Annotated in this window: 61 protein-coding genes and 1 pseudogene; 45 read left to right on the top strand and 17 right to left on the bottom strand. The window is 55.2% G+C overall.

Features of this window, described 5'->3' with window-relative positions:
* Positions 1–60: 60 nt before the first annotated feature.
* The gene (locus ACR0DU_RS20650) at positions 61–714 is read left to right on the top strand and encodes a L,D-transpeptidase (protein ID WP_050605720.1); all 654 of its coding nucleotides are present in this window, start codon (positions 61–63) and stop codon (positions 712–714) included.
* A 10-nt stretch (positions 715–724) separates the two neighbouring features.
* On the opposite strand, the gene ACR0DU_RS20645 is transcribed toward ACR0DU_RS20650, so the two are convergent.
* Positions 725–997, bottom strand: coding sequence for a hypothetical protein (locus ACR0DU_RS20645; RefSeq protein WP_170481362.1), 273 nt, complete (start codon positions 995–997; stop codon positions 725–727).
* Positions 998–1,348: 351 nt separating this feature from the next.
* Between ACR0DU_RS20645 and ACR0DU_RS20640 the strand changes: the two genes are divergently transcribed.
* The 8 genes from ACR0DU_RS20640 to ACR0DU_RS20605 all read left to right on the top strand — a co-directional run bounded on the left by ACR0DU_RS20640 (position 1,349) and on the right by ACR0DU_RS20605 (position 6,944).
* Entirely contained in the window at positions 1,349–1,939 is a 591-nt protein-coding gene (locus ACR0DU_RS20640; RefSeq protein ID WP_170417888.1) for a L,D-transpeptidase, read from the top strand.
* A gap of 67 nt (positions 1,940–2,006) precedes the next feature.
* Entirely contained in the window at positions 2,007–2,456 is a 450-nt protein-coding gene (locus tag ACR0DU_RS20635) for a c-type cytochrome (RefSeq protein WP_170417891.1), read from the top strand.
* Positions 2,457–2,609: 153 nt separating this feature from the next.
* Entirely contained in the window at positions 2,610–2,792 is a 183-nt protein-coding gene (locus tag ACR0DU_RS20630; RefSeq protein ID WP_157054267.1) for a hypothetical protein, read from the top strand.
* A gap of 60 nt (positions 2,793–2,852) precedes the next feature.
* A complete protein-coding gene (locus tag ACR0DU_RS20625) occupies positions 2,853–3,422 on the top strand; it encodes a c-type cytochrome (RefSeq protein WP_170417895.1) in 570 nt (189 codons plus the stop codon).
* Positions 3,423–3,431: 9 nt separating this feature from the next.
* Positions 3,432–4,331 (top strand): c-type cytochrome, encoded by a 900-nt coding sequence (locus ACR0DU_RS20620; RefSeq protein WP_170417899.1) that lies wholly within the window; start codon positions 3,432–3,434, stop codon positions 4,329–4,331.
* Positions 4,332–4,370: 39 nt separating this feature from the next.
* Positions 4,371–5,741 (top strand): multicopper oxidase family protein, encoded by a 1,371-nt coding sequence (locus ACR0DU_RS20615; protein ID WP_170417903.1) that lies wholly within the window; start codon positions 4,371–4,373, stop codon positions 5,739–5,741.
* Entirely contained in the window at positions 5,741–6,214 is a 474-nt protein-coding gene (locus ACR0DU_RS20610) for a c-type cytochrome (RefSeq protein WP_171724989.1), read from the top strand. Before ACR0DU_RS20615 ends, ACR0DU_RS20610 begins: the two co-directional genes overlap by 1 nt.
* 1 nt (position 6,215) lies before the next feature.
* Positions 6,216–6,944, top strand: a complete 729-nt coding sequence (locus tag ACR0DU_RS20605) for a DsbA family protein (RefSeq protein ID WP_414478956.1) — start codon at positions 6,216–6,218, stop codon at positions 6,942–6,944.
* Between the two features lie 37 nt (positions 6,945–6,981).
* Here ACR0DU_RS20605 and ACR0DU_RS20600 read toward each other — a convergent pair whose 3' ends face one another.
* Positions 6,982–7,179 carry a heavy-metal-associated domain-containing protein gene (locus ACR0DU_RS20600; RefSeq protein ID WP_170417905.1) on the bottom strand — a complete coding sequence of 66 codons (198 nt, stop codon included), beginning with the start codon at positions 7,177–7,179 and terminating at the stop codon, positions 6,982–6,984.
* Between the two features lie 173 nt (positions 7,180–7,352).
* Between ACR0DU_RS20600 and ACR0DU_RS20595 the strand changes: the two genes are divergently transcribed.
* Together ACR0DU_RS20595 and cueR are read left to right on the top strand one after the other, a co-directional pair.
* The gene (locus tag ACR0DU_RS20595; RefSeq protein WP_170417908.1) at positions 7,353–9,863 is read left to right on the top strand and encodes a heavy metal translocating P-type ATPase; all 2,511 of its coding nucleotides are present in this window, start codon (positions 7,353–7,355) and stop codon (positions 9,861–9,863) included.
* Between the two features lie 15 nt (positions 9,864–9,878).
* Complete coding sequence (gene cueR, locus ACR0DU_RS20590) at positions 9,879–10,265, top strand: Cu(I)-responsive transcriptional regulator (protein ID WP_152460772.1); 387 nt, start codon at positions 9,879–9,881, stop codon at positions 10,263–10,265.
* Between the two features lie 302 nt (positions 10,266–10,567).
* Here the strand turns inward: cueR and ACR0DU_RS20585 are convergent, their stop codons facing one another.
* On the bottom strand, positions 10,568–10,759 hold the full coding sequence (locus ACR0DU_RS20585; protein ID WP_170608328.1) for a hypothetical protein: 192 nt from the start codon (positions 10,757–10,759) through the stop codon (positions 10,568–10,570).
* Positions 10,760–10,882: 123 nt separating this feature from the next.
* Between ACR0DU_RS20585 and ACR0DU_RS20580 the strand changes: the two genes are divergently transcribed.
* The 4 genes from ACR0DU_RS20580 (at position 10,883) to ACR0DU_RS20565 (ending at position 17,811) form a co-directional block, all read left to right on the top strand.
* Positions 10,883–13,078: an efflux RND transporter periplasmic adaptor subunit gene (locus ACR0DU_RS20580; protein WP_170417912.1), complete on the top strand. Its 2,196-nt coding sequence runs from the start codon at positions 10,883–10,885 to the stop codon at positions 13,076–13,078.
* Entirely contained in the window at positions 13,075–16,254 is a 3,180-nt protein-coding gene (locus tag ACR0DU_RS20575; protein ID WP_170417917.1) for an efflux RND transporter permease subunit, read from the top strand. Before ACR0DU_RS20580 ends, ACR0DU_RS20575 begins: the two co-directional genes overlap by 4 nt.
* A gap of 29 nt (positions 16,255–16,283) precedes the next feature.
* Positions 16,284–16,625 (top strand): copper-binding protein, encoded by a 342-nt coding sequence (locus ACR0DU_RS20570; RefSeq protein WP_170417920.1) that lies wholly within the window; start codon positions 16,284–16,286, stop codon positions 16,623–16,625.
* Between the two features lie 565 nt (positions 16,626–17,190).
* Positions 17,191–17,811 carry a class I SAM-dependent methyltransferase gene (locus ACR0DU_RS20565; protein WP_170417923.1) on the top strand — a complete coding sequence of 207 codons (621 nt, stop codon included), beginning with the start codon at positions 17,191–17,193 and terminating at the stop codon, positions 17,809–17,811.
* 73 nt (positions 17,812–17,884) lie between these two features.
* Here the strand turns inward: ACR0DU_RS20565 and ACR0DU_RS20560 are convergent, their stop codons facing one another.
* Positions 17,885–19,315, bottom strand: coding sequence for an ATP-binding protein (locus ACR0DU_RS20560; protein WP_237217564.1), 1,431 nt, complete (start codon positions 19,313–19,315; stop codon positions 17,885–17,887).
* Entirely contained in the window at positions 19,279–20,004 is a 726-nt protein-coding gene (locus tag ACR0DU_RS20555; protein WP_170417925.1) for a response regulator, read from the bottom strand. Before ACR0DU_RS20555 ends, ACR0DU_RS20560 begins: the two co-directional genes overlap by 37 nt.
* A 172-nt stretch (positions 20,005–20,176) precedes the next feature.
* Here ACR0DU_RS20555 and ACR0DU_RS20550 point away from each other — a divergent pair, with 172 nt between their 5' ends.
* The 7 genes from ACR0DU_RS20550 (at position 20,177) to ACR0DU_RS20520 (ending at position 27,216) form a co-directional block, all read left to right on the top strand.
* Positions 20,177–20,692 (top strand): EF-hand domain-containing protein, encoded by a 516-nt coding sequence (locus tag ACR0DU_RS20550; protein ID WP_170417928.1) that lies wholly within the window; start codon positions 20,177–20,179, stop codon positions 20,690–20,692.
* A gap of 251 nt (positions 20,693–20,943) precedes the next feature.
* Positions 20,944–21,666: a TVP38/TMEM64 family protein gene (locus ACR0DU_RS20545; protein ID WP_331252139.1), complete on the top strand. Its 723-nt coding sequence runs from the start codon at positions 20,944–20,946 to the stop codon at positions 21,664–21,666.
* Positions 21,663–22,031: a hypothetical protein gene (locus ACR0DU_RS20540; RefSeq protein ID WP_157054266.1), complete on the top strand. Its 369-nt coding sequence runs from the start codon at positions 21,663–21,665 to the stop codon at positions 22,029–22,031. Before ACR0DU_RS20545 ends, ACR0DU_RS20540 begins: the two co-directional genes overlap by 4 nt.
* A gap of 84 nt (positions 22,032–22,115) precedes the next feature.
* Complete coding sequence (locus ACR0DU_RS20535) at positions 22,116–22,475, top strand: hypothetical protein (RefSeq protein WP_152460765.1); 360 nt, start codon at positions 22,116–22,118, stop codon at positions 22,473–22,475.
* Positions 22,476–22,607: 132 nt separating this feature from the next.
* A complete protein-coding gene (locus ACR0DU_RS20530; protein ID WP_170417931.1) occupies positions 22,608–23,657 on the top strand; it encodes a YncE family protein in 1,050 nt (349 codons plus the stop codon).
* 132 nt (positions 23,658–23,789) lie between these two features.
* Positions 23,790–26,075: a copper-transporting P-type ATPase gene (locus ACR0DU_RS20525; RefSeq protein ID WP_480877187.1), complete on the top strand. Its 2,286-nt coding sequence runs from the start codon at positions 23,790–23,792 to the stop codon at positions 26,073–26,075.
* Between the two features lie 664 nt (positions 26,076–26,739).
* A complete protein-coding gene (locus ACR0DU_RS20520) occupies positions 26,740–27,216 on the top strand; it encodes a DUF411 domain-containing protein (protein ID WP_170474399.1) in 477 nt (158 codons plus the stop codon).
* 211 nt (positions 27,217–27,427) lie between these two features.
* Here ACR0DU_RS20520 and ACR0DU_RS20515 read toward each other — a convergent pair whose 3' ends face one another.
* Entirely contained in the window at positions 27,428–27,646 is a 219-nt protein-coding gene (locus ACR0DU_RS20515; RefSeq protein WP_247748072.1) for a GDCCVxC domain-containing (seleno)protein, read from the bottom strand.
* Positions 27,647–27,650: 4 nt separating this feature from the next.
* On the bottom strand, positions 27,651–27,974 hold the full coding sequence (locus ACR0DU_RS20510) for a hypothetical protein (protein ID WP_170474397.1): 324 nt from the start codon (positions 27,972–27,974) through the stop codon (positions 27,651–27,653).
* Between the two features lie 145 nt (positions 27,975–28,119).
* Here ACR0DU_RS20510 and ACR0DU_RS20505 point away from each other — a divergent pair, with 145 nt between their 5' ends.
* Positions 28,120–28,530 (top strand): MerR family transcriptional regulator, encoded by a 411-nt coding sequence (locus ACR0DU_RS20505; protein WP_170474394.1) that lies wholly within the window; start codon positions 28,120–28,122, stop codon positions 28,528–28,530.
* 357 nt (positions 28,531–28,887) lie between these two features.
* A complete protein-coding gene (locus tag ACR0DU_RS20500; protein WP_480522662.1) occupies positions 28,888–29,511 on the top strand; it encodes a transglutaminase-like cysteine peptidase in 624 nt (207 codons plus the stop codon).
* 17 nt (positions 29,512–29,528) lie between these two features.
* Here ACR0DU_RS20500 and ACR0DU_RS20495 read toward each other — a convergent pair.
* Positions 29,529–29,636, bottom strand: a pseudogene (locus ACR0DU_RS20495) (helix-turn-helix domain-containing protein); the annotation flags it as partial.
* Positions 29,637–29,863: 227 nt separating this feature from the next.
* On the opposite strand from ACR0DU_RS20495, the gene ACR0DU_RS20490 reads away from it, so the two are divergent.
* Positions 29,864–30,214 (top strand): hypothetical protein, encoded by a 351-nt coding sequence (locus ACR0DU_RS20490; protein WP_170474391.1) that lies wholly within the window; start codon positions 29,864–29,866, stop codon positions 30,212–30,214.
* On the opposite strand, the gene ACR0DU_RS20485 is transcribed toward ACR0DU_RS20490, so the two are convergent.
* The gene (locus ACR0DU_RS20485) at positions 30,152–30,568 is read right to left on the bottom strand and encodes a MerR family transcriptional regulator (protein ID WP_170474389.1); all 417 of its coding nucleotides are present in this window, start codon (positions 30,566–30,568) and stop codon (positions 30,152–30,154) included. The genes ACR0DU_RS20490 and ACR0DU_RS20485 overlap by 63 nt on opposite strands.
* Positions 30,569–30,641: 73 nt before the next feature.
* On the opposite strand from ACR0DU_RS20485, the gene ACR0DU_RS20480 reads away from it, so the two are divergent.
* Positions 30,642–31,277: a cation diffusion facilitator family transporter gene (locus tag ACR0DU_RS20480; protein ID WP_170474386.1), complete on the top strand. Its 636-nt coding sequence runs from the start codon at positions 30,642–30,644 to the stop codon at positions 31,275–31,277.
* Positions 31,278–31,761: 484 nt separating this feature from the next.
* Here ACR0DU_RS20480 and ACR0DU_RS20475 read toward each other — a convergent pair whose 3' ends face one another.
* The 3 genes from ACR0DU_RS20475 to ACR0DU_RS20465 all read right to left on the bottom strand — a co-directional run bounded on the left by ACR0DU_RS20475 (position 31,762) and on the right by ACR0DU_RS20465 (position 35,281).
* The gene (locus ACR0DU_RS20475) at positions 31,762–32,715 is read right to left on the bottom strand and encodes a helix-turn-helix transcriptional regulator (RefSeq protein WP_480877149.1); all 954 of its coding nucleotides are present in this window, start codon (positions 32,713–32,715) and stop codon (positions 31,762–31,764) included.
* 187 nt (positions 32,716–32,902) lie between these two features.
* Positions 32,903–34,192 carry a helix-turn-helix domain-containing protein gene (locus ACR0DU_RS20470; RefSeq protein ID WP_170417959.1) on the bottom strand — a complete coding sequence of 430 codons (1,290 nt, stop codon included), beginning with the start codon at positions 34,190–34,192 and terminating at the stop codon, positions 32,903–32,905.
* Positions 34,193–34,558: 366 nt separating this feature from the next.
* On the bottom strand, positions 34,559–35,281 hold the full coding sequence (locus ACR0DU_RS20465; RefSeq protein ID WP_480717637.1) for a hypothetical protein: 723 nt from the start codon (positions 35,279–35,281) through the stop codon (positions 34,559–34,561).
* Between the two features lie 155 nt (positions 35,282–35,436).
* On the opposite strand from ACR0DU_RS20465, the gene ACR0DU_RS20460 reads away from it, so the two are divergent.
* From ACR0DU_RS20460 to ACR0DU_RS20370, 19 genes are all read left to right on the top strand, one after another.
* Positions 35,437–35,793 carry a hypothetical protein gene (locus tag ACR0DU_RS20460; RefSeq protein ID WP_170474374.1) on the top strand — a complete coding sequence of 119 codons (357 nt, stop codon included), beginning with the start codon at positions 35,437–35,439 and terminating at the stop codon, positions 35,791–35,793.
* 48 nt (positions 35,794–35,841) lie between these two features.
* Positions 35,842–36,255: a thermonuclease family protein gene (locus ACR0DU_RS20455; protein ID WP_170474371.1), complete on the top strand. Its 414-nt coding sequence runs from the start codon at positions 35,842–35,844 to the stop codon at positions 36,253–36,255.
* A 476-nt stretch (positions 36,256–36,731) separates the two neighbouring features.
* Entirely contained in the window at positions 36,732–37,355 is a 624-nt protein-coding gene (locus ACR0DU_RS20450) for a hypothetical protein (RefSeq protein WP_480877144.1), read from the top strand.
* A complete protein-coding gene (locus ACR0DU_RS20445; protein WP_152460687.1) occupies positions 37,352–37,777 on the top strand; it encodes a TSCPD domain-containing protein in 426 nt (141 codons plus the stop codon). Before ACR0DU_RS20450 ends, ACR0DU_RS20445 begins: the two co-directional genes overlap by 4 nt.
* Positions 37,774–38,418: a lytic transglycosylase domain-containing protein gene (locus ACR0DU_RS20440; RefSeq protein ID WP_152460686.1), complete on the top strand. Its 645-nt coding sequence runs from the start codon at positions 37,774–37,776 to the stop codon at positions 38,416–38,418. The genes ACR0DU_RS20445 and ACR0DU_RS20440 overlap by 4 nt, the downstream gene beginning before the upstream one ends.
* Positions 38,415–38,696 carry an HAD family hydrolase gene (locus ACR0DU_RS20435; RefSeq protein WP_152460685.1) on the top strand — a complete coding sequence of 94 codons (282 nt, stop codon included), beginning with the start codon at positions 38,415–38,417 and terminating at the stop codon, positions 38,694–38,696. The genes ACR0DU_RS20440 and ACR0DU_RS20435 overlap by 4 nt, the downstream gene beginning before the upstream one ends.
* Positions 38,697–38,699: 3 nt before the next feature.
* Positions 38,700–38,978 (top strand): VirB3 family type IV secretion system protein, encoded by a 279-nt coding sequence (locus tag ACR0DU_RS20430; RefSeq protein ID WP_152460684.1) that lies wholly within the window; start codon positions 38,700–38,702, stop codon positions 38,976–38,978.
* Entirely contained in the window at positions 38,971–41,337 is a 2,367-nt protein-coding gene (locus ACR0DU_RS20425; RefSeq protein WP_170797136.1) for a VirB4 family type IV secretion/conjugal transfer ATPase, read from the top strand. Before ACR0DU_RS20430 ends, ACR0DU_RS20425 begins: the two co-directional genes overlap by 8 nt.
* Complete coding sequence (locus ACR0DU_RS20420) at positions 41,334–41,471, top strand: hypothetical protein (protein ID WP_170425207.1); 138 nt, start codon at positions 41,334–41,336, stop codon at positions 41,469–41,471. Before ACR0DU_RS20425 ends, ACR0DU_RS20420 begins: the two co-directional genes overlap by 4 nt.
* The gene (locus tag ACR0DU_RS20415; protein ID WP_152460682.1) at positions 41,471–42,217 is read left to right on the top strand and encodes a type IV secretion system protein; all 747 of its coding nucleotides are present in this window, start codon (positions 41,471–41,473) and stop codon (positions 42,215–42,217) included. The genes ACR0DU_RS20420 and ACR0DU_RS20415 overlap by 1 nt, the downstream gene beginning before the upstream one ends.
* Positions 42,214–42,714 (top strand): hypothetical protein, encoded by a 501-nt coding sequence (locus ACR0DU_RS20410; RefSeq protein ID WP_152460681.1) that lies wholly within the window; start codon positions 42,214–42,216, stop codon positions 42,712–42,714. The genes ACR0DU_RS20415 and ACR0DU_RS20410 overlap by 4 nt, the downstream gene beginning before the upstream one ends.
* Positions 42,711–43,766, top strand: coding sequence for a TrbL/VirB6 family protein (locus tag ACR0DU_RS20405; protein ID WP_152460680.1), 1,056 nt, complete (start codon positions 42,711–42,713; stop codon positions 43,764–43,766). The genes ACR0DU_RS20410 and ACR0DU_RS20405 overlap by 4 nt, the downstream gene beginning before the upstream one ends.
* A 26-nt stretch (positions 43,767–43,792) precedes the next feature.
* A complete protein-coding gene (locus ACR0DU_RS20400; protein WP_170624898.1) occupies positions 43,793–44,428 on the top strand; it encodes a VirB8 family type IV secretion system protein in 636 nt (211 codons plus the stop codon).
* On the top strand, positions 44,428–45,243 hold the full coding sequence (locus ACR0DU_RS20395) for a TrbG/VirB9 family P-type conjugative transfer protein (protein WP_152460678.1): 816 nt from the start codon (positions 44,428–44,430) through the stop codon (positions 45,241–45,243). The genes ACR0DU_RS20400 and ACR0DU_RS20395 overlap by 1 nt, the downstream gene beginning before the upstream one ends.
* Positions 45,243–45,923 (top strand): hypothetical protein, encoded by a 681-nt coding sequence (locus ACR0DU_RS20390; protein ID WP_152460677.1) that lies wholly within the window; start codon positions 45,243–45,245, stop codon positions 45,921–45,923. The genes ACR0DU_RS20395 and ACR0DU_RS20390 overlap by 1 nt, the downstream gene beginning before the upstream one ends.
* Positions 45,924–45,934: 11 nt before the next feature.
* Positions 45,935–46,768, top strand: a complete 834-nt coding sequence (locus tag ACR0DU_RS20385) for a TraB/TrbI/VirB10 family type IV secretion system protein (RefSeq protein ID WP_170575215.1) — start codon at positions 45,935–45,937, stop codon at positions 46,766–46,768.
* A gap of 205 nt (positions 46,769–46,973) precedes the next feature.
* Positions 46,974–47,987 carry an ATPase, T2SS/T4P/T4SS family gene (locus ACR0DU_RS20380; RefSeq protein ID WP_152460675.1) on the top strand — a complete coding sequence of 338 codons (1,014 nt, stop codon included), beginning with the start codon at positions 46,974–46,976 and terminating at the stop codon, positions 47,985–47,987.
* A 12-nt stretch (positions 47,988–47,999) separates the two neighbouring features.
* A complete protein-coding gene (locus ACR0DU_RS20375; RefSeq protein WP_152460674.1) occupies positions 48,000–48,158 on the top strand; it encodes a DUF4177 domain-containing protein in 159 nt (52 codons plus the stop codon).
* Positions 48,151–50,043: a type IV secretory system conjugative DNA transfer family protein gene (locus ACR0DU_RS20370; protein ID WP_152460673.1), complete on the top strand. Its 1,893-nt coding sequence runs from the start codon at positions 48,151–48,153 to the stop codon at positions 50,041–50,043. The genes ACR0DU_RS20375 and ACR0DU_RS20370 overlap by 8 nt, the downstream gene beginning before the upstream one ends.
* A 479-nt stretch (positions 50,044–50,522) precedes the next feature.
* Here ACR0DU_RS20370 and ACR0DU_RS20365 read toward each other — a convergent pair whose 3' ends face one another.
* The 5 genes from ACR0DU_RS20365 to ACR0DU_RS20345 all read right to left on the bottom strand — a co-directional run bounded on the left by ACR0DU_RS20365 (position 50,523) and on the right by ACR0DU_RS20345 (position 55,140).
* Positions 50,523–51,314: an alpha/beta fold hydrolase gene (locus ACR0DU_RS20365; RefSeq protein WP_480877140.1), complete on the bottom strand. Its 792-nt coding sequence runs from the start codon at positions 51,312–51,314 to the stop codon at positions 50,523–50,525.
* An 85-nt stretch (positions 51,315–51,399) separates the two neighbouring features.
* The gene (locus tag ACR0DU_RS20360) at positions 51,400–52,614 is read right to left on the bottom strand and encodes an MFS transporter (protein ID WP_480877137.1); all 1,215 of its coding nucleotides are present in this window, start codon (positions 52,612–52,614) and stop codon (positions 51,400–51,402) included.
* Between the two features lie 232 nt (positions 52,615–52,846).
* Positions 52,847–53,392 (bottom strand): GNAT family N-acetyltransferase, encoded by a 546-nt coding sequence (locus ACR0DU_RS20355; protein ID WP_480877135.1) that lies wholly within the window; start codon positions 53,390–53,392, stop codon positions 52,847–52,849.
* 135 nt (positions 53,393–53,527) lie between these two features.
* Positions 53,528–54,199, bottom strand: a complete 672-nt coding sequence (locus ACR0DU_RS20350; protein WP_480877132.1) for a deiodinase-like protein — start codon at positions 54,197–54,199, stop codon at positions 53,528–53,530.
* Positions 54,200–54,318: 119 nt separating this feature from the next.
* Complete coding sequence (locus ACR0DU_RS20345) at positions 54,319–55,140, bottom strand: class I SAM-dependent methyltransferase (RefSeq protein WP_480877129.1); 822 nt, start codon at positions 55,138–55,140, stop codon at positions 54,319–54,321.
* Between the last annotated feature and the right edge of the window lie 350 nt (positions 55,141–55,490).

The raw sequence follows: 55,490 nt of genomic DNA, 5'->3' as shown, positions 1-55,490 counted from the left end.
GATTGTCTAATCCCCTGGGTACTAACTCCAGACACCAACCAGCCAATAGGAGCGCTATCAATGCTGACCAGACGACATTTTGTTGCAGCCTCGCTCGCCATTTTCTCTCAGCCGGTTTTTGGAGTGACGTCGGCGGCGGCCTCGCAATGGTCGGAGTGGGATGCGCAAGTAACTCCAGCCAATTTTGATCCCGCAACATCCAATCCCTGGGGTTTACACCCACGTTTCCTGCCTCAGCGTGTGCAAACCAATCGACCACTTACTCCGGGTGACATTCATGTCGACGCGGTGGCACGATATCTGTATTTCATCGAAGACGGTGGCACAGCAATGCGTTACGGCGTAGCCATTGCCCGAGGCAATCTTTACGAGCCCGGAGTCTACACGATCAAGCGAAAGGCCAAATGGCCGCGTTGGACTCCTACAGCCGAAATGATTGAGCGCGACCCTGATGAATATGCGCAATTCGCAGATGGTGTGCCCGGTGGGCCGACAAACCCATTGGGATCAAGGGCGTTTTATCTGTTCGAAGGTGGTCGCGACACATACCTGCGAATTCACGGAACGCCTTATCCAAGATCTATCGGAGGTCGCGCAAGTTCTGGCTGCGTAAGGATGGCGATGCCACATATCATCGGGCTTTATGATCGTGTCAGGCCAGGGTCCACGGCTCATCTCTACCCTCCCGAGCGGCTTCTGACCGCGACCAGCTGACAGGCGCTTGTCAGGCGCGCGTACAGATTGGGCGCCCTTCAATAGTCCTAAGTGGTAGGTAGGTTGTTTCAACTGGCCCAACATAGCGATACCAATAGCAACCGTCCTCAGGCATGATTTTCACTGCGTTCAGGTCCTGGCCCGGAGCAGCAATCTGGGCTACGGCGTCAGGAACTTGGGAAAGCGTTCCGGGCTCGCTATCTGCAGATATTGACGTTGTTTCGGTACAAGCGCCGATGAACAAAAGTGCGGCCAGTGCTTGGAAAGCTTTCCTGAAGGACATGGTGTTTAGTCCACTGTGATTGTCATTTGTAGTGCCTGCTACCCTCGCATCGACGGGTGATCACATCAATTCACCAAGAACTAAGCAATTGTTAGCGTTGCTTTTTTGTGTTCGGTTGATTCAAGAAAGTCAGGTTTTGCTTAAAGCAGCCTGGAGTTACGTCCAAGAAAAATTGCTTTTCCACAATGACTTGATGATTTGGGTCCGCCTTCTAAGGAAATATCCCTGCGCCAACGGCAACGACAATTCAGACGAGACATCCCATATGAAATGTCATTTGCGTGTTGACCTTCCAGCGCAGGAACCGGGCATACGAGTTATTTGAGTCGGAAAAAAAGAATAAACTTTGGGATGGCAGGCATGAAACGGAGCAAAGAAGGAAAGGTTGTTACGCGACGTGGAGTGATTGCCGCGTTTGCTGCGACGACGCTTTTTCCAGCACCGGCCGTTTGGGCCCAATCAACGGCAACTGAGGGGACGCGCCGCAATGTTTCCTCATTCCGCGTTGCTAAATGGCAGGACCACTTTGATACGCTTAAGAATGGTGTGATCCTGTCCGATACACAGTCCAAGGTCCTGCAATATTGGTCGGAAGACGAAAGCGTCTACCGAATGTATCCAACCAGCGTACCGCTGACGGAAGACCTTACAAGGCTGGGCTACACCACAGTTACTCGCAAGGTCGAAGGGCCGTCTTGGCGACCGACACCAGCAATGAAAAAGCGCAACCCCGCTTGGCCCGATTATGTGGGCCCGGGTCCGGAGAATCCTCTGGGGACACATGCACTTTATTTGAGCTGGCAATACTACCGGATCCACGGCACCAACGACACGCGCAAGATCGGGAGAAGATCCTCCAACGGCTGCATTGGCTTGTACAACGAGCAGATTGCGGAATTGTTCGAACTGGCCACTGTGGGCACTCAGGTAAAACTGATCTGACCTTGGTCAGGCCGATTTTTTTTGCGCGCGTTGAACCTAAGAACTGACAATCATGTGAAGAACAGAGATGGATAAACTTACACTCTTGATCGGCGGAGTAGTGATCGCAGGCGCCGCCGCGTTCGTCTACAACTTAAATCAGCAACCAACAGGTCACTCGATGACGCCGCCCGATACGTCAGCACTGGAGCAAGGAGACCCAATCGAAAACGTCACTCTGCCGGACCAGCTAAGCGAATTTGCGGCCGTCGGCAAAGTGGCATTCGACGCCAAATGCTCGGCGTGCCATGGCGCGAATGCAACAGGTCTGGAAGGCCTTGCACCACCTTTGGTGCATAAAATCTATGAACCAAGCCACCATTCGGACGAGTCATTTTATGTGGCAGTCCAGAATGGAGTTCGGGCACACCATTGGAAGTTCGGCAATATGCCGCCGGTCGATGGCTTGACCCGTGCGGATGTGAAGGGCATCGTGGCGTATATCAGAGAGCTGCAGCAGGAAAACGGGATTTTCTGAAGGTGACGAGCCGAATGGGCAGTGCAATTCGTTACATCATACTGTCAATGGTGCTGACCATTGGCGGGCTGCTTGTGACGGCCGATTCTGCTCATGCACATGGCAGTGGTTCTCAGCACGTGATTGACCAAACGGACTCCGCGGACGTTGAGCATGTCAAGCAGGGTCATCCCGGACATTGTCATGGCGGAACGATTTGCAACGCTGTTGGTCTATTTTCGATGGGTCCACCACCGCCTGGCCCCCAAGATACTGAACAAAGATACTCGATCCCTCGAGCCCAATACCGGGTTCTCGGTATCGCGGCGTTTGACCCACCACCGCCGCGTGTCCTGATCTGACCAGTCGAATTGCGCTCAACCTGGGCGCGTCGAAGCAGACGACAAGGACAAAACAATGAACATTCTGAAAATGACCACAGGCGTTGCCCTGGTTTCTCTGTTTGCAGCCGCCGCCCTGGCGCATGGTGGCGCAACCGGCATCGTCAAAGAACGCATGGATGGTATGTCCGCGATGAAGGACAGCATGAAGATCCTTACGCCGATGATGCAGGGGAAAACGCCCTACAATGCGCAAACGGTACGAAGCGAGGCCAAGAAAATCGGGCGTCACGCTGGCGAGAGCATGACAAAGCTGTTTCCAGAGGGATCTGATGGCAAACCCTCGGAGGCCAAATCGGAGATCTGGCAGGATTGGGGTTCATTTGCAGAGTTAGCCAGGCAGTTGGAATCCTACTCTGAAGGCCTTGTGCTTGCGGCGGACAACGGGTTGATGATGTCCGGGTCGGGCCATGGTTCGGGCATGATGGGCGGCGCATCCATGATGGGTGGCGGTTCTATGATGGGTGCCGGAATGATGGGCGGCAGTCCAAACCAGGCACAACTTTCTGAAATGCCGGCAGATGGTGTGTTCATGATGCTGAGCCAGACATGCTCGGCGTGTCACACGCAATTTCGGTCGGAATAGGAATGCGTCATGAGACCGATATTCCGATTGGGCCTTGCTGCCGCCGTAGCGGCGTCAGCGGGACTTGTTGCTGTGATGGCTTGGCCGATTGGCCAGCCCTTACAAGCTCTCGACATTCAGGGTGACGTTAACCGCGGGGCGTATCTGGCAAGGGCAAGTGGTTGTATCGCTTGCCACACAGATTTTGCCAAAGGGGGCGCGGCCTTGGCCGGTGGGGTGGAGTTGGATACCCCGTTCGGCACGCTCTTTTCGCCGAACCTGACCACAGATCCCGATCACGGGATCGGTGATTGGACAATCGAGGAGTTCGCCCGCGCGGTGCGTCAAGGCGTATCACCCGGCGGACAACCCTATTACCCGGCCTTTCCTTATCCATTCTATGCCAATTTCACGGATCAGGACATCGCCGATCTCTGGGCCGCATGGCAAACAGTTCCACCGGTAGCGGAACCGTCAAAAGAACAGGAAATGGCGTTCCCCTTCAATCAGAGATGGGGCCTGAAGCTGTGGCGCGCGGCTTTTCTGGAACCACCCCGCACTGATCCCGTGCCGGGCAATGACGAAGTGTGGAACCGGGGCCGGCTACTGGTCGAAGGTGCCACACATTGTGCGGCCTGCCACACCGGGAGGAACCTGGCTGGCGCAAGAAATTCGGACACGGAACACTTCAAGGGAAGTGACTCTCTGCCGGGCGGTGACAAGGCACCGGCCATCGACTTTGAGACCCTGCAAAAGCGTGGTTGGACGGTAGATGATTTGGCCTACGCGTTGCGCACCGGCGTCATGCCTGATGGCGATGTCTTCGGCGGCGCCATGGGAGAGGTCGTAAACTATGGCACCAGCTTTCTGACAGACGAAGACCGGAAGGCAATGGCGACCTATCTGCTGGATGTGCACGACGGGGGGTAATCGAGTGAGAGATCAAATTTTCTTTGGAGGGAAGTCCTCATGAAGCTCAATCGCAGGCAATTCGTTGCAGGCACGTCGGCACTAATCGCAGTGCCGACTATCGGGAGGGCGGCTACCGCCCCCCGAATAATCGAGGCGCGTTCAGGATTGGCACGTGTTGCCCCCGACAGCTATCCTGAAACCGAGATATGGGGATATGATGGCGGTGTTCCGGGCCCCGAAATTCGTGCCCGGCAGGGCGAAACGGTTCGCCGGACACTCCTGAACTCACTGCCTCAGCCTACGGCAATCCATTGGCATGGACTGCGGGTACCAAACAACATGGATGGGGTGCCGGGTCTTACACAGGAGGCTGTACCAACAAGCGGCGAGTTTCAGTATGACTTGCCTCTGAAGGATGCAGGAACCTTCTGGTACCACTCTCATAACCAGTCAACGGAACAAGTGGCCAGGGGCCTTTACGGCGCGTTCATCGTCGACGAAATGGACCCGCCGGACACGGATCATGACATTACGATCCTGCTGGATGACTGGAGGTTGGGTCAGGACGCCCAAATCGTCGATGATTTCGGCGCGATGCATGACTGGACGCATGCAGGCCGAATGGGAAACTACGTTCACGCACACATATCGCCCATGACAGAAGTTCTGACAAACCAGCGTTTGCGACTTCGAATGGTCAACGTGGCAACTGATCGGATCATGTATGTCTCAGTAGGTGGCGCAAACGGGAAACTGGTCGCTTATGATGGCATGCCTGTAAGGCAGCCAGAGGATTTTGAAACCCTTGTTTTTGGGCCTGCACAGCGAGCAGACTTAATTGTTGATGTCACAGCGGAATCGAACGAAGCCGTTCAAATAACTCTTCACGAACGCGATGAATCGTTTGTCATTGCTGAAATCCCGGTTTCGGGAAGCGGTGCATCCGCAAACCGCGGTGCAATAGAAGCCCTGCCACCCAACCCTGTTTCCTTTCTCGAAGATGTTTCTGACGCTTTGACAATCCCATTAGTGATGGAAGGCGGGGCGATGGGCGGACTGCGTCAAGGCACTTTTAACGGCCAGGTCATGAGCACCAATGAATTGGTTCAGGAAGGGCAGATCTGGACATTCAACGGTGTCGCCGGGTTACCTGAAAACCCCCTTGCTGCCGTTTCGCGTGGCGACATAGTCCGGATTCAGATGCAGAACGACACCGTCTTTCCGCACGCTATGCACTTGCACGGGACGCACTTTCAGGAAGTTCTGCCAAACGGCAACCTAGGGCCGCTGCGGGACACAATCCTGGTTGACCGGATAGAAAAGCGGGAGATTGCGTTCGTTGCGGATAACCCGGGGGATTGGCTGTTTCATTGCCATATGCTGTCGCATCAGGCCGCTGGTATGAAGACCTGGCTGAGCGTGGCATGATGAACAAGAGTTCGGCGAAATGGGTGTCACTGGCTGCTGTAGTGATCATTGTCGCGGTCGCTGGCTGGGGCCTGAGTGGGCGTGCGCAGAACAGTGCATCAGCGGATTCGGCACGTGGTGCAGTTTTGTACGCCGAAAACTGCGCGTCATGCCACGGGGCAAATTTGGAGGGTCAGCAGGATTGGCAAACACCTGATCCGGATGGCGTCTTGCGGGCGCCCCCGCATGACCGAACCGGGCATACCTGGCATCACGGCGACAAGCTGTTGTTCGACTATACAAAGTTTGGCGGGGACCAAACTTTGAAACAGATGGGTGTCGCTGACGTCAAAAGCGGCATGCCAGGCTTCGGGGACACTCTGTCGGATCAGGATATCTGGGACATCCTCGCCTTCATCCAGGAGAGTTGGCCGGATCGGGAACGCAAGCTGCAAGAGCAACGCACCGAAGCAGAACAAACGGAAGGAAACTGATGTGAAACGAATACTTGCAGGCTTAGTCGCTATCGCCATGTCGATTGGCATTCCTATGGCACGCGCCGACGAGCTGTCTGACTCCGATGTAAAACGGCTGGCTCTCGAAGCCATTTTGGAAAACCCTGAGATCATCATGCAGGCGATTCAATTGCTTCAACAGCGCGAGGATCAGGCAAAAGCCGAAGCAATTGGAAGCGTCTTGGAAAATCAGCGTGAATTGCTGGAACAGGATCCGAATGCGCCTGTAATCGGAAACCCGGAAGGCGATGTAACCGTGGTCGAGTTTTTCGACTATAACTGCCCATATTGCAAACGCGCTGCCCCGGTCGTGAAGAACGTAATCGCGGGCGATTCCGATGTGCGAATTGTTTATCGAGAATGGCCCATACTTGGAGAAGGTTCCGACTTCGCGGCACGCGCTGCGCTGGCCTCACGAAACCAGGGAAAATACGAAGAATTTCATTGGGCGCTTATGGCTCTGAACGGTCGTGCCACTGAGGCCAGTGTACTGAAAGTTGTTCGGGAACTTGGCCTGGACGAGGATCAATTGCGCGCAGATATGGAAGCGCCGGAAGTCGACGCGCATATTCAGATTTCCATGGAATTGGCCCGACAGCTTGGCTTCAGTGGCACTCCTTCGTTTGTGATTGGAGATGCGCTTGCCCCGGGTCTGATCACCGAAGATGAAATGACCCGGTTAATCGTGGCAGTCAGAGACGCAAGATAGAACCAAGGGGGCGACAGCATGTGCGCTCCTAAGTTTATCATGCGATCGTGGCTTCGTATCCCTCGGACTTCAGCGCTGCAAGGATATGATCAAGTGAATTGGTGCTTAAGACACGTACCCTGCGGTTTTCCATGTCAAAGTCCAACTGTGCGGAGGAATCCACCGTGGCAACGGCTTTTTCGATAGCTGACTTGCAGTGCCCGCAGCTCATATCCGGGATATTTAGGGTCGTCATGGATGTTTGCTCCTGTGTTCCGTCGTCCCGGCTAAAGTATTCCAGCACAGGAAGGTCAAGTCGTGATTATTGGATCGTCAAAATTAGTGGCAAAGAAAGTCAGCCCCATCCCTTGACCTTCCACTTGCTGGAACCCTTATGTTTCCCGTCAGCAGAACATTGGTGGTGACAATATGACTGAAATTTCACATGCAAGGTTTCAAGTTCAGGGTATGAGCTGTGCGTCCTGCGTAGGGCGGGTTGAGCGCGCGTTGAAAGATGTGCCAGGGGTAGATGCCGCTTCGGTTAATCTCGCCAGCGAAAGCGTTCAGGTCGATTTCCGCGATCCAGCCGATAAAGCGGCCATTGCTGATGCGTTAAACAGCGCCGGATATCTGGCACGGACGGAAGAGGTAACGCTGGATATTCAGAACATGTCCTGCGCATCGTGCGTGGGGCGCGTTGAACGGGCATTGCAAGCAGATGATGGCGTCTTGTCCGCGTCGGTCAATCTGGCCACCGAAAGTGCAACTGTACGTTATGCTGAGGGAGTCACAACACCCGAAGCCATCGCGGCGCTTGCGGCATCTGCTGGCTATCCGGCGAGCCTGCGATCCGCGACGCAGACCGAACCACAAGACCGCAAAGCCAAAGAGATTCGCCAATTGGCCCGGCGAACAAGCTTTGCCGCCTTGCTCGCTTTGCCGGTCTTTATCCTTGAAATGGGCTCGCATGTTATTCCGGGCATGCACCACCTGATAGCGAGCACGATCGGCATCCAGAACAGCTATTACCTGCAATTCCTTCTAACCACGATCGTTCTTTTTGGGCCAGGTTTGCAGTTCTATACTAAGGGATTCCCTTCCTTGTTCAAAGGCGCGCCGGACATGAATTCTCTGGTGGCTCTGGGCACTTCGGCGGCTTATGGGTTCTCGCTTGTTTCCACCTTTGCGCCGGGTGTTCTTCCCGCCGGAACCGCAAACGTCTACTACGAGGCCGCAGCGGTGATCGTGGTTCTCATATTGCTGGGGAGGTTCCTCGAGGCGCGCGCCAAGGGGCGAACTGGTGAAGCGATCCGAAAACTGGTCGGTCTGCAGGCAAAAACAGCGCGCGTTGAGCGCGACGGATCGGTTGTCGAGCTACCGATCGAGCAGATCGTTGTAGGGGATATTGTGCACGTTCGACCGGGCGAAAAAATCGCGGTGGATGGTGCCGTAGTGACCGGCGCGTCATATGTCGATGAAAGCATGATCACCGGCGAGCCGGTTCCTGCCGAAAAGACCGAGGGCGCAACTGTGGTCGGCGGAACAGTTAATGGCGCGGGCGCATTGACGTACCGGGCTGAAAAGATCGGCGCAGACACTATGTTGGCCCAGATCATTCAAATGGTCGAACAAGCACAGGGTGCCAAGCTTCCGATTCAAGGCTTGGTTGACCGCATCACGCTGTGGTTCGTGCCGGTAGTGATCGCTGTGGCCGTAATGACTGTGCTGGTTTGGATGTTGTTCGGACCCGATCCTGCGCTCAGCTTGGCGTTGGTAGCCGGGGTTGCGGTACTGATCATTGCTTGCCCCTGCGCCATGGGGTTGGCCACACCCACCTCAATCATGGTCGGCACCGGCCGCGCGGCCGAGATGGGTGTCCTGTTTCGAAAGGGCGACGCCTTGCAAATGCTGCAGGAAACCACCGTTGTTGCGGTGGACAAGACGGGGACCTTGACCGAAGGGCGTCCGGAGCTGACCGACCTGATTGTGGCCGAAGGATTGGCCGAGGATGAGGTTCTGCGCCTTGTTGCTGCCGTTGAGGTCACATCCGAACATCCGATCGCCACGGCCATCGTGCGCGCGGCTGAAACCCGTGGTCTGGAGCTTTCGAAGCCAGAAGACTTCACGTCGATCACCGGTTACGGGGTAAGCGCCTCAGTCGAAGGCCATACAATCCTGATCGGGGCCGACCGCCTGATGAGTCGCGAAGGGGTTGAAATGGGCGCGTTGTCTGATCGGGGCGCTGAACTCGCAATCAACGGAAAGACTCCACTTTATGCCTCCGTAGACGGAGTTATCGCAGCCGTCATCGCCGTGGCGGACCCAATCAAGACCACCACGCCAGACGCAATTGAAGCTTTGCACGGACTGGGGCTGAAAGTAGCGATGATTACCGGCGACAATACCGCTACAGCCAAATCCATCGCGGCGCAGCTTGGCATCGATCATGTCGTGGCCGAGGTTCTGCCAGAGGGTAAAGTATCCGCGTTGCAAGATCTGCGCTCAAATGGCGGAAAACTGGCCTTTGTGGGTGATGGCATCAATGATGCCCCCGCTCTGGCGGCGGCTGACGTAGGAATTGCGATCGGGACAGGCACTGACATCGCCATCGAGGCGGCTGACGTCGTTCTGATGTCAGGCGACCTGACAGGCGTGGTCAACGCCTTCGATATTAGTCAGCGCACCATGCGTAACATCCGCCAAAACCTGTTCTGGGCTTTCAGCTACAACACGCTGCTCATACCGGTTGCAGCGGGGGTGCTCTATCCGTTTGGCGGCCCGTTGCTGTCGCCGGTTTTGGCTGCAGGTGCCATGGCGCTGTCCAGTGTATTTGTCCTGACCAACGCGCTGCGGTTGCGCTGGGTTAAGCCGATCAAAGTTGGGCGAGAACAGATCTCGCAGAATGAAGAGCAGGCGCTGCGATCAGCGCCTGCTGAATAGAATAGGAGAACCGCTGTGAATATCGGAGATGTAGCAGAACGTTCGGGTCTGCCTGCCAAAACCATCCGTTATTACGAGGATATCGGATTCATCAAACCCAGGCGCAGTCTGAACGGGTATCGACATTTCGACGAAAAGGAACTGCACAAACTGGCCTTCATCGGGCGGGCCCGCTCATTGGGCTTTACCATTGAGGATTGCCGTTCACTACTGGCGTTGTACGAGGACAAAGAACGCGCAAGCGCGGACGTGAAGGATATCGCCAAACAGAACCTAAAAGAAATAGATGCCAAGATCGCGGACCTGAAGGCCATGCATGCTACACTGTCTCATTTAATCGATGAATGTGCCGGAGACCACCGTCCCGACTGCCCGATCCTGAAGAACCTCGGCCAAACTTAGATGCGCTCATCGTATGAACTGCCTCCTATTTTGGCAGTTTGTTACGTGTATTCGCGGGAATCCGCTTCATTTCGATACAGCGCACCAACTCACCTGTTTTTTCCTCCGACTGGCTTGAACACTCGTTACGTTCGTCCTAACTGCACGGGATGAAGTGGAAGTTTTTCTCAGTGTTGCGAATGACGTTTCTGACATGCGTCTGCTTGGCGATGACCTTCGTCGGCACTGTTGTGGTCGCGAGCAGTGACGTCAAAAACAGTAGCACCTCTGAGCCTCACGGCGTTTCAATGGCTGCAAAGTCATCAGACTTCAAACACGACCATAGCGGTTTGCATCCGACGACTGGCCAAATCCACACGGATAGCCACGTAAATCACAGCGGAGAATGTCATTCCGGTATCTGTTGTGTTGGCGAATATCCGACCCACGTAGGACTTGCGGTTTTGGCTGAAGCTTTTGGCCAGAAAAACCGTAACATGGATTCCGACATCCACAACTCTCAAGCGCCTCTGACGCCCGATCGTCCTCCACAAATCTCCTAACATCCACAGGCCCGTCAGCGCGGGTTTTCATGTTGTTTCGGTTCGAGCATGCACTGCGACCGTCAGGAGATTATTATGCGTGGAAGATATGCGGCACTATCAGTACTTGCCTTGGCGATTGGCCTGGGTGGAGGTGTCTTTCTTGAAAGACTGTACCTGAATCCAATTGATCAGGGCCAGTCGAACGAACCAGAGGTCCTTTATTGGGTAGCACCGATGGATCCGAATTTTCGGCAGCCTGGACCTGGAAAATCGCCGATGGGTATGGACTTGATCCCGGTTTATTCTGGGCAGGAACCTACCGGCGACCCTGAAGAAGTCACCCTGAGCGCTGCGGAAATCAACGCAATTGGTGTGCGAACTGCGGTTGCACGCATGACTGATATCGAACCTCGCATCGAAACGGTGGGTTTCGTCGGCTTTGACGAACACCTGACCAATCACGTTCATACGCGTGTTGAAGGTTGGATTGAGCAACTGAAAGTTCGAGCGGTCGGTGATCGCGTTGAGAAGGGGCAAGTTTTATTTGAACTCTTTTCACCACTGATCGCAGCTGCGACCGGCGATCTTGTACGCGCAGTCGAAGCTGGTGACCCGCGGATTTTGGACGCGGCGCGCAATAAGTTGATCAGCCACGGTATGTCCGCTCGTCAGGTTGCTGAGATTGAGGCGGGCGGTGAGTTGGTTCGAAATGTGGAAATTGAGGCACCTCAAAACGGTGTCGTCATAGCTCTGAATGCCGCCGATGGCATGTACCTGCAGCCAGGCACGCTTGCTTTTTCGGTAACCGATCTTTCTGAAGTATGGCTGATCGTTGATGTATTTGAACGAGATATTGCACGTTTGTCGGAAGATATGCGCGCGATAGCAAGGTTCGAGCACCTACCCGGTCGCACCTTCGAAGGCGACATCGACTATGTTTACCCTGAGCTTGATCCGCAAACCCGAACTCTTCCCGTAAGGCTTAGTTTCGATAACACCGACGGCGTGCTGCGGCCGGGCATGTTTGGCAGTGTTAGCCTTATACCGGATGAAAGCCGAAATGTTCTCACTGTTCCATCAGAGGCGTTAATTCGTACCGGTTCGGCGGAACGCGTCATCTTAAAAACAGGCGATGGTACTTTTCGCCCGAGACTGGTGACTACAGGTCTTCGAGACAGTTTCGGCGAGGGGGGTCGAACAGAAGTTCTGCAAGGGCTTGAACCTGGTGAGGAAGTTGTCGCATCCGCACAGTTTCTAATCGACAGTGAAAGTGCTTTGAGCGCCGGTTTCACCCGAATGGCACCAACGGATACCGAACCAGCACGCGGGGCAGGCACCCTGGTTTCACTCGATGCCCAAAATCGTATGGCAACTGTTCGTCACGATGTTCTCGAAAGCCTCGATTGGCCCGCAATGACTTCGCAGTTTCCGGTGAGGTCTGGTGTTTCGCTCGACAGCTTGAGTGCAGGCGACGCAGTCGCTTTCGTGATCGCACGGGGTGCGGATGGGCTTCTGAGCCTGATGGAGCTTGCACCAGACGATGGTATTGCCGGAACTGGTGCCGGAATCGCGCGCGCCGTCACTTCAGACGGCAAATTGACGCTTGAGCACGGACCGATCCCCGAGCTCGGTTGGGCCGCCATGACAATGGATTTGCCTGTTGTAGGAGTAGATCTCACTACCGTGCCAATCGACATGCCAATTGAGTTTGATCTGGCTGAGGGAGAAGGGGGGATGTTCTCGATTGTGGCAATTCGCGAAGAGGGCTCGCCGCCGACGGATTCCGTTGAACCCGAAGAAACCGACACGCCTTCTGCTCCACCGATTGTAGTCACCGGCACGATCAACCTCGTTAATGCTGAGGCGGGAACGGCAACCATCACTCACGGGCCGATGACTGAGATTGGCATGCCCGGAATGACCATGGATTTCCCATTAGAACCTACATTGGACACAAGCATGCTCGAAGTCGGTTCTGAAATGACTCTGACTTTCGCGCGTGCAGATGGCATGACAATGGTGTTGGCTGCGGCAACGCCTATTGCACCGCCACTTCAGGTTTCTGGCCGGATTAACAGTATCGACCCGAACGCGCGTACCGCGAACGTAACACACGGTCCGATGACTGAGATCGGCATGCCGGGCATGACCATGGATTTCCCGGTTGCGGAGGGGATTGAGGTTTCTAACTTGCCTGTAGGGATTGATGTTTCTTTGATCCTTCGCCGCAATCCCGACTTTTCGATGACGCTGTTAGAGGTCGCGCTTGATGGGAGTGTTACGCAGTGATCACGGCCATCATTCGTTCTTCGCTCGCCAACAGGTTCGTCATCTTGGCCCTCGCATTCATGATAGGAGTTGCGGGTATTTGGGCCATTCGTGAGACGCCGGTTGATGCAATCCCGGATCTGTCGGATGTCCAGGTAATTGTTCGCACGCCATATCCCGGGCAAGCGCCTCAAGTTGTCGAAAACCAAATCACATATCCACTTGCGACAGCCCTATTGGCCGTACCCGGTGCAAAAGACGTTCGCGGGTTCTCGTTCTTTGGAGACAGCTTTGTATATGTTGTCTTTGAGGACGGGACGGACCTCTACTGGGCTCGGTCGCGTGTGCTCGAATACTTGGGCCAGATTACCGGCAGCTTACCTGAGGGCGTGTCACCACAACTTGGCCCTGATGCGACTGGGGTCGGGTGGATTTATCAGTATGCGCTGGTTGACAGAACCGGAAATCATGATCTGGCTCAGCTCAGGACTCTGCAGGATTGGTTTCTGAAATACGAATTACAAGCCGTGGAAGGCGTCTCAGAAGTCGCCACCATCGGCGGAATGGTCAAACAGTACCAGGTCGTCGTCGACCCAAACAAACTACGTGCCTATGACATAACACTTGCACAATTGAGGACGGCTATTCAGGCGGCCAACCGCGAGACGGGCGGCAGCGTCATTGAGATGGGGGAAGCCGAATTCATGGTCAGGTCCTCGGGCTACATTGACGAATTGTCAGACCTTGCAAGCGCGCCGTTGATGGTCAACGACCGTGGCGCCGCTCTGACGCTTGGAGACGTCGCTGAAATCCGTCTGGGGCCGGAAATGCGGCGCGGTGTCGGAGAACTCGACGGGCAAGGAGACGCGGTTGGTGGAGTAGTCATTCTGCGATGGGGTGGGAATGCGTTGGCAACGATCAAAGCGGTGGAGGCGCGCATCGAAGAGTTGCGCTCAAACCTGCCGGAGGGGGTCGAAATCATAACGACCTACGACCGATCTGGTGTGATCGAGCGTGCTATCGATAACCTCCAGAAGAAACTGACGCAGGAATTCATTGTCGTTGTTCTTGTGTGCGCGGCTTTTCTACTTCATCTGCGGTCATCCCTCGTAATTCTTCTGTCGCTCCCTCTGGGAATCTTTGCCGCATTTATTCTGATGAAGGCGCAAGGAGTAAACGCAAACATCATGTCGCTCGGCGGCATAGCCATCGCTATTGGTGCGATGGTCGACGCATCGATTGTGATGATCGAGGCGATGCACAGGCGGTTGGAAAAAGAAAAGCTCACAGCAGAGAACCGATGGCGGATTGTGCAAGAGTGCGCTTCTGAGGTGGGACCAGCCCTTTTTTATTCTCTGGCGATTATCACGGTTAGTTTTTTGCCTGTTTTCGTTCTGGAAAATCAGGAAGGTAGGCTCTTCTCGCCACTCGCTTATACCAAAACCTACGCCATGGCTGCAGCCGCCATCCTTTCGATAACGCTGGTTCCGGTCTTGATGGGTTACTTTGTAAGGGGGCGTATTCTACCGGAGCGAAAAAATCCGCTAAATCGCTTGGTTGTGTTCGTGTACCGCCCATTTCTGGACGCGGCAATTGCCTGGCCATGGGCAACAACACTGTTGGCCGGCGTTCTGGTGACGTCCATGTGGTACCCGTACCAGAGAATTGGCTCTGAATTCATGCCCGAGTTGAACGAAGGTGATTTTCTCTACATGCCGAGCTTCTACCCCGGGATCTCGACGGGAAAAGCCCGTGAGGTACTGCAGCAGACCAACCGCCTGATCGCGACCGTGCCTGAAGTCGAAACTGTTCACGGTAAAGTTGGGCGTGCGGAGACTGCAACCGATCCAGCACCTCTAACGATGGTGGAGACCACAATCCAACTCAAGCCGGAAGAAGAATGGCGCCCCGGCATGACAATGGAGAAAATCCGGAATGAGCTCGATCGTATCGTTCAGGTTCCGGGCGTTACAAATGTTTGGATCCAACCTATCAAGAACCGCATCGATATGCTTGCGACAGGTATCCGTACTCCTGTCGGTGTCAAAATATCCGGCACCGACTTGGAGGTCATTACAGATATAGGGATCGAAGTAGAGCGTGCGGTCGCTGATATTGATGGAACGGCTTCCGCCTACGCAGAGCGACCTGTTGGCGGGCGTTTCATCGAAATCGACGTCAAACGAGATGCCGCCTCCCGATACATGATGAGTGTTCGAGAAGTTCAGGACGTAGTGCAGACCGCAATTGGCGGTATGCAAGTGTCGGAATCTGTGGAGGGGCTGGAGAGGTTTCCTATAAACCTTCGGTACCCTCAGGCATGGCGAGACAGCCCGGAACGGCTCGAAAATCTTCCTGTCGTCACGCCGTCGGGTGCTCATGTGCCACTGTCCGCTCTCGCCGATATTCGAATAGTTGACGGGCCGGGAATGATACGATCAGAGAACGCTCGACGAACTGGGTTCGTGTTCATCGACATCGCGGGGCGCGACCTGGGCGGCTATGTGGCCGAAGCACAAGAGGTGGTTACAGAAAAGGTCGACCTGCCTCCAGGTTACTCGCTGACTTGGTCAGGGCAGTATGAGTACATAGAGAGAATGCAGGACAGGTTGACGATCGTTGCTCCTGCAACCCTGCTAATTATCACGCTCATGCTTTTCTTGGCGTTCAATCGGGTGATTGAGGTCGGGATAATTCTTGCGGCGCTCCCGGTCGCATTGGCAGGTGGGGTTTGGTTCTTATGGTATCTTAACTTCGATATCTCAATTGCTGTGCTCGTGGGCTTCATCGCGCTGGCGGGAGTTGCCGTGGAAACAGCGATTGTCATGTTGTTGTACCTCAATCTTGCTTGGGAGAAACGTCGAGGGCTGGCGCAATCGGAACAGCGAAAGCTGACACGTGACGATATCGAAGACGCGGTGTTCGAAGGAGCCGTTCTTCGGGTTCGGCCGAAGGTAATGACTGTAGCCACGATCTTTGCAGCACTGATACCCATCATGTACGGCACCGGTACAGGCTCTGAAATCATGCAGCGGATCGCTGCGCCGATGATTGGGGGCATGGTGACAGCGACCCTTCTTACGCTTTTTGTCATTCCCGCAATATTCGTGATTTGGAAACGGCTCGCGCTCAATCGCGTGAACCGAGAGATCTCCCACACGATCCAGGAAGTGCCCCCTGCGCTTCCGGCAGAATAATACCCACAACCTTGAAACAGGAGCATCTGATGAAAACTTTGACTGCAATTTTGGCCCTATTGGCCGTGTCTACAACATCCGGCATCGCGCAAACGAACCACGGCATGGACCATTCCAACATGCCCATGTCTTCCGAACAGATGGAAGGTGCGGTCCACGCAAAGGCTTTGGTGAACTCAATTGGCGACGAAACCGCTAACGTCAGCCATGATCCGATCCCCGAGATCGGGTGGCCCGCGATGACGATGGATTTGCAGCTTCTTGAGAATGCCCAGATGATGGGTGAGATCAGCGCAGGTGACGAAGTCACACTGATGTTGGTCAAAAGCGATGATGGTATGTATGCGATCGGCGCGATCATGAAAAACTGAGTCTGTTGATGCGGCAGCTATTCACCAATGATGTGATTGTTCGCCGTTTCAACGACTGTAGGAAATTCTATGAACTAAGAGAAATGGAGTAGGAGCCACTCAAGAACCAAATCGTATTTCAACGATCTGTGGCTCTGCTCATAAGTTATCAGTCCATTGTCGGTTAAAGGCGCTTTAAGCAATTCGTTGACTGATTGAAGCTCCAAAGCTCAGAAAATCTTCCGGCTATACTGATTGAACAGAGCAATCCAGGCAAGCAGTACACAAACTGCCAACGCTTCGGTATCTCCGGCCCGCGCCACTGCAGTTAAACTGCGCAAAATTCTGGAGCTACTTGCGCAGCCCAGTGGAAATCTGACCGACAAGCAAATCCCACCTAAAACATTTCACAATTGGAATGTGTGTACTACATTGTCGCCGAGATGACTTCACGCGGCCATTCAACGGACCAGCGTCGAATTGTCTGGGGCGTTGCCTTGTTGGTTTTTGCTTCAGTCGAAAACGCAGCGCGGAGCGGTCAAAATGAGGATATCTCCAGGGCGACGACTTGGGAAAACGATACGACATGACAGCTAACACAAGAGAGCACTGGGACGATGTCTATGGCGAGAAGTTTGACACCCAATTGAGTTGGCACGAGGATGATCCAGAGATATCGCTTGAACTCATCGAGTTGATCAGAGTGTCTAAGCCTTCATCCGTCATCGACATTGGTGGAGGTACATCTCGTCTTGCTGGAGCGTTGCTTGCGAAGGGGCTCCATGACGTGACAGTTCTCGATCTATCGCAGGTCGCGTTGGACACGGCCCGGGAAAGGTTGGGGCGCGCCGCTGAAACAGTCACTTGGATTTCTGCAGATATAACTTCTTGGGTCCCCGATCGCAGATATGACGTCTGGCATGATAGGGCGGTTTTTCACTTTCTCGTGGATACATCGCAACGCGCGGCCTATCTGGAAAGCGTGAAGAAAGGGGTAAAAATTGGCGGCCATGTGATCATTGCTACGTTTGCACTTGATGGGCCGGAGACTTGCAGTGGTCTCCCTGTCGCCCGCTATAGTCCGAGCGATATCGCCGTGCTTTTTGAGGAACACTTTGAACTCGTCGCGCATCGCCATCACCTGCACCAAACCTCTTGGGGGGAAAGTCAGTCTTTCCAGTTCAGTGTTCTCCGCCGCTGCGTTTGAGCCCACACCTGAAACTGGCCCAAAGCGGTACGCTTCCAATAAGCTTTCGGGGCATGCCGATTGTGTTCACAAGTTACGTTTGGCCCTCAAAAACTGGCAGAACCACCTTAGCGCACAAGCCGCCAGTTTCCCCGTTTAGCAATTCTATCGTGCCACCGTGCGACTGGATGATCGTACGTGCGATCGACAGCCCCAAGCCGGTTCCGCCAGTCTCTCGCGAGCGGGATGTTTCAAGCCGCACGAATGGGTCGAATACCGCATCGAGCATATGCTCGGGGATGCCGGGCCCCTGATCCTGGATCAATATTTTTGCCTCATTCCCCTCTTGCATGACTGAGACGTTGGCCCGGGCACCATACCGGCAGGCGTTTTCAATGATATTGCGCAGAGCTCGCTTCATCAGCATCGGCCGAAGCGTGACGGCCGGATTGTCTGCGACCGATACTTCAACCGTGTCACCGGCTTGCACAATGTCTTCGGTCGTTTTGGTTACGAATTCACCAATTGGGACGGTACTGGAAGGTTCGCGCGTGGCCACGCCCTTGGCAAATGACAGGGTGGAGTCCACCATCTCCTGCATTTCCTCGATGGTCTCGATCAGATGGTCACGGGTCTCCTCTTCCTCCACCAGTTCGGCGCGAACCCGCAATCCCGTCAGTGGCGACCGCAAATCGTGACCCAGCGCCCCCAATAGTCTGGTCCGATCGGCAACATAGCGAGTCAGCCTATCACGCATATGGTTGAACGCCTGCGTCAAATCTCGCACCTCGGTCGGACCAGAAACCGTCAGTTCCTGGACGTCTTCACCGCGACCAAACTGGTCTGCAGCCAGTGACAGGCGGCGCAACGGGCCGGTCAGCCGTGTCAGTAGAAACCAAATGGCTGCTCCAAGAATTAAAGTTGCAGTGAAACCGAAGCTGACGAAGGACTGCAAAGGCCATTGCAGAGGAGGGTTATGGAACCGGGTATCCACGTTGAGCCATTGATCGGTCGTCAGAGCGATCGACAGCTGCATTTCAATTGCGGAAACGTGATCACGCATCATTGCCATGTGCATTTCAGCCATTGTAGACGGAACACCTTCAACCGGCAGCATATCGGGAGAGAACTCATGCAACTCTACCCGGATGGGACGGTTTTCATAGCCTGGCAGAATTCTGCGGATTGTGTTTTCGACCGTCCCACCAGCGCTATGTCCGGTGTGATCGACTGCGGGCGTATCTGTAAGGCTGAAACGCACCAGTGGAGAACTTGCCGCCCGCAGGATCGCGTCGTGCATCTCGGGTGGAGCTTCTTCAATCAGCCGCGCGATGTTTGCGGCGCGTCCGGCGGTTTCCAGGCCAAGGGCCATGTGCACTGCCATTGAGCGTTCGTCGACGAACAGCCACAGGCTGACCAGTTGCGCGGCAGCCAGCGCGGCGATGATCAAAAGGATAAGCTGACCGCGCAGACTTTGGGCAAAGGCTTTCATCCCGTAAGCTCGCTCACGTCGGTCGACAGGCAATAACCGCCACCTCTTATCGTGGTGATGAGCTTCGGCCGCGTTGGGTCAGCTTCGATCTTGCGACGCAAGCGGCTGACCTGGTTGTCGATCGTACGGTCGAACAAGTGCGGGCTGCGGCCGGCGGTCAAATCCAGCAGTTCGTCTCGCGACAGGAGTTTGCGGGGCCGCTGCAGGAATACGGCCAGCAGCCGGACATCGGCGGTGGTCAGACTTTCTTCGGCCCCTTCGGCGGATATCAAGGTGCGACTGTCGGCATCCAGAACCCAGCTTCCAAAGGCGATCCGTTTGCCGCTCAGATCGCCAGCCGGGGGGACGGTGGTTTCGGAACGCCGCAGGATCGCCTTGATCCGGGCCAGCAATTCACGTGGGTTGAATGGTTTGGGCAGGTAGTCATCGGCGCCGATCTCTAAACCCACGATACGGTCGGTGTCATCGCTGAGGGCTGTCAGCATCAGGATCGGCGGGCCACCGGCCGCGGACAGGCGGCGACAGACCGACAATCCGTTTTCGCCCGGCATCATGATGTCGAGTACGATAAGATCAATCCGACCGGCCGCCAGTCGTGCGTCCATCTCGGTTGCGTCGCGCGCGGTACTGGCGCGCAACCCATTCTTTTCCAGATAGCGGCTGACAGCATCACGGATTTCGCGGTGGTCGTCGACAATCAAGATATGTGGTGCTTCAGTCATGGCGCAATCATAAGCCCCGGCGCGGTACAAATCCCGGCTTTTTTGTATCCCTTTGTATCAGTTGGGCGGGCTGCGACACAACGATACAAACCGGGTTGAGCAGGGGGGTGGTGGCGCGACCGAGGGCGGCCATATGCTTTGTGTAGAAACAAAAACCCGAGAGGTGAAAGTCATGAAACGTACCTTCACGCTGGCCGCTGGAGCCATTGCCGCGACTTTGATGGCGCTGCCCGCGCTTGCCGCCGGTCAGCATGGCAGCAGCGCGCAGATGCAGGGCCATGAGGGCGGCATGATGCAGGGTGCGCCCGGCGGCATGATGGGCGATCACGCAGGCATGATGCAAATGATGGTGAAAATGCATGGCCAGATGATGGGCGGCAACTGGCTGGCGGTTCTGGACATGGACGAGGACGGTCGCCCGAGCGAATCTGAGATCGCCGAAGGTCTGAAGGCCCGGATGCAGGCGCATGACGTCAATGGAGATGGCAACCTGTCGATTGATGAGTTCGAAGCGCTGCATTCCGGGATGATCCGCGAAACCATGGTGGACCGATTTCAGCATCTTGATGCCAATGGCGATGGCGTTGTGACCACAGGGGAAATCGAGAAAGGCGCAAAGACGATGTCGCCGAAACACGGCATGAAGGCCTCGAAACCTGTGACAAAGGCTTCTGAAACCAACAACTGAAACGCAACCGTGTAGCCGGGTCATCGCACTCGGCACAAACCACTGAGGAACAAAGCGATGATGGGCTATGGCGCTGGAATGGGGTTTGGAATGATCTGGATGTTGCTGATCGCAGTGTTGATCGTTCTGGCGATCGTAGCGCTGATCAAATACATCGCTAAGTGACCTCGGAATCCGTCACTCCCGTTTAGGGGTGGAGGGCTATGTCATAGGAGGAACGAAAGCTGGAGGGCCTGCACAGCAATAGCCGTTTGGTTTTCATCGCGGTTTTGATCGCGTTGCTGATCGCCACCATCTGGTTGTGGCTGTCTGGCGCGTTGGACGCAGGACTATCGCGCGAAGTCATTACTGCGTGGGTGGATTGGGCCGGCCCGTTCGGACCCGTTGTCATCATCGGCTTCATGACAGCCGCAGTGGTTGCCAGCCCAATCCCCAGCGCTCCGATCGCTGTCGCTGCCGGGGTGGCATATGGGCATGGGCTGGGAACCGCATTGGTTGCTATCGGAGCGGAGTTGGGGGCGCTGCTGGCGTTCCTGATAGCCCGTTGGTTGGGGCGCGACGCGCTGCGCCAGTGGTTCGGCGACAAGCTGGACTTGGGGTTGCTTGGATCGCAGAATGCCCTGATGTTGACCGTGTTCACCAGCCGCCTGATGCCTTTCGTTTCTTTCGACATGGTCAGCTATGCCGCCGGTCTGACCCGACTTCAATTTTGGCGGTTCGCACTGGCCACCTTGGCTGGACTCCTGCCGGCCAGTTTCGTTCTGGCCCATCTGGGCAGCCAGATTACCGAAACCGCGACAGGCGGCACCAGCCTTGCGGTTATCGGGCTTGGGCTGTTGACGGGGGCGCCACTTATCTGGTTGGCTTGGAAACGCAAGATGCCTGTTGGCTCTTCAGACCACGAATTGAGCCAGATCAATGCGACCGGTCCAAGCGGCCCTAAACTGTTGGAGAATGGAGGAAACCCTAAGTGATCCGCGCACAATGGATATCAACTGCGACACGGACGGCCCGAGCCATGGGCCGGCTGCAGGTCCTGTTGATCTGTGCGTTGGTGGTTTCGATGCTGATCTCTGTTGTGCCGTCCCATGCCGGGCATGACATCGCGAAGGCCGCCACCCAGGCCGAGCTTGTGATCGATGACAGCGGTGGGTATCCCGCGTCTCATCCATCAGAAGAATTAGACTGCTCAGTGCACCCGGGCTGCTATGCGATGGCAGTTATGGCGGCACCTGAATTGCTCTCGATGCGTATTGCTACGCCCGTGGCGCCAGAACGGTTCCGGCCACGCGCAAGCCTGCCGGTCGCACCACTACCACATCCGCCAAACCTGTCCTGAACGTGACCGGCAATGGCTCCGGAATCGCTCCGGGGTCTTGCCCAAGCCGTTGATTGCGGCCCAACTCAGTTCAGGACACTTACCATGCTTACCATTCTGTACTTTTTCGTCACGGGCGTGGTGCTATTCGCACTGTTGCGCCTGACCTGTGGCCCCTGTGTGATGGGGACACAAGAACATCATCCCGGTGTTCCGGTGACAACCCTTGGCTGGGCGCTCAGCCTGTTTCTGGCCGCAACCTACCTGCTGTGCGTGGCCTTTGACCTGATCTTTCCAAGTTTTGCCATGTACCGGGCTTGGATCGGCCTGATGCCCGGAATGACTTGGCTCAGCCTGCCCTCATTCCTGTTGGGACTGTTATGGGCGTTTCTCTACGGCTGGTACGCCGCGTTGCTGTTCGGCGGACTGTTCAATGTCTTTGCGGCTCGCACAAAACTCAACTGATTGAAAGGACAAAGCCATGAAGGCCATCGCTCTGACCCTGCTTTTGACGCCCTTCCTGATGGCCGTCATCTACCGGATTTTTCTGCACGTGCCCGCCAATGCGCGCGTTTCAGTTGACGAAAGGAAACCTAAATGACCCTGTTCAATCTGGCCGCAGGCCTGTCCGTCGCAGCTTTGACTGCGCCTTCGCTCACGCTGGCGGCAACCGTGTTCATTCCCGAAGGCAGCGCGGACTCGGTTCTGGTGATCGACTCCGAAACCGGCAAGACCGTCGAGCGGCTGCCGAGGCTCGTGGCGGTCCATGGGCTGGCCGGCGCGCCCGGCTTTAAGTACCTGGTCGCGGGCAGCTACGCAGAAACCGAGGCCACAACGCCACCAAAACCCGAAGGTATGTCCAAGGATGAACACGCTGCGCACCACGCCAAGCGCGATGTCACTGCGTTGCCCAAAGACAAGGGGCGGAGCCTGCTGACGATCCTTGATGCGGAAACACGCGAGGTCGTCCGCCAGATCGAGGTTCCAGGTGCGGTGCATCACACTGCGGTGTCGCCCGACGGGCGGTTCGCGGTGGCGACCCATCCGGGCGGTGACGGTATTTCGATCGTCGATCTCGATAAGCTCAGCTTCCTTGGTTTCGTAGCAACCGGGCCAATGCCCAACTATGCGGTATTCGCGCCTGACGGCGACAGGGTCTATGTCACCAATACCGGCAATGGTACACTTAGCGAAGTGGATGTCGTCAAAGGCTTCGTCGTACGCAACATGCCCGTCGGCGAAGGCCCTGAGCATCTTGTACTTAACGCCACCGGCAGCGCCGCCTTCGTAGCCGACAGTGATGGTGGCAAGGCCTTCCGCGTAGATCTTGCCAGCGGTTCTGTCACCGAAACCTATGACATTGGAGGCGAGTTGCACGGGATCGGCCTGTCCGACCGCGAGGGCGTACTGTTCGTGGCCGCCAAAGGCACCGACCGGTTGTTGTCGATTGATCTTGCTACGGGCAAACAGCGCTCGACCAACCTGTCACCGGCACCTTATCACCTGACGACCATACCGAACTCAGGCAAAGTGATGGTATCAAGCCGAACCGAACCGAAGGTCTGGATCGTCGATCAAGTCAGCCTGACGGCTATTACCGAAATGCCGATACTGGGTGAGGGCCACCAGATGGTTGTTCTGCCCTGAAGGACTGTGCCCGGCATTGCGTAATTAAACGGCTCTACGACCAAAGCTTAAACCAGGGAGCAGAACATGACAGAAGACCACGACATCAGAATCCACGCGAACGGCCCGACCGAGGTCGCTTACGTCTGCCCCATGCATTCTGACGTGCGTCAATCTGGGCCCGGCGACTGTCCCAAATGCGGGATGCACCTTGTGCCCGAGGGCGAGGTGGATGCGCATGCGCATCACCACCATTCCGCGCATCATGGCGCGACGGACGAGAACGGTGAATATGACATCGTTCCGACAGGCTATGACGGACCCGTATATACCTGCCCGATGCATCCGCAGGTGCGGCAAACCCATCCCGGGTCCTGTCCACTCTGCGGCATGGGGTTGGAGCTGGAAAGCGCGGCGATGGTGGACGAGGGGCCGAACCCGGAACTGGTGGATTTCACCCGGCGCCTATGGGTAGGTGCGATTCTGACGCTTCCACTTTTGGTTTTCACGATGGGCCCCTACGTTGGGCTGTCTGGTGTGCGAGAGATTTTTGGTGAGCGAACAACCCTATGGATTGAACTGATACTTGGCACTCCGGTTGTTCTTTGGTGCGGTTGGCCATTTCTGGAACGAGGGTGGAATTCGTTTCGCACCATGCATCTGAACATGTTCTCGTTGATTGCCATGGGGGTTTCGGCCGCGTGGCTTTTCAGCGTTGTCGCCGTATTGATGCCCCACATATTCCCGGACGGTTTTCGAGATTCACAAGGCCATGTTGGGGTCTATTTCGAAGCGGCCGCAGTCATAATTACACTTGTTCTTCTCGGTCAGGTGATGGAGTTGCGGGCCCGCGAAGGCACCGGGAAGGCGATCCGCGCTTTGCTGGACATGGCCGCAAAGACCGCCCGTATTATCCGCCCTGACAGTAGTGAGGAGGAAATCCCGCTTGAAGAAGTACAGGTAGGCGACCGCCTTCGTGTACGCCCCGGCGACAAGGTGCCAGTAGACGGAGTAGTGCTCGAAGGACGCTCATCTGTTGATGAAAGCATGATCTCTGGCGAGCCGGTTCCGGTTGAGAAGGTACAGGGAGAGCCGGTCACAGGGGCGACAATCAACGGCACCGGTAGCCTTGTGATCGAAGCAACCCGAGTGGGCTCTGACACAATGCTGTCCCAGATTGTCGAAATGGTGGCCAACGCGCAACGCTCGCGCGCACCAATTCAGAAATACGCTGACAAAGTGGCGGGCTGGTTTGTACCGGCGGTCATAGGTATGGCTGCGTTGGCCTTTATTGCATGGGCAATTTGGGGACCGGCTCCGGCGCTCTCCTACGCCTTGATCGCAGCGGTGTCGGTACTGATCATAGCTTGCCCGTGCGCGCTTGGCCTGGCCACTCCGATGTCGATCATGACGGCCACGGGGCGCGGGGCGCAGGCCGGAGTGTTGATCAAAAATGCCGAAGCGCTGGAGCGGTTCGAGAAGATCGATACTTTGATCGTCGACAAAACCGGCACCCTGACCATGGGCAAGCCGAAGCTTGTGGCTGTATTACCCGAACCTGGCCATGACGAAGTCGAGGTGCTGCGGCTGGCCGCAACGCTGGAGAAGGGCTCGGAGCACCCGTTAGCTGAGGCAATTGTCACAGGAGCCGAGGAACGTGGCGTGGCCCTGTCCGACGCCAGTGACTTCGAGGCGGTGACTGGTAAAGGCGTGAAAGGCACGGTGGATGGCCGCCCCGTCGCGCTCGGCAACCTGAAACTGGTCACCGATCTCGGACTCGAGGCGGCCGAACTGACGGCCAAGGCCAATGCGCGTCGGGATGACGGCGCAACGGTAATGTTCGTGATGCTTGATGGCTCAGTGGCGGGGTTGGTCAGCGTCGCCGACCCGGTCAAAGAAACCACACCATCCGCACTCAAGGCGCTGCACGAGCTCGGCTTCAGGATCATCATGGCGACCGGCGACAACGAACGTACGGCAAAGGCGGTGGCCGAACGTCTGGGTATCGACGAGATCCGTGCCGACGTTCTACCAGAGGACAAGGCCCGCATAATTCGCGAACTGCAGGAGAAAGGCGCAAAGGTCGCCATGGCCGGTGACGGGGTGAACGACGCACCCGCATTAGCGCAGGCCGATGTAGGCATCGCAATGGGGACCGGCGCCGATGTGGCAATCGAAAGTGCAGGCTTCACGCTGGTCAACGGTAGCCTCGATGGCATCGTGCGCGCCCGAAGGCTGGCTCGCGCGACCATGCGCAATATCCGGCAGAATCTATTCTTTGCCCTGATCTACAACGCCTTAGGCGTTCCAGTGGCGGCAGGCCTTCTGTTCCCGCTTTTCGGCATCCTGATCAGCCCAATGTTCGCGGCCTTCGCTATGAGTGCTTCTTCGATTTCAGTGGTGTTGAATGCGCTGCGCCTGAGGGGGGCGAAGATTTGAGCGCGCACAAGCATATGACACACGAGGGCGTAGGCAACTAGAAATCAGGTTCGATATCGCTGATCGGTTTTACCTATGCGGTCAATCGGTCGGGAACCGTTCGGTGGGTTTGTGGTCCATCATCATGTCGGCACTCAAGATCGGCTGGATCGCTTTCTTTGGCTTTGCGCGGTGAAGTTGGGCACTTGCAGGGGATAGATCCGTTCGGACGCACAGGAGGAACAATGTGTCTGATTTTCTAAAAAAAGCCGCACGCCTAGCAACCTCGATCTGCCCCAACACGAATTTGTCACCGACACGCGGGTCAAAATTGGATGATGGTGTGCTGAAATTCAAAACTGTTCGACCACAGGCGCCATCGAACGCAGCTGTGGGAAATAGGCGCAATTCGGGCCTTGAACGGAGTGTGGTGGTGTTGCTCGCGAGTCTGGCTATCGCAAGGCCGGACCCAGAGTGGCAGGTGATGAAAAGGATGAGATCAAGGATTCCGTTTCCGAGCTGAGTTTGAGCTAGATCATTGTGAAAAATCCCTGTGCAGCCCAAAAAGCCATATCTGATGAGTATCGAAGGGTGGCGGACACGGTGGCCCTATTATTGCGGTCCACTATTAATCATACCAGTGCGATTATATATCGGTTTAAGACAAGCTTACCCAAGAGGGAACATGACAATGAATAACCTGAGCCGCCGCCGCTTGATGCAAGGAGCCGCGGCCCTTGCGAGCAGCGCGGCGCTTCCCGCGTTCGCCAAAACAAGCCCCTCAATCCATGTCCTGAAGGATCCGAATTGTGGGTGCTGCGGATCGTGGATCAAAATCATGCAGGCGGAAGGCTTTGAAGTAGGCGTGGAAAACAGTGCTTGGGAGGCCTTGAACGCTTACAAAACCGCCAATGGGATTCCGGAGGGCATGATGTCATGCCACACGGGCCGCGTGGAAGGCTACATGATCGAAGGACACGTCCCACCCGCTGACATTCGGCGCCTGCTGGGCGAACGCCCGGATGCTGTCGGACTGTCGGTTCCGGGAATGCCTTTCGGCTCACCTGGCATGGGACCGGAAAGCGAACGCGAAGCTTTTGACGTCTTCCTGATCCGCAAGGATGGAACCACAGAGGTGTTCGCCAGCTACCCGGCGGCATGAAGCACCGGTAGCGCTGGCGAGATCCTGAAAAACACGGCGCACGCTTCTTCTGCCCGGTTTACGTGACATTCTTCACGGCAAACCAATTGATCCGTGACTTTACGCCCGCCTTGTCCTATCGGGCAAGTTCCAGCCTACGGTGAAAAAATACCAGCGTCCGCAAAGCCTGATGACCGGCTTTGCGGACAAAACCGACATCACGGTCGCCGTATCAACCGCAGCATTTGTCGCCCGCCTGAATTGGCGGGCATGGGGCCGATCCGTAGGAACAGTAGACGCAGCAATCGCCGGGAAGTGGCTTCAGGACTTTTCCGCAAGATGTGCATTCGTAGAACCACTGGCACGCATCTGTTGGCATCGTTTCAGGTCTTGAATGTCCACATTCCGGGCAGATGATCGTGCTGACAAGGTTCGGGCGTTCTTCACTCATGGCGTCACATTAAGGTTATCAGGAAATCATTTATTCGGGTTTCGTGGAGTACGATAACCCAAGCGATAGTCGTCAACGCAAAACTGCCTGTCAGCCACCATTTGAGGCGGTCGAGTGAACCATGGCGGTACGCGACGATGCCAGAGAGAAACAGCAGGGCCGTCGAACCGCCGAGCACGTAATAACTCGCGGCGGCGATCTTGCCAAATACGGCCAGCCAGCTCCCTCCCAAGCCAAGTAAAATCAAGGCCATCGGCAAGATGCAGCAGGTCGCAACGCCAAATGCGGTAAACGATCCAAGAAAACTCGCCCCTACAAACTTGCTCATACTCAGCTTTCTCCGACTTTGACGATCTTGAGCGGAAGCCGGTTCGGCTTCCTCGATTTTTGCTTCATGCGATTTGTGAAACTCGACATCACGACCGACAACATGCAACCTGTAGTGGCTACAGGTTCAAGGGAATGGTCATCACATGATTGCGATTGGCGAAGCGGCGAGATTGTCCGGCCTGTCGGTCGAGACGATCCGCTACTACGAAAGGGAAGGCATAGTCGAGAAGGCCGGTCGAACCGCCTCGGGGCGACGTGCTTACACGGAACGGGAAATATCCGAGCTCAGATTCATCAAACGCTGCCGCGATCTTGGCTTTGCCATTCAGGATGCATGCGCACTTCGCGATTTGTCCAAAGCGCCTGAGCAAGCTTGTCGCAACGTCGAAGGCGTCGCAACAAGACACCTCGACAACGTTAGGTCAAAAATCGCAGCTCTCCAACGGATGGAGCAAGCATTGGTAGAACTTGTGCAAACCTGTACTGAAGGAGCAGTTGCATGCCCCCTGCTAACGGCGTTGCTCAACGAGCCTGTCGTCAAAACATGTCATTAGCCGCCATTAATTGCAGCGCCCGGAAAAACCGAAACTGCCTATCTCAGTTTGTGGAGGAGCGGCTTCATTGTCCCAGTATTTCGTAACCTTAAGCGATGATGGCCGATCTCTGTTGTATTTTGTTGTTTCAGAGAATTGCGATCAGCTTTCCCTCTAATTCGCTCTGTTAGCTATGCCGGACTGGTGATGGCGCGGATGCTCTAATGCTGTCAACTAAGGAAGAAATACCAAATAATCTGCAAATTTTTGCCGCTTTACCCCTAGAGGCTAAGAAGCTGTTGCAATGCAACAAAGCACATGAAGGCTTGGAATAAAGTACATTGGTCCGGAAAGTTTGGATACCTTAGAGGAACGAGCATGGAGAAGGCAGATATGACAAATCCCACTTTATTTCTGGGAGTGTTATCGAAAAACCTGCTGGGTTATCTTCCAATGGTCTGTTTTACATGCAGCTTTTTTGTGTCTGCCGCTACGTCGCAAGCCTCTGAGCTTCCCTCGATCGGTCTTGATAGAAAGATTGAAGCGCCATCGGGTGCCAAAACACTATGCAAAGATTATACGTGGGCGTGCGCGAGCGCTCGTAGTTCTGGTCTGTCCGTGGCACAAGAAAATCAGATCGTTAAAACGATCAACACGCGCGTCAATCGAAGGATTCGTGCCGTTTCGGATCAAAGCCAATATGGGACAAAAGAGTACTGGACACTGCCGACACAAGGGTCAGGAGATTGCGAAGACTTCGCTTTGCAAAAGAAGTTTGAACTTGTGCAGAATGGTTTGGATCCTACGAAGCTACTAATTGCGACTGTCTTGGACACCAATCGCAATGGCCATGCTGTTCTTGTCTATCGCTCGAGTGAAGGCGACTTGGTTCTGGACAATGTTACCAACAGGATCAAAACGTGGAAGGAAACCAGGTATCTATTCCTAAGAATACAGGACCCACTACACCCTGACCGTTGGGTTCAGGTTTTTAGCGGCTAAACCGTTGGGTAGACATTAGTTGCTTTCGAGCATTTCAACACACGTGCTATCTTTCGAACAGGGATTTTCGCGTGCCTCCAGCGCTCAATCCTACGCCGTTACTCAATGCCGAGTCGCGAATACACTGCGCCCGTGCTATGATCTACTCATTAGTTAACTCATTATTTTATGTAATTTTTGCTATTGGAAATAGCGCACTCCAGCTACGATTTATGACCCTCATAGGAATTTGTGGTAAATTCCACGATCTCTTAGCTCTCTATCTAAATACGGGATCAATTTCTCAAAGACGAAGGCGCGCAGTGGGAGAAAGCTCGACTACCTTCAACCTTCTGTTAGAAGCGACACTTGCTTGCCCATTGTTCCACGCATAACGCAAGCAATCGAAACGGTGAAAGCGCCAAGCTTTGCAGACAACCTCGGCAACCTCTTGATCCTGGTACTGATCAGCTCGGAAAGTGAGACCGAACTCGCCAACCTGGCGCGTCGCCTCTCACTTGACGAACTGGTCAACAGATTGATGCCGCTGTTCAGCGGCGAAAACGTAAAGATCAGTGTCCATTCGTTACTTGGGTCATTAACTGGCAAGAAGCGGACACAGCACCAATTCGCCATGTCTGTGCCAAATGCTGCTCTCGCGTTAGTGTTCGTGATTGCAAAGCTGGTGATCAGCCAAGGAAGCCAGTACGTAGCAGTCTTCTGACACTCCGTCACCGTCACAGCCTTTGGAAATCCGACCCAGCTCTTTTTCAAGTGCCCTAAGCCGTTTGATCTTGGCCCGGACATTGGCAAGCTGAGAAACTGCTATTTTTGTTGCGGCTCGGCACGAGCGATCTGGGTGGTCTTGCAATTCGATAAGTTCAGATATCGCCTCCAGCGAGAAGCCAAGATCACGCGCGTGCTTAATGAAACTAAGGCGTTCCATTCCCGCCGCATCATACCGTCGCTGATTGCCTTCGGTACGTTCTGGCGCACTGAGTAACCCCATTTCCTCATAGTAACGAATAGTTGGAATCTTGACCTTTGTGCGCTTGGACAGGTCGCCAATCGAAAACATCAAATTACCCCTTGAACCTCTAGTCACTAGAGACACTACACTATGCTAAAGACAGATTCAAAGAGGCCTCCCTATGTCAGGATGTTGCGGACACGACGCCAAGTTTGACGGTGTTTCAGATGATTACAAAAGGCGATTGTGGATCGTTATTGCCCTTAATGCTACGATGTTCGTGGTCGAGATGACCGCAGGGCACTATGCGAAATCTCAGGCACTACAGGCCGACGCACTCGACTTTTTGGGAGATGCCCTGACCTACGGTATCTCTCTGGCTGTCATTGGCGCCTCAATTCGCGCGCGCACCAATGCTGCCCTAGCCAAAGGCCTCAGTCTTTTTCTGATGGGTTCATGGGTGTTCGGGTCGACCGTATATCGGGTGTTCTACGTCGGAGTTCCGGAGGCTGAAATCATGGGGGTGGTGGGGTTCCTTGCACTGCTTACAAACCTTGCCAGTGTTCTTCTGCTCGTCAGGTACAAAGATGGAGACGCGAATGTCCGCTCCGTCTGGCTTTGTTCTCGCAATGACGCCATCGGGAACGTAGCAGTGATGTTCGCCGCTCTCGGCGTATGGGGCACAGCCACAGGATGGCCTGACCTCATCGTTGCGACGATTATGGCAGGATTGTTTTTGTCGTCATCTGTACAAATCGTGCGTCAAGCTCTGGCGGAGCGGCGTGATAACAAGCTCCATCAACAGATTAGCGCCTAGCGGAATGAAACTACTGACGCCAAATTGAGCCAGAGCAAGGATATTGTTTTGTCAGGCGTTAGCGTTTTGATTGACTCGTTCACCTTTCATTCAATTAGCCAGCCCCGGCAAAAGATGATCGCACAATTTAGAAGACCGTGTTGCCAGCACGAAAATCCGACAACACAACGAAACCCGATTTTCTGGCGGCGGCGAAAATAGCAAACGAACAACTCGGTGTGAATGCGGGCCGTGCGAAGTTGCTCCGATGTGCGGATCGCACCCTCGAGATAAGCCGCGGCTAGCCAGTAGATATCCGAAATTTAAGGATACAATATCGGGCCAAGTGTCTGCGTCCAGAAATTAACGGCACAATGACATGAGCCAAGTCAAATGCATGAATAACATGAAATAGATTAGGATCAGAATATGATCTGTAAGTGAAATTATTTGAAACTTGCGCCTGCGGTCTTTTCAAAGACAAAGCAGTGCGTTTTTGCCGAATTCAGAGATACCTAATCCGCAATCTTTGATCACGGTTACACGCAAGTTCCTCGACCACCTCGTTTGCACTCAAGTTAAACTCTCTCACGAGATCCGTGATCTGGACCGGCTGAAAGCTATCAGCGTTCCGAACCAGTCTGCCGTCTTCAAAAGCGATAAACTCGTGAGACCTGCCACCCCAACGGACGATCCCACCGCATAGTCGCTGACTTTCCATATTGACCAGTTCGGCCACAGGGTCGGCAAAGAAATCGCTCCACTTAAGAAATCCAGTACTGACTGCCCGCGCCACTGCCTGTTCAATCGTCCGGCTTTTAAGCTTGGTGACGATCGAAGACGTCAAAGCATGCACCATCCTGGAGGAGAGCCCCGTCTGGCCAGCAACTACGGATGGGATCAATCCTGATGCGAGCATCTTCAGAACATCCATCTCCTGATCGGACAACGCATCCGTAGGAAAGTTGAAAACTGTATCAATCACATCGAGCGCGAGTAGATGCAGGACCTGCGCTTCGTGGCGAAGGGCAGGGAGCATACTCCCGACCAAGGCGTCCCAGTCGGATCGGCGCAGGTTGGAGGTAACCGTAAAGACACCACGCTCCCCAAACGGATTGATAACCGGAATGGATAGTCCGTGCTGACCCACACCAAATTTTCTCGCTGCATCGAATAGCGGTGCGTGTTCACGCTGATCATCAAACACAGCCCAATCAATTGGTGCGATCATTGCGGCGCCAAACCGGATGAGGGGATCGACCAGGACCATGTCGTTGTCGACGTAGTGCCTGACCCATTCGGCCGGGAACGTGGTGCAGCCGTGGACAACGTTGTGATGCTTGTCGATATGGGCGTAGGACGCATTCTCCAGTCCGAACCTCGAACAAATTTCCTGAAGGCGCGCCTCCCCGGTCTGCCTGAAATCCAGTTCAGAATTGCCAATGTCCGCGATTTTCATAGATCGTCTTTCTGTTCCGCGTTGCCGTCGAGGCCGCTTAGCAACCTAAAGCTGAACAAACCACTCGGGAATTCCCGTAGCCAATCATGCATTTGAATACAGTTCTGTTCTGGAGGCGGAAACGGAGCGAAAACCTGCCGATGAGACACATGAATTGGAGAAGCTGGCGGCTCATAACCCGGCACGGCTAAAACCCGCTGCAGTGATCTTGCGGAAGCCCGTCTTCCTCCTCTCGGGCTCTACGCGCCAAAAGCCCCATGAAACTGGAAATCAGGTTCAGTTCACCGCGCTCATCTGCGTGCACCATACCGCGCAGATATCCGCCCGGATTAACCACTGGCGGCAACCGTGGATCGCTCAGCCTCGCGTCTGTGATCAACCCGGCCAGGATTGCACCCATCACGGTCAATCGGTCAATCGCCGTACGCCAAGCCGAGGCATTGGCGCCGATCTCCGACAATCGCGACCAAACGCCGGTCTCAATCGCGTAGAGCGACGGGCTGGAATTCTGATCTCCGCCACCCGCGATATCGATATGCATGCGCAGCTCGGGTGAGGCCAGTTCATATAGGATGCGGTTATTCACCCGCGGTAGTTTTTGGGCCTTGCGCGATGCCGTATCTGTCGGATGATTGCTTTCTAAGCAATGCGGAGGGCCGTCAGGCCCGGAGCCGGAACAATCTGGTTCCGAGGCTTTTGCCGAGGACATTGAACTCTCGCCATCGGCGTTACAGGACAGAATTGTTTCTTCAATTTGGTCTTGTATATGGCACCCGAAACAAGCTTCGGGTTCACCCGAAATTTCACCGGGTTTTGCGACATGCTCTTCGATCCGGCTCCAAAGGTCGTAAGCCGCCTGAACATGTAGCTTGAGCGCCTCCAGCGTCATGTATTTCAACTTGTCGGCGCGCGGCCAGGATCGAAGTTCCTCCTTCATGCCTTCCAGACTTTCAGGAGGGCAGGGGAGTAAGAGAAGCACGGCCAGACTATGTTTCACATATCGGTAAAGCCGTGATCGATCCCCGCGCAGCTCGTCCTGTTCTTTCTTCTCGGCCTTGCTGCGCACGTCCGCGTCGCGCATCTCGGGAATGAGGTTCAGGGCAGGGGTCAGGAAGAGTCCAAGCTTCTTGCGCTTACAGCGCGCGCCATTTGCGCCAAGCCTGCGTTCGATCAGACCAATCCTTTCCAGCTCACGTTCGTGATTGTGGATTGTCCGATCTGTCACGCCTCGCCCGGCAATGAGGGTTTCCTGGCGCGCGTAGCAAAAGGGTTCCTGAGACGGGTCTCGAAAAGCACATGGCGTAATCATATCGATGATGATCTCTAAGGTGCGAATACACTGGGCTGATGCGCCTCTGATCTGCGCATATCCCACGCAGAGCTGACGTAACCTGTCACGGTTCCAGCCCTCAGGAAGGCCGTTGTGAAAGCGAATATTATCGTGGTGATGGGCGGATGCGATCTGCCGAAAGCTCATGGATTTGGCCTCATTTGGCAAAGGTCAGTGTTGATATCGCGGCTTCGCGGGGCAGGGTGTTCGGAATGGTTCAACGGTCTCATGGTCTGCTTCTCATTGGGGAAGCAAGGCAGGTTGAACCTCAGCGAATAAACACAGAAAAACCGTTCGCACAGATGCGTCTATCCTTGTCAGTAGTTTTGGATTTTCCTATAAATCAGGTGATCAAAAGTGACTTAGGAAGATCCCCGCTGAGGCCCCGCCTTGCGGGGGTTTTTTGTTTTGGGATAAGGATGTTCCTCTGGCCAAGAAGGCCTGGTTGCCAATGTGGCTGGCGCGTTCACTGGCTTCTGAGGGGCAACGCATTCATCCACTGTGAAAACAACGTCAGTATCGGATGAGCTCGTATTCGCTGAACCCGAATATGTCGTTCCACTCGACACCAACGCCACGGAAATAGCTGGGAGGTTCACAGCGATTGCCCAGTGGCAGCCAAGGAGGGATTGGGGCAGGAGCGCGCTCGGACCATTGAAAGCTTACGTTGTCGTCATAGCTGCCAACGACCAGATCAAGCGAACGCTCGCAGTCGCCCTCTCGCGAACGACGGCGATAGCTGTAGTGGCGCACATCCCAAACCCTGATGGACCTCACAACGTCGAAATCGGAAGAGGAAAGATCGACGCTGATTGGCGTGGCTTGAAGACCGTCACCGTATTGGTTGTGAAGTGACGGGATCGCTTCCATCGAGATCGCTGCATCTACCACTAAGGTCTCAGCGGTTTCGTCAGATGGAAGCTCTGGAATAGGACTGGCACTGTTGCGTTTGATGGCGCCCAACCTTTCCATAGGACTCACGCCTGAGGAGCTTTCTGACGCGTTCATCGGACAGCGCCAGAGTTGGAGCGGAGGTTCGACCGGATAGGGTGTGACGCGCCGAATGAACTCCGCCTTGGCAGCGACGCAATCAGGCGAATTTGGCCAACCTCCGGCGAGGCAAAGGAATATGGCGCAGTCAATTGGATAGGCACGAGCCTGCGTGGCTGGCAGTGCAGCGAGTGCAACTGCAAGGGCCTTCGCGCGAGTTCGATTTCCGGATTTTGAGTGTTTCAAGATGGTCTCTCCTGCATGTGAATCGCCTAAGCAATACTCGGCCAATATGCCCCTGACAATCTAATATAGTATATTGGCGTGTTTTCTTATATTGACGTAGATTGTGTTTTAGTCCACAACTTTTGGATGTAGAAGACGGCCCATAGGGGGTCGTCATGGCGGACAACAAGAGACAATACACTGTGGTAACCATCGAGATGGTCCGGGGCCTGAAAGAAGATCAGGTTCCATTTACATGCCGCTACGAATTTATCGGACTCGCTTCCCTTGGACGACCTAAGTACCACTGCATTTATAGCTCTCCGAACTATGTCGGAGCCTTGTGCAAGTCGAAGATCTCTCGAGCGGGTGCTGAGCCCAGGGAGTTCGATCTTTGGCCGGGCCTTTTTAAGCATCACCAGGAATTTGGCGACGGGCGCATTCTCTGCGTCAAATCTGACTACACGATCGAGTCAATCACGCCGGCGGGTCTTGAAGCGGCGCAAGCTCTGGACGCGAAATCTAAAACCTGATCGGTCACGTTCGAGAACCCGGCTTCTCAAAATACTGGGACAGGGCGCATGAAACGGCTCTTGTTTCTCAGCACTGCGCTCGCGCCTTTGTTCATTGCTGCAGTTTGGATTGAACCAACCAAGCGAACAGAGACACTGAGCGCATCTGAGGTGATCGCCGTTGACGGTGACACAATCGACCATGGTGACGACCGGTATCGGCTTGTTGGGTTTGATGCGCCTGAGACCTACCGGCCGCAGTGCCTTGCGGAAAAGACTCTGGGATTAGAAGCGAAAGCAAGGCTGACAGAGCTCATCCAGTCGGCGGACCAGATAGAGCTGGTCATCCAACCAGATCTGGACGCCCATGACCGCTTCCTAGCGGTTGGGCGTGTCGCTGGGCAGGAGGTCGGGTCCATCCTGATTTCCGAGGGTCTCGCGCGCCCATACTCCGGCGGCAAACGCCGGTCCTGGTGCGGCTGAAGGAAAGGATCAAACAACGATTTAATGACAACAGAACAAAACCACTGAGAAATAAGCAGTCCTGTCGATTGCGCCAACAATCGACAGGACAAGAAACGCCCCAAATCCATCCGGGCATTCCTCCAACATCAAGAGAGAACTGTACTATGGTAAAAACAGTAGTCCTAGATGCCGATCCTAGATCGGACAGCACCGCGCCAGAGTCAATGGGTGCGGACCCTGGACAACATATCTGCGCCTCCGACCGCTTAGCGCTGTCTGGCGATTGAGGCGAGCGGGACATCCCGACATTTCAGTCAGACCTTCCGGCTGATTGATCCGAGCTGAACGCTGGCTTTCTACGAAGCTAGCGAAGGGCTCAGTGCTGTGTTCCGGCATCCAATTTCCTGCTGCTCAGATGATCCGAAACCGAACCCCATAATAGTAATTATGTAAAAACTACTGACCTATTTTTGAAAGGCGGAAAGGTGATCACAGTGGCCTTCGACACTATCGAAAGCAAGATTGATCGGCGCTGGGTGCCTGCCGCCCAGAGCTTCGAGCAAGCCCGTAAGGACATTCTCACCGTAATCCGCCACCTTGCCGGAGAACGGCCAACCATCAAGCGCGCAATGCGCGAATACTGGCTGGAAAGCGATGCCCGCGCCACGGCTTTCGGGATCGCGCTCGAAATGTTCCATGTCCTCAATGATCTTGAGTATGTCCGTGCAAATCGGCTCTACAAAGCCTTGAAGTTGCACGCAGACGTTAACAAGGCGTTGGGTCCGAAAGAGCTGTTCCGCTTTGCTTCACCGGAAAAGGCCGCTGCGCTCATCCAAAGCAGCAGCCGAGCAAACTATGCCAACTCATACGCAACCCTGAAATTCGGTTGCGACCTGTCAGGCACAATCGACGCCGACACAGCGCGCGACGTTCTGAACCGGCATGAAGCCCTTTGGTTCGTTTACCCAAACGCCACCTATCACGTTCACCTGATCCGCGAAGGTGTCTGGCTGGACATCGTTATGCCGCTTGAAGTGGTCGATGAGCTGCGCCTTGACGTGGATTTCGCAATGCAAATCCGACAAGCGGAACTTGATGCGCAGGGAGCTTTGTCATGAACAAGCCTGCGCGCAAAGTTCTTCCTGATCGTCGGCTGGCTGAAACACGCCGCGTTGAAACTCCGCAAGGGCACACTGCCTTTGTCACCATCGGGTATGATCCGGCGTCGCCAATCAAACCCCGTGAAGTGTTCTATAGCGGTGGTTTTCGCTCTGGCAGCGACCTCGAATACCATCTGCATGATCTGTGCGTTCTGATTTCGCTGTTGCTGCAGCACGGCGTAGCAGCTTCGTTTCTGTCGCGCTCTATCGCTCGCAAGACTTCGGCCCTTGGTGGCGAAGAATACGCAAGTCTCGCAGGCTGGTTGGTGGATGCTGTCAGCATTCCGCCGTCCTGGACTGATGAGTACGTGGCCGCGACCGGCGACGAACAGAACCCCTCCAATTCCTCGCCAACTCAAGCAAAGGAGAAATCCGAATGATCGCAGCAATGCGGCCCCTTCTGCTCGTCTCCACGGCATTTGTGGCGACCGGCGCAAGCGCCCAGGTCATCGAATACGAGCCGGATGGCAGCGTGTTTCTGAACGGTGCGCGGGCAGAAATCGTCAATGGCGTCGTTCGGCCAATCCGGATGCGTGAGTACACGCTTGACGAAAAACCGGAAGCGCCGAAGGCCAAGCCACAGGAAAAGATCGAGATTGCGGGCAAGGCACCGCGGCCTCGCAGATCCTCGGGCGGCTGGTCGCAGGAGCGGATCGTCAAAGAAATCCACGCAGCGGCGGAACGCCATGACATTCCGGCCGAGTTGTTCATGGCGCTGGTCTGGCAGGAAAGCCGGTATCGGGCTGACGCTCTGTCACCCAAGGGTGCCTATGGCTTCGCACAGCTCATGCCCGGAACGGCGAAAGACCTGGGCGTGAACCCAAAGAACCCTGCAGAAAATCTCGACGGTGGTGCCCGCTATTTGGCGGCGCAGTACCGCGAGTTCGGAACCTGGAAGCTGGCGCTTGCCGCCTACAACGCCGGGCCTCACCGCGTCGTCGAATACGGCGGCGTCCCCCCCTTCACCGAAACCCGCAATTACGTGCGGATCATCCTAAGCAAAGTGAGCACTTCCTCATGAAAAGAACCCACTTCTACCAGCAGATGGCGTTTTTCGCGATCACTGCGTTCATCATCACAGCAGCGCCCGCCTCCGCTGGCTGGCTGCAAGATGCCATTGGCGATTTCATCAACGAAACGCTGGCCGACTCGAAGGTCGTTGGCGTCAGCCTTGCCGCTGTCGGCTTCATCTGGGGCTGTCTCGCCTACGTGTTCGGCTGGGGTTCGCTGAAAGGCCCGGTAATCGCTATCGTCGTCGGCGCTGTTATCGGCCTCGCTGATACATTCATCGGAGGCTGATTGATGCCGCGCCGCAATACGGTCTTTCGCGGCCTGAGCCGCCCCGCAGAATGGGGCGGCTTACCCGTGATCTATCTGCTGGTGATCCTCGGGATGACCATGCTTTCGTTCTTCATGTTCGGGATAGCGCCAGCAATCATTGCGGGTTTTGTTTTCTACACCGGGCTTCGCCTCTTTTACGAATGGGAACCGGCTTTCTTCCGCGTCCTGTCCGTAACCCTTTCCAAAACTCCGCGCACCAAAAACCGCCAGCATCATGGGGGAGATTACTATAGTGCCTAAGCCTGCTGCACAGGATTTGTGGACCCTTGCCCGCTCGTTGATCGAGCCGAGCTGGCGCAAGGATGAAATGAGCCTCTTTCAGATGTTGCCGTATGGCTATGTCGTGGACGATGAGGTCATTTCTACACGCAACGGTGGCCTCATCGCCGCTGCAGAAATCACCGGAATCAACGCAAACACGCTGGACGAAAACGAGTTCGAGTTCCTGGCCGAACGGTTTGAGCGTGTATTGCGCACGACACCCAATGAGGTGGCCTTTTATGTTCATCGACTGACCGTCCCAGCTGAGACTGGTCATGTCATCACAGATCCAACCGGCTTTGCCGGTGCAGTGGCGCAGGCCATGCGCTCAGCGTCCGTCGATGCAGAGCTGAAAGAACGCAAGATCATCATCAGCGCCATTCTGCAAAAGCGGCAGGATGAGCGGGCAAAACAGATGTTCGGCATGTCGTCTGGAACGATAGACGAGGAACGCCGCGAAATGATGGAACAGCTCGACGGTGTGTTCACAACACTGGCGGGCACGCTGGGCGAGGCCCGTATGCGCCGGCTGAAGCTCAGCGAGGGGCGTTGGCTCGGCTATTATGGAATGCTGTTGAACGGTCGGTATCAGCCGATCATTCACACGAACATTGCAGAACCCATCGCCTTCAACATGCCGCAAGAGGATGTGCTGTTTCAGGGCAAGCGCGGCAAACTGGTCACGGGCGACGATCAGGAACGCTCCATCCGTGTCTATTCCCTGAAGAATTACCCGATGGCTTCGTTCCCCGGCATTTTCGACGGGCTAGACCTGCCGGTTGATGTCGTGATTTCGCAATCCTTCCTGCCGATCAGCCGCGCCCAGGCGCAGGAAATGGAACGCCGCAAGTCGGGACAAATGCGCTCGGCAGGCGACAAGGCAAAGTCGCTTGAAGAGGATTTGTCCATTCTGGCGGACGGCATTGCCTCCGGCACCATGTCACTCGGCAAGCACCACCTGTCGATCTGCGTGTTTGGGAACGAGGAAGATCTGAAAACCGCCGAAAAACACATCATCGGTGAAATCCAGATTTCGGGTGGCACGGTGAAGCGCGAAGCGATGTCGGCCCGTGCCGTGTACTTCGCACAGCACCCCGGCAATTTCGCGTTCCGCGCCCGTGAAGAACTGATCACGGACCAGAACTTTGCGGATATGGTTGCGTTCCACATGCGCCCCAAAGGGTTGGATGCGGAAAAGCTACCTTGGCCGGGGCCATTGGCGACTTTCCCGACGACACACGGGGACAGCTACGATGTTTCGCTGCACCTTCCCAAGACCAGTAACGACCCTGAAAACCTGCCCTCCGGGCATACGATCGTTCTTGGACCGAACGGCTCGGGTAAAACTGTGATCGCGATGCTGCTGGCAACAATGGCGGTTGCACAGGGCGCGCGGATCATCGCTTTTGACAAAGACCGGGCAATGGAGGCTCCAATGCGGGCGCTCGGTGCGCAGTACATCCGCGTCCGAGTTGGTGAGCCAACCGGCATGAACCCTTTTCAGACCGAGACGGATGAGGCTGGGCAAAGCTGGCTCGCCAATTGGGTCATTGCCCTGTTGAGCTATGACGAACCACTGACCACCGATCAGAAGGATGAAATCACAAGGGCTTGCCAAGCCAATGCCACTTTGCCGCCTGCGCTTCAGAACTTCGATTCACTGGTGGAACGGTTCAGAGCCTTTGACGATGACAAGAACCTGTACAAGCGTGCAAGTGAATGGGCGGGCGAAGGCCGCTTGTCCTGGATGTTTGGCGAGGGTGGCTCAGATCCGTTTGCTGCTGGCGACCGTCATCTTGTGTTCGATATTTCTGAGGTTCTGGATGACGAATTGGTGCGGCTGGCATGGATCAGCTACGTCATGCGCCAGATTGAACGCCGCTGCGCCACCAAGATACCCACTGTCTTTGTGATTGATGAAGCATGGGTAATTGCTGGCAACCCTTATGGCGCTGGCATCCTCATAAATGCCTACACCACGTATCGGAAGCTGAACGTCATGATGATGATGATGACGCAGATCCCCGATCACCTCCTGTCGTCAGCGGCAAGTAAGTCGATCCTGGAAAACACCAGCACGCAACTCTTGTTCCCCTCTCGATCCGGCAATGAAGCAGACTACCGGGCAATCGGCTTGAACGATTCAGAGCTGGGCGCGCTGAGGGCGCATTTTGGCGACCGCGTAATGCTCATGAAGAAAGGTGATGAGAGTGTTTGGCTCGATGTCGATGTCGGCGCGCTCGGCCCGCTTCTTCGTGTTCTGAGCGGATCAGACGGAAAATCGTTCCCTGATCCTGACTGGCGAAAAAACCCCAACTTCTGGAAGGAAATCACATGAAAGCCCGCCTTGTCATCACCCTTGTAGTTCTGGCCGCTGTCTCGGCCTGCACCAGCACCTATTCGGGCTATCGCAGCAAATGCGCCTGTGACTTTGAGCGCATGACCTCCCCTGAAAACTTGGAGTTTGTCTGATGGATATTTCAAAGAAATTCCGCACAACCATTGCTGTTTCGGTTCTGGCCGCCCTGCCAGTTATGACGGCAGCCCAAGGTGTTCCGACCATCGACGCCACGGCCATTGCACAGGACGCAGCCAATTCGGCCCGCGAAGTCGCGGAAATGGTCCGCCAATACGAACAGCTGATGCAACAATATGAGAAGCTCGAGCAGCAGAGGGCACTGCTCGAAAACTCCCTCAAAACCATCAGTGGTCTGACGGATCTGGACCAGTTCAACAGCCGCAGCTTTCTGAAACTGGCAACGGCAGCTGACACGCTTGGATACGCCTTGAACGCGACCGAAGATACGATTGGCGATCTTCCAGGCGTCGCCGGACTCGCGATGGAACGCCGATCAATCAGCCTGGGGCTGAACAATGGAATCCTTAAAGAATTCAGTACGTCAGACGTGCCAGCCCGGCGCATTCTCTCGGAGCGAGGTGGCGCTGGCTTGATGGCATCGGCCTTGGGTGAGAATGGCTATGACATGGCCGGTCAGCTCTCCGAAGATGCAGAAAAGCTGCGCGGTGAAATCGGTCAGCAAGAAGATCTGAAGGATGCAATCGACTACAACACGGCGGTTCTCCTTAAACTCCTTCAGGTTGAAATTGAAATCTTACGCGCAACCTCGGCTAATGCTCTGGCGTCGGGCACGGATCTGGCTGCAACCGCTGCCGATCTTTCGACACTCAGCAACTATGTACGAGGAACCTCACAATGAAACTCCGCTCAACTCTCATCCTGACCATTGCAGCCGCCGCCGTTATGTCGGGGGCTGCATCGGCACAGGTGAAGCTGCGCCCATCACCCAAGGTCGATATGCCGTTCGGTGAATATCGTAAGTGCCTTGGGTACTCGGGTGCGCGTGAGTACGGTCGTCAATTCGTCAAAAACGATCAAGCGCGCATGGCCGAAGCGGGCCAATCCGCAGACAAGCAGCCTCTTGTGACCAACTGGTCGGTGGTGATCCTGAATGAACAGGTCATCGCTGCGCACGAGGCCACCATCGAGCAATGCATTCTGCGCAAATCTGGCGAGACCTTCAGCACCGAATGTCCGCTGGGCGGTTTAAGCCGTGAGGACGCCGCCCAAAAGGTCGGAGCTGACCAAGACGAGTTTTGGACCCAACCGTCCGACAATCTTGCCGCGCTGAAAAAAGAGCAACGGACCCGTCTGGAAGCTCTGCGCCCTGCAATTGAGGAGGCTTGTGGGCCGTGATCCAAGATTTCGTCAGCTCGATTGAGGCTGCGCTAAATAACTTCTCGCAGCAAGCATACAACAGCCTGGCGGCGGATCTAGCATCCGCCCTCTGGGCAATAGCCGCGCTGATCTTCGTGGCAATGCTGATCAACGGTGTGCTTCAAATCCGAGAAATCGGGTTTGGTGGCTATGTCGGCTGGATCATTCGGGCGACGATCATCATTGGTATGGCTTCTAGCTGGAGCTTCTTTCAACCCATTTATCAGGGCATTTCGAGCCTCCCAGACACGATTGCCGGAGAACTGACCGGCACAACAAATGTCTGGGAAGCACTCGATGACATTGCGCTTCAGTGTTTCTTGATGGGCCAGCAGGCTATTGAAAACGCAACCTGGGGTCTGAGCATCACCGGGGCTATTCTCTGGGTTGTTGGGGCTGTCATCGTTGCTTTTGGCACCGGCATGGCGCTGATCGCAAAAGGCGGTCTAGCGGTCCTGCTGGGTCTAGCGCCTGTTTTCATCGCAACGCTGCTCAGCTCGGCAACAGCCAATATCTTCGCAGCCTGGGCGAAAACGACTGTTGGCCTGATCATGGTCATCGTCGTTCTGACAGGCATCGTTTCTCTTATTCAGGCCCTTTTCAGCTCCGAACTGACCGCTGTTGAGGATGTGAACAATATGGAGGCCAGTGGCCGGTTTTTGGCGATCTGCATTGTTTCAATCGTGATGCTCACGCAGATCCCGTCGCTCGCGGGCGGGATGTCGGGTGCAATCGTTTCGGCATCCTCGGGTCTTGCCGTGGCAACTGGTGCTGCAGCAGCCGCAAGAAGTGCATTGGGCACTGCAAGCGACGGCGCAAGGGGTGCAGTAGCCGGTGGGAAAACTGCCGCTGCTATGGCTTCCGCAGCACGTGACGGGACTGGCGTTCGTGACAGCGCGTCTCGCGCAATGCAAGCGCGTCGGGACATAGCGCACAGAGCCCGAAATCAGGATGGGGCAGCTCGTCAGAGCTACGCCGCTGACCGTTACCGGCAGAGCATTCGACAAGCTCGCGCCAATAAATCTTCATAAATCGAGGTACAGAGCAAATGTCACACGTGACAGATCACGAAAAAGAACTCTTTCTGGGCGCACGCCGCGATGCCTTCAAATGGCAGGTATTCGGCATGGTCGGCATGGCAATGGGCGTGGCCTCTATGATTGGCTGGGCGATGCTCCTTCCCCTGAAGGAAATCCGCGCGGTGCCATTCTCCATTGATCCGGACACGAAACTGCCGGTCCTGCTGACTGAAAAAGTCGAAGAACTGGAACCTTCTGAGGCGATGGCCTTCCGTGAAGTCGCAAATTATGTGCGCGACCGGGAAACCTATGATGTCCAGGACAACAACGAGCGCCTGAAATCGGTGCTGCGTCGTTCTGATGAGCTGGCCGAAACGTCCTACCGCGAACTGTGGGACGGTTCGAACGACAACCATCCTGACGAAATCTATACGCCCAAGACAAAGGTGCAGACCGAAATTCTGGGCGTCTCGCCGGTCAACGATGAGACGGTGCAGGTCGAGATCCGCAAGTCCCTGATCGTGCCAAACCAAGCAACGGCCTCAGCCCGCTACGTGGTCACTGTGACCTACGGGTTTGAGGAAAAAATCGTGACGTCGATGGATGAGCTTCTGGAAAATCCGTTCGGCTTCGTCGTCACCAACTACCGCGTAGACGCCATAGGGAAGGTCTGATGCAGCGTTCTTTCAAAACACTCACCGCCACCGCCGCAGCAGTTTTGGCATTCTCTACGCCTCTGCTCGCTGAAATCACACCGACGCCAGACGGAAAGAATGCGGATCATCGCATCACGCATTTCCATTACGTCGAGAACCAGGTGTACCGCATCACTGTAGGTGAACGCCTGATTACCTATGTTCACTTTCCGCAGGGCGAGACCGTCCGCAGCATTGGCGCGGGCGACACTGAGAGTTTTCAGATCACCCGCCTGCAGGAAGGTCGCGTTATTGCGTTCAAGCCAGAAATCCTGAACTCGGATTCAAACCTGACCGTCCTGACCAATCGCGGGACATACAACTTCTATCTGGTTCCGGCCGAGAGCGCCGCCGAACGCAAACGTGTTCCATTTCGGGTCACGTTCTACAACAAAAACAACAGCGGCGGGACCACAACGCGTCGCGGCACAGTCGCTCGGAGCGAGCCGAAGCCAACTGGCCGGTTTGTGAACCAGAACTATTCGCGCTCGGGCAAAGCGGACTTTGCGCCCACCGCCGTGTGGGATGATGGCGTTCACACCTATATGCAAATCCCGCAGGATGCGGAGTTGCCGGGGATTTTCCGTGTCCTGCCTGATGGCCGCGAGCTGATGGTGAACACCACAGTCAAAGAGCGCGGCATTATCCAGGTGCAGGGCCTTTCCGACCTTTGGACACTGCGCATCGAAGACACTTCGATCTGTGTACGAAACGATGGCGACGCGTTTCAGCAGGCGAGTGCAACGGGCAGGCCCGTTACTTCACAGACAGTTAAACCGGGGGGCAGCAAGTAATGGATCGCAATCAGACAATTGCGGCACGGGCGGCGGCTGAACAGCCGTCGCAACGTGTCCGGAAGAAGTTCGACCCAAAGAAGCTGATAACCGTTGCGATCGCAGGAGCGGTGTTCCTGGGCTTTGTATGGTTTGTCATGGGCCATGAAAACAAAAGCACGAACACGGGTGTCCGCGTTGACGCTTTGCAACAAGGTGGTGGCGAGCGATACGGGCTTTTGACCGCACGGGGACCAGAGGCCGATGAGCCGGAACCAGAGGCTTTGCCCGAGGAAATTGAGGTGGCAACACCGGCAACAGTGCCGCAGGTCGATTCCGAAGGGCTGAAACAAGCCTTGAAAACTATCGAGCAACAGAACGGTCGGATTTCCGATCTGCAAGACGAGCTGACGGACGCCAAAGTTTCGCTGTCCGAAAAAGACGGTGAAATCGCAACGCTGAACCTGACCAATGAACGCCTTCAGGTCAGATATGATGAGCGAGAGAAGAAGTTCCAGACGGAACTTGCCCAGGCCATCGCAGATGCGGAGGCCCGGGCACTTGCCAGCGTAAGCCACCTTCAGGCGCAAGGTCTGACCGATGACGAGCGGCGCAGACTCGAAGAACTGAAGAAGATGCGCCAGCGGCAGAACCAGTCGGACGGCATTGTGTTCGATGAAAACCCATACGGCAGAAACTGATGGAGCTGACGATGAACAGAACAGCACTCACCCTCGCCCTGGTCACGTTGGCCTCAAGCGCGATGGCACAGGACGCACCCGGTCAAAACTACCAGCCGATCAATGGTGGATCGCAGCCGGTCATTTTCCAACCCTTCCCTGCAGCGCCGCAGCCGGTTCAAGTCCAGCCAGACGACACCCGCCTGCCTGAAGATCAACGCGGCTATCAGGAAAACCAAAACACGACATGGCAAAACAATCTGGTCGAAGAATATCCCCCCATCGTCGGGGCCTCGATCATTGACGATCCGTCGCGCACCCTGACGCAAGGCACGGTTTTGTCGGCTGTGTTCGGTGGCGCGGTCAGCTCGGAGTTGCCCGGCAGTGTCGTGGCGACGATTACACGTGGCGTCTACTCGATGGACGGCACGCGTTTGCTTCTGCCGCGCGGATCGAAGCTCTTTGGCGAGTATCGAGCGGACACGACATTGGCGCAAACGCGCATCATGATCGTTTGGAGCCGTGTCATCACGCCTGACGGCCTGTCAACTCAGGTCGGATCGGCTGGTACGGACGGTCAAGGCCGGACTGGTGCGACCGGCAGGGTGAACACACACTTTGGGAAACGGTTCGGAACTGCAGCGCTGTTGTCCATCATCGGCATTGCGCCGGTGGCACTGGTCTCTGACAACGATAGCAACAACTCGGTTCGCACTGATCTGGCAACGCAAGTGGGGTCTAACCTGCAGAACGCTACGGCAGCGGCGCTTGATGAATACCTGCGCATTACTCCGACAGTCTTTGTCGATCAGGGCAGTCGCATCAACGCCATCCTGCAGCGCGACGTTGTGTTCGATAGCTTCTGAGCGCGAGCCAATGAGCCGACCGCCTCAGCAGTCTTTCCGGCCGCTGCCAGCATGATCGAGTGCGGTAGCGGCCTTTTTTGAAGCAAATTCAGCACTTTTTGGAAGCAATGAATCTTATGTGGATGCCTTCGTGTTCGAGGCAAAGCCGAGATGCAGCGAAGGCAACCTCCAGTGTTCAAAAAAGTGCTCTACCAAGGACAAGAACATGAGCGGGCGGAACGGCAATAGCCTTCTGGAATACTATACAGGCAAGATCGAGCATCTGTTGCACGATGAAAGCCTGAGCGAAATTTCTGTGAATCCTGACGGATCGGTCTGGGTCGAAGAAATGGGCACAACACACATGACCAGGACAGACATTACTCTGAACAGAGATGATGTGGAAAACATCGGGCGCTGCGTGGCCGGATTCAGCGATGTGACATTCGGAGAAAAGAAGCCGATTGCGACGGCCAACGTGCCGACACAGCAGGGTAAAGCGCGGGTGCAGGTTGTGATTCCGCCAGCAACAACCGGCGTGGGGTCCGTGGCGATCCGCCTGCTCCGCGTGAAAACCGTCGATCTGGGCGCGTTCAGCTTCGCCAGCAAAGAGGCGGCGTTGGCAGAAAACAATGATCACAGCGCGCTTGAAAAGGCTCGGGCTGCTCTCGCTGCCGGAACAATGAACTTTGACGAGCTGGCCGACCTTGCGATGCTAAGCAAATGGAACGTGATCATTGCCGGGGGCACCTCGTCTGGCAAAACCACTGTTCTCAATGCAATGCTGAAGCGCGTCGATCCTGGCGAACGGATCGTGACGATTGAAGAAGTGGCCGAGCTGGACATCGAGCAACCCAATTCTGTCGATCTACTTGCTGACCGTTCCGAAGAAGATGGCCCTCGATCACCAACAAAGCTGCTGGAATCGGCGCTGAGGTTACGGCCTGACCGCCTCGTCTGCGGTGAAATTCGGGGCGACGACGCAAATATGTTCCTGGAACTGGTGAACACCGGCCACGATGGTTCTGTTTGTACCATGCACGCCAACTCACCAGTAGATGCCATTGGACGTATGAGCAAGATGGTGCGTCGCGGATCTCCGACCGTTCAAAAGTCAGAAGTGGTCGATGACATCCGGGCCACCATTCACATGATCGTTCACATGAAGAAAATCGGTGACGAACGGAAGGTCAACGGAGTGATCTTCCCACCCCTGATGACCGCTGATCAACTTATCTGAAGGAGAAATAGAATGAAAAAATTTGAGTATCGTAATGTCTTGATGCGGGTAGAGGAAAATGCAGGCGAGAAGTTTGCGAAGCTCGGGCAAGACGGTTGGGAAATGGTCGGCGTCGTACCTGCCGAGTTTGGCATCGTGTGCTTCTTCAAACGCGAGCTGACCGATGGCTGAGTTTCAGGATCTACCCAAAGGCAAGAAGGTCGCGATAGCCGGTACTATGGGCTTTATCGCTACCTCGGCTTGCGCGGTGTTGGTGGTCGGGCTGGCTCTCGAATACATCAACACCAGAGGCTTTCGCGGGCTGGACATCTGGGCGATCCCAGAGAAGTTCATGGCACAGCCTGCAGAGACGCAGCAGATCATGGGTCTGGTGGCGGTGGTCGCAGTGGGTGTTTTGACCTTTGCATTTGTGGCGGCTGCGCTGCGTGGTCCCTCAACGAAATACGGTGATGCGACCTTTGCAAAGGCCCCTCAGCTCGTCCAGGAAGGCTATGCGTCGGTTCTGAAGCTCAAAGACAAATTGGATAGTGAAATCGTGTTTGCCAAATTTGGTGAGCCAAAGGACAAAAACGCGATCTACTATAAGCCCGGCCCCGGTGTCCAAAAGCCGCACGCGATGTTCATTGCCCCGTCTGGTTCGGGCAAAACCAGCGGCTTTGTGATCCCGAATGTCCTGCGTTTCAATGGGTCTTGCGTCGTCCTGGACATCAAGGGCGAGATTTTCCAGACAACCGGCGCGCGTCGGGCAGCAATGGGCGATGAGGTTTTTATGTTCGACCCCGAGAACCCCGACAAAAGCCACAGCTACAACCCTCTGCGCCGCGCAGCACGTGCCGACAATCTGGACCGGCGATGGGAAGAAGTGATTCAGGTTGCAACTCAGATGTTCGACACGCCCAGCTCGTCCGCGCAGGGCTTTATGGGTGGTGTTGAAGGCATGTTCTGCGCAATGGCGATGCTGGCGATCAAAAGAAAGCGGCCATACATTTCCGAAGTCCTGCGCCTGGTCAAAACGACCAAGCAAAAGGACTATGAGAAAATGGCTGAAGAAGTTGGATATGCGCGAGCTGCAGATGAGTTTCTGAATCTTGCAGCCGAAGAATCCAAAATCCTGCGGTCAACGATTTCGGTTATGTTGAACTCCGGCCTGCAGCTCTGGCGCAACCCGTCGGTAGCAAGAGCCACGCAGGGCAATGACATCAACTTTGAAGATCTGCGTCGGCGCCCCAGCTCGATCTACTTTTCCGTGCCAGGGAAAAAGGTCAAAGAGTTCCGGACGCTCATTCGCCTGTTCTTCCTCGATCTGGTGAACACCATCGAAACTGTTGAGCCGGGCGAAGATGAGCCGTTCAAGGTTTTGATGCTGCTCGATGAGTTCCAACGCCTCGGCCATCTTGAGCGCGTTGTTGAAGCCTATGACACCATGCGATCGTTCGGGGGCAGGCTCGTGGTGATTTCGCAAACACTGTCGCGCCTACAGGACATTTATGGGCACGAGGGTGTGCGGGCGATGCTGGCAAACGCTGGAACCCAGATGTTTGCCGCCTCAGAGGATTCCGAAGTACGCGAACATGTGTCCAGGTCCATCGGGGACAAAACGGTCATAAGCAAGTCGAAGTCTCGAGCACTCGGCAAGATGGAAATGGGCAGCATATCAGAGCGTGAAGAAGGCATTCGGCTGCTCCGGCCAGAGCACGTTGGTCGTCTGCCGGAAAACGAGGTTGTGCTGATCCGCGAAGGCAAGATGCCCGTGATTGCGAACAAGATTCGATATTTCGAAGATCCTTATTTCATGCAGTTCCTTGGTGGCGACACGCCAAAGATCAAAGGGACACACCTGGATCTTGCTGAAGAGCAGGCCAAGGATACGGCAAAGGCAGTGGCTGATGCGAAACCGGCCCCTGCCCCGGTGAAAGAGGTTTCTGAAAAAGACCAGGAACTTCAGGCGGCATTTGATGCGCAGCGCACGGTCGCAAAGCGGAAAAGTCGGTCAGCGAAAGATATGGCGATGGAGAAAATGAAAGCCAAACGGGCTGAAAGTAGCGCCTTCACTTGACGGGGGTAACAGGACGCGGCCGAACCGGACCTTACTTCAATATGCAGAGAACGGCAGGAGAGAGCCCTTCCCGTGAATTCGATTTTCTCGCTGCGTGCGCACGCGGCACGAGTTCTTCTGCACCGACATAATTTCTCGCGCTGCGGTGCGGCTCGAAAACCGGTCGTTGGCGACCGGGCGCAGCATTCATCCGGAAGCGAATTCACAGATCGCGCAACGGAACGGACTCGTGCTGGTGCAGCGGGTTCAACCGCACAGAGTCGCTATCGGCCTTCGCGCCTGCAGCGTCGAGAGTTCGCCATCGCAGCGGATTTCCCCAGACCGGCCATTGGCAGACACGATCTGTCGCAGAATCCGTTGCCGCCATTCGCTGCGCCGAAGTCAGACTGGGAAGATGCGGACTTTGCCGACTTTCACTAGGCCGCCTAGAACTGCCGCGCAGGCCCCAAAGCCACTCAACCTAAAGCAGCGATCTACCACTACGCACGAACTAGATGCTCGTCGAGGATTTCAGCACAAACTCCTGGGTGCGTCGAGATCAGAAAATGACCTGCATCATCCACGATCTTTTCAATTGCTTTTGGGATATATGCGACAAGCTCTTCGTTTACGTCAGAAATAGGAGCCGGGGTTTCGCTGCCCCGCACAAGAGTTACAGGCAAGTCAAAGGATGCAAACTTCTCAAACGAGGGTGTAAAGGTGGCGGCTGAGTGCCAGTCGCGCAGGTTAGTGGGCGCAGATGCTCGGCAGAATGCGCGGACATTCTCAGGCATTGAAAGAAACGTCCCTGGATGGCTATAGAAGTCTATAATAATCGCCGCCGCATCTTCGTCACCTTCTGTCAACGCTGCCTCGAAGCTGCTCACCATCTTTTCGACTTCGGGCCGCCAAGGGAAAGAACCTTGCGAGGGTGACGCAAAGATTGGCATAGCTTCGAAGCAGACAAGGGTAAGCGGCTTGATTCTTTGCGCGAGAATTGCGGCCAACAAAAGATGCGCTCCCCAAGAGTGCCCGACCGCATGGCATGGTTCGCCAATCGCATCAAAGATCTGACCAACAAACTCAATTAGATGTTCAATATTCGCATCGCTCGCCGGTCGGACCTCGGGCGTAGTGCCATAACCGGGCAAACTGGTAGAGATGAGCCGCACGTCCGTGTTCAGGGCGCTCTGCACGCCCTTCCAAGCCGCGCCCGTAGCATAGGCTCCGGGTAGCATTACGACTGGCAGACCTTGCCCTTCTTCCTTCAGTTCGAATTGAAACTTTTTCATTCTCGCGCCCTTTTTTTGGCGTCATTTGGTGCGGCGATATTTGGTAGACCACTGATCGTCATGGACCGCATTTGTCAGCCTGTTTTCACGCTGGAACGGATTGTGCAGGCCCTCCTGTGTTGATCCTCAAGTAGAGTGTTCCGACAACGGCAAGGTTCAAAACACCCGCAGCGGCAGCTGTGCCAAAAGCAATCGAGTAATCACCTGTCCAGTCAAAAAAGTATCCTCCAAGAAATCCGCCATTCGCGTGGCCGAACCAACCGAACATCGTGACTACACCCATGGCGAAGCCCCGCTTTGAAGGCGGAGTATGAGCGGCGATGGTGGTCAACACCCCAGTCATAACCCCCGCATATCCAAAGCCGTAGAGTAGGCCATACATATAGAAAGCAGATAGGTCCTGGATAAGAATGAAGCCATAGATCAGGAGGGTCATCCAGGCTGTGGCGATCATGTAAGCCGGTATGGCCCCGATCATATCCGCAAGCCGCCCGAAGAAAACGCGCCCGAGGATACCCATCAAGAGCATCACAAAGATAACACTACCTGCCTGATCCGCGCTGTGACCTTGGCCTTGGATATGGGGGACAAGGTGCATCAGTGGTACAGCCATGCAAGTGCAGCACAGAAAGATCGCGATGCACATCCGGGGGACGACCACCCGTATGGGAGGATAGTCGCTCTCCCGAGGCACGTTGAATGTTTTATCCTTGGCTACTTGCGCTGGCTTCAACAAGCTCGCCAAGGGCAGCAGGATGCCCAGCATTATTAGGCCCGTAATGGCGAACGCCCCGGAGACACCAAATGATGTAATCAGCAATGCCGAGGCGAAAGGCACCCCACCTTGACCGAGTGCTTGCCCTGCAGAAACAATGCCAATTGCAAGACCTGCCCCGACTGGGAACCACTTGCCGACCAATGATAGAATTGGCGCGAAAATGGCGGCCGCACCAAAGAAACCCGCCACCGCCATGAGTGCGTAGAGTTGCCAAAGTTGTTCCGCACGAGATGCCGCAAGATAGGTGACCCCCATGACAGCACATCCGAAAAGAACCACCGGACGCACACCGAAGCGATCAGCCAGAGTACCCATCAGAAGGCCCCCGAAAGACATCCCCATGATTCCGAATACGTTTATCAGTGAGACATCGGCACGGCTCCAGCCGTGTAACTGCTCCAACGGGACAACGAATGCTGACATGCCATTTACGATCGACCCCATGGCCAAGGCGAGGATTAGTGCTGACGCAGCAACTACCAACCAGCTATTCCGACTATGTTGGTGATCTATCTGGCTCATGTCACATTCTCCGACGATGTGAGAGCAAATGATAGGTTCTCAACTAAACAAAAGCAATTTTTGGGGCGGCTCTGTACGCTATTCAGGCCTTGGTACATTCTGAAACGAAGGCATTCTTTCAACTGGCTAAAGCTGTTTCTCTATTCGTCTAGGTCCCTTAAGGGCTCGAAGCCGACCTTGCCCGTCATCTCCCCCTACACGTCGAGGTTGTGGTTGGCTCGCCAGAGGTGCCCTAAAACGGTGGTTTCTGGCTTGCTTCACTGACTACCATTCGGTTTGCTAGCTTTTCCGCAGGCAAAAAACCCAATCGGCGTTGAACCGCGTCGCTGGCGGGGTTCAGCTTTGGCCAAACCCGGGTGTAGATTGCATCAGCCTCTGATTTTTGAAACACACGCTCGCAGAGTAAGCGGGATGAATCACTGGATACACCTTTTCCCCAGTAAGGTCGGGCGACAGCCACAAATGTTGCTACCGTATTGTCAGGCAATCCTGGCGCAACGAATACGCCGCGTATTCCTACAAATCTCCCCTCATCGGTCTCGTCACGAATGGTCCACAGACCAATGTGTTCAGGATTACCGTTGTTCCGCTTACCGTCGACAGCGAGGGTGTCAATCCAGGCATCTGTCGCTGCCAAAATCCCGTCATGCGACGAGACATTGTGTACGAGTGTCTTGGAAGCCTCCACATCCCCAAAAATGTACGTCGCGATGTCCATACGGTCCGCCGTCGAGCTTGGCCGCAGTCGGTACCCCGTGCGATTGAGAATGGCTTCCACCGTCTCCTCCTCCTCGCTAAGACTCTCTCGCAAGAATCTACCTAGGGTCAATCACCGCGACACGCGAGGCACAGTTGAGAGCTTGCGCTCCGGGCTCAAAGTCGTGGTTCTCCGAAACCTAAGCCGCCAGACTTTCTAAGTGATTGTCGTGACGTTTCTTAGGGCTGATGCCCAATCCTCAAGATGGCTATCGTGATATGGCCCTTGCTCAGACTTGAAGGTGACGACCCCTTTGGCGTCAAGAACATACAAGCGCTCTGGGGCTCCGGCATAATCGTCATTTATCCGATTGTCTGGCCAATCCAGGACCACTTGGCTGTGAAAACTGTAGGCCCTTCGCCAATCGTGGGCCACCTTGGCACGCTCATTTATATCTGTTGGTTGTGCGTACATAATTTCGTCAGCGCGGTTTGAGTTTGTGTTCCATCCGTCTGTCGGATGTGCTTCCAGAGTGTAAACGAAGACGAACTGAACTGAGTCTTCGAATTCGCCGATCAACTGCTTCATACGCTCGGATTGACGACGAAATATGGGACATGTGTAGCTGCCGAAAATCAACGAGACAGGCGCACCACGCAGACTAGACAACGTGAATAAATCGGATGAAATCCTTCCATCCTGTTTTAATACGTGCGCTGAAAAGTCCGGCGCCCGTTCACCTACGTTGGCTTGGCATCTATCTTCCGCCGCCGCTGCGATATCGAGATAGTCAAGAAAATCAGCTTTGCTCAGGCTCATCGCATTGTGGAATTCATCATCGGACATGCTGTCCATCTGATCACGCATACTGAATGCAATTTTGCTCATTGTTCTTCCTCCCCCACGCCAAACCTACCACGCGTGGCCAAGAAGTCTTCAACGGACGTTCGCTGCCTTCTTCAGTACCAAATGCTCTGCGGGACAAAGTCCTCGTCGCCTGCTTTGGCTTACCTGGCGCGAGCGACGATCAACGATGCAGGAAGGGGCGCGTGCCATTTGTCGCCGTTACCGAAGCGTTCGCGAACTTTCTCGGCCACCGCTGCTTTGATTGCCGAGTTGTTCGCCGCTGGCTGCTGCGACAGCAAGTACCCACCGCGAGGGGCTCCGTTCTGGAAAATCTCAGCTAGGGCTTCCGGACTATCCAATATCCAGAAGCAGTCAATCTGCCTTTGGGTTTCCAGATCGAACCCCGCGTCGGACAAGATAGACCTTGCCGCTTCCTCGTTTGCGAATTGATGGAAGTTCGGACTGTCTGGCATCTTAACAGAAGGGTCACCGTGTTCCTGGACGCTGCTGTAAAAAACTTGGAAGACGGGGGAGACATCCGGGCCACACCACGACGTCATAATGAATTGTCCATTTGGCTTCAGAAGCCTGCGAATTTCCGAAAGTGCTTTGGGCTGATCGGGAACGTGCATTAAGCCGAAGCTGCAGACGACACTATCAAAGCTCCCGTCTCTAAAGGGTAGGTCTTGTGCGTCGGCTTCAATGAATTCTCCGGCAGGAAACCTCTCCCGTGCGTGCGAAAGCATCTTTGCGGAGAAATCTGCCCCGGTTACGGAGTGCCCGGCTTTGGCAATTGCTTCGGTGACGTTGCCTTGTCCGCAACAGAGATCCAGAATCCTTCCGTTGCTACTATCAATACTTGCCACAATCGAAGGAATGGCCTTGTCACTCGCTTCTGAGAACATGGTCACGTAGCCTGAAGAAATTGTATCGTCAGACCAACCTTTCGTTTCCAACTCTGCAAAGCCCTCGTAAGCAGCCATTTTAGCCCCCCAATTCTCTTCGTGCTTCTACGAACAGCATGAACAACCGTTTGTTACTCCGCAATACCGGGAGCAAAATTGTCAGCCTTGGGCTCAGAGTCCGAATTCGCGGCGTCCGACTTGAACGACGCCTGCCGAAGCGCGAATGCCTCAGGATCGACAGGGACGGCGAAAGATCAAGAGTTTGGAGTTTGTGGCGAACGGCTGGTCTCATGCGGTCCGAACCCAAGGGCGTGCTGCGGGGGCATTGGGCGGCTCTGAGCCGAGGCTGTGTGAAAACTCCGGATGCTGTATGCTTTTCGGCAAAGACCGGAGGCAGGCATGTCGGGATATATCGAGGGTACGGACCG

Source organism: Ruegeria sp. G2 (genome assembly GCF_056533505.1).
Note: the sequence above shows the minus strand (reverse complement) of the source record. Positions and strands in the feature narration are given on the sequence as shown.

Coding starts and splice junctions, on each gene's coding strand:
- ACR0DU_RS20650 (WP_050605720.1), top strand. CDS start 61: ATGCTGACCAGACGACATTTTGTTGCAGCCTCGCTCGCCATTTTCTCT.
- ACR0DU_RS20645 (WP_170481362.1), bottom strand. CDS start 997: ATGTCCTTCAGGAAAGCTTTCCAAGCACTGGCCGCACTTTTGTTCATC.
- ACR0DU_RS20640 (WP_170417888.1), top strand. CDS start 1,349: ATGGCAGGCATGAAACGGAGCAAAGAAGGAAAGGTTGTTACGCGACGT.
- ACR0DU_RS20635 (WP_170417891.1), top strand. CDS start 2,007: ATGGATAAACTTACACTCTTGATCGGCGGAGTAGTGATCGCAGGCGCC.
- ACR0DU_RS20630 (WP_157054267.1), top strand. CDS start 2,610: ATGTCAAGCAGGGTCATCCCGGACATTGTCATGGCGGAACGATTTGCA.
- ACR0DU_RS20625 (WP_170417895.1), top strand. CDS start 2,853: ATGAACATTCTGAAAATGACCACAGGCGTTGCCCTGGTTTCTCTGTTT.
- ACR0DU_RS20620 (WP_170417899.1), top strand. CDS start 3,432: ATGAGACCGATATTCCGATTGGGCCTTGCTGCCGCCGTAGCGGCGTCA.
- ACR0DU_RS20615 (WP_170417903.1), top strand. CDS start 4,371: ATGAAGCTCAATCGCAGGCAATTCGTTGCAGGCACGTCGGCACTAATC.
- ACR0DU_RS20610 (WP_171724989.1), top strand. CDS start 5,741: ATGAACAAGAGTTCGGCGAAATGGGTGTCACTGGCTGCTGTAGTGATC.
- ACR0DU_RS20600 (WP_170417905.1), bottom strand. CDS start 7,179: ATGACGACCCTAAATATCCCGGATATGAGCTGCGGGCACTGCAAGTCA.
- ACR0DU_RS20595 (WP_170417908.1), top strand. CDS start 7,353: ATGACTGAAATTTCACATGCAAGGTTTCAAGTTCAGGGTATGAGCTGT.
- ACR0DU_RS20580 (WP_170417912.1), top strand. CDS start 10,883: ATGCGTGGAAGATATGCGGCACTATCAGTACTTGCCTTGGCGATTGGC.
- ACR0DU_RS20570 (WP_170417920.1), top strand. CDS start 16,284: ATGAAAACTTTGACTGCAATTTTGGCCCTATTGGCCGTGTCTACAACA.
- ACR0DU_RS20565 (WP_170417923.1), top strand. CDS start 17,191: ATGACAGCTAACACAAGAGAGCACTGGGACGATGTCTATGGCGAGAAG.
- ACR0DU_RS20555 (WP_170417925.1), bottom strand. CDS start 20,004: ATGACTGAAGCACCACATATCTTGATTGTCGACGACCACCGCGAAATC.
- ACR0DU_RS20550 (WP_170417928.1), top strand. CDS start 20,177: ATGAAACGTACCTTCACGCTGGCCGCTGGAGCCATTGCCGCGACTTTG.
- ACR0DU_RS20535 (WP_152460765.1), top strand. CDS start 22,116: ATGCTTACCATTCTGTACTTTTTCGTCACGGGCGTGGTGCTATTCGCA.
- ACR0DU_RS20530 (WP_170417931.1), top strand. CDS start 22,608: ATGACCCTGTTCAATCTGGCCGCAGGCCTGTCCGTCGCAGCTTTGACT.
- ACR0DU_RS20525 (WP_480877187.1), top strand. CDS start 23,790: ATGCATTCTGACGTGCGTCAATCTGGGCCCGGCGACTGTCCCAAATGC.
- ACR0DU_RS20520 (WP_170474399.1), top strand. CDS start 26,740: ATGACAATGAATAACCTGAGCCGCCGCCGCTTGATGCAAGGAGCCGCG.
- ACR0DU_RS20515 (WP_247748072.1), bottom strand. CDS start 27,646: ATGAGTGAAGAACGCCCGAACCTTGTCAGCACGATCATCTGCCCGGAA.
- ACR0DU_RS20510 (WP_170474397.1), bottom strand. CDS start 27,974: ATGAGCAAGTTTGTAGGGGCGAGTTTTCTTGGATCGTTTACCGCATTT.
- ACR0DU_RS20505 (WP_170474394.1), top strand. CDS start 28,120: ATGATTGCGATTGGCGAAGCGGCGAGATTGTCCGGCCTGTCGGTCGAG.
- ACR0DU_RS20500 (WP_480522662.1), top strand. CDS start 28,888: ATGGAGAAGGCAGATATGACAAATCCCACTTTATTTCTGGGAGTGTTA.
- ACR0DU_RS20485 (WP_170474389.1), bottom strand. CDS start 30,568: ATGTTTTCGATTGGCGACCTGTCCAAGCGCACAAAGGTCAAGATTCCA.
- ACR0DU_RS20480 (WP_170474386.1), top strand. CDS start 30,642: ATGTCAGGATGTTGCGGACACGACGCCAAGTTTGACGGTGTTTCAGAT.
- ACR0DU_RS20475 (WP_480877149.1), bottom strand. CDS start 32,715: ATGAAAATCGCGGACATTGGCAATTCTGAACTGGATTTCAGGCAGACC.
- ACR0DU_RS20470 (WP_170417959.1), bottom strand. CDS start 34,192: ATGAGCTTTCGGCAGATCGCATCCGCCCATCACCACGATAATATTCGC.
- ACR0DU_RS20460 (WP_170474374.1), top strand. CDS start 35,437: ATGGCGGACAACAAGAGACAATACACTGTGGTAACCATCGAGATGGTC.
- ACR0DU_RS20455 (WP_170474371.1), top strand. CDS start 35,842: ATGAAACGGCTCTTGTTTCTCAGCACTGCGCTCGCGCCTTTGTTCATT.
- ACR0DU_RS20445 (WP_152460687.1), top strand. CDS start 37,352: ATGAACAAGCCTGCGCGCAAAGTTCTTCCTGATCGTCGGCTGGCTGAA.
- ACR0DU_RS20440 (WP_152460686.1), top strand. CDS start 37,774: ATGATCGCAGCAATGCGGCCCCTTCTGCTCGTCTCCACGGCATTTGTG.
- ACR0DU_RS20435 (WP_152460685.1), top strand. CDS start 38,415: ATGAAAAGAACCCACTTCTACCAGCAGATGGCGTTTTTCGCGATCACT.
- ACR0DU_RS20430 (WP_152460684.1), top strand. CDS start 38,700: ATGCCGCGCCGCAATACGGTCTTTCGCGGCCTGAGCCGCCCCGCAGAA.
- ACR0DU_RS20420 (WP_170425207.1), top strand. CDS start 41,334: ATGAAAGCCCGCCTTGTCATCACCCTTGTAGTTCTGGCCGCTGTCTCG.
- ACR0DU_RS20415 (WP_152460682.1), top strand. CDS start 41,471: ATGGATATTTCAAAGAAATTCCGCACAACCATTGCTGTTTCGGTTCTG.
- ACR0DU_RS20410 (WP_152460681.1), top strand. CDS start 42,214: ATGAAACTCCGCTCAACTCTCATCCTGACCATTGCAGCCGCCGCCGTT.
- ACR0DU_RS20395 (WP_152460678.1), top strand. CDS start 44,428: ATGCAGCGTTCTTTCAAAACACTCACCGCCACCGCCGCAGCAGTTTTG.
- ACR0DU_RS20390 (WP_152460677.1), top strand. CDS start 45,243: ATGGATCGCAATCAGACAATTGCGGCACGGGCGGCGGCTGAACAGCCG.
- ACR0DU_RS20385 (WP_170575215.1), top strand. CDS start 45,935: ATGAACAGAACAGCACTCACCCTCGCCCTGGTCACGTTGGCCTCAAGC.
- ACR0DU_RS20380 (WP_152460675.1), top strand. CDS start 46,974: ATGAGCGGGCGGAACGGCAATAGCCTTCTGGAATACTATACAGGCAAG.
- ACR0DU_RS20375 (WP_152460674.1), top strand. CDS start 48,000: ATGAAAAAATTTGAGTATCGTAATGTCTTGATGCGGGTAGAGGAAAAT.
- ACR0DU_RS20370 (WP_152460673.1), top strand. CDS start 48,151: ATGGCTGAGTTTCAGGATCTACCCAAAGGCAAGAAGGTCGCGATAGCC.
- ACR0DU_RS20365 (WP_480877140.1), bottom strand. CDS start 51,314: ATGAAAAAGTTTCAATTCGAACTGAAGGAAGAAGGGCAAGGTCTGCCA.
- ACR0DU_RS20360 (WP_480877137.1), bottom strand. CDS start 52,614: ATGAGCCAGATAGATCACCAACATAGTCGGAATAGCTGGTTGGTAGTT.
- ACR0DU_RS20350 (WP_480877132.1), bottom strand. CDS start 54,199: ATGAGCAAAATTGCATTCAGTATGCGTGATCAGATGGACAGCATGTCC.
- ACR0DU_RS20345 (WP_480877129.1), bottom strand. CDS start 55,140: ATGGCTGCTTACGAGGGCTTTGCAGAGTTGGAAACGAAAGGTTGGTCT.